This window comes from Klebsiella sp. 141153 (assembly GCF_032601995.1).
Lineage (GTDB): Bacteria > Pseudomonadota > Gammaproteobacteria > Enterobacterales > Enterobacteriaceae > Klebsiella > Klebsiella aerogenes.
Genome location: NZ_JAQIRJ010000007.1, coordinates 115343 through 172028, shown reverse-complemented (window position 1 = coordinate 172028; position 56686 = coordinate 115343). Strand labels below are relative to the sequence as shown.

The 56686-nt window shown below is 56.5% G+C and carries 57 protein-coding genes (2 of these 57 cut by a window edge); 38 read left to right on the top strand and 19 right to left on the bottom strand.

All coding sequences use genetic code 11. From position 1 onward, the window contains the following. The 12 genes from amiB to rlmB form a co-directional block, all read left to right on the top strand. A protein-coding gene (amiB, locus tag PGS10_RS15615; protein ID WP_032715470.1) for an N-acetylmuramoyl-L-alanine amidase AmiB crosses the window boundary here: on the top strand, positions 1-11 show its final stretch. It extends 1342 nt beyond the left edge of the window; 11 of the gene's 1353 nt are visible here — the last part of the coding sequence; the start codon falls outside the window, past its left edge; the stop codon is at positions 9-11. 10 nt (positions 12-21) lie between these two features. Continuing rightward, positions 22-1890, top strand: coding sequence for a DNA mismatch repair endonuclease MutL (mutL, locus tag PGS10_RS15610; protein WP_213797766.1), 1869 nt, complete (start codon positions 22-24; stop codon positions 1888-1890). Next, complete coding sequence (gene miaA, locus PGS10_RS15605) at positions 1883-2833, top strand: tRNA (adenosine(37)-N6)-dimethylallyltransferase MiaA (RefSeq protein WP_032706712.1); 951 nt, start codon at positions 1883-1885, stop codon at positions 2831-2833. The genes mutL and miaA overlap by 8 nt, the downstream gene beginning before the upstream one ends. Positions 2834-2924: 91 nt before the next feature. Then, positions 2925-3233, top strand: a complete 309-nt coding sequence (gene hfq, locus PGS10_RS15600) for an RNA chaperone Hfq (protein WP_045396870.1) — start codon at positions 2925-2927, stop codon at positions 3231-3233. Positions 3234-3308: 75 nt separating this feature from the next. Next, a complete protein-coding gene (hflX, locus tag PGS10_RS15595) occupies positions 3309-4589 on the top strand; it encodes a ribosome rescue GTPase HflX (RefSeq protein WP_032713510.1) in 1281 nt (426 codons plus the stop codon). A gap of 58 nt (positions 4590-4647) precedes the next feature. Continuing rightward, positions 4648-5910, top strand: a complete 1263-nt coding sequence (hflK, locus tag PGS10_RS15590) for an FtsH protease activity modulator HflK (protein WP_015368631.1) — start codon at positions 4648-4650, stop codon at positions 5908-5910. A 2-nt stretch (positions 5911-5912) separates the two neighbouring features. Continuing rightward, positions 5913-6917, top strand: a complete 1005-nt coding sequence (gene hflC, locus PGS10_RS15585; protein ID WP_015368630.1) for a protease modulator HflC — start codon at positions 5913-5915, stop codon at positions 6915-6917. 197 nt (positions 6918-7114) lie between these two features. Continuing rightward, complete coding sequence (locus tag PGS10_RS15580) at positions 7115-7312, top strand: DUF2065 domain-containing protein (protein ID WP_015368629.1); 198 nt, start codon at positions 7115-7117, stop codon at positions 7310-7312. 103 nt (positions 7313-7415) lie between these two features. Continuing rightward, positions 7416-8714, top strand: a complete 1299-nt coding sequence (locus tag PGS10_RS15575) for an adenylosuccinate synthase (RefSeq protein ID WP_045396875.1) — start codon at positions 7416-7418, stop codon at positions 8712-8714. 150 nt (positions 8715-8864) lie between these two features. Then, the gene (gene nsrR / locus PGS10_RS15570) at positions 8865-9299 is read left to right on the top strand and encodes a nitric oxide-sensing transcriptional repressor NsrR (RefSeq protein ID WP_045379682.1); all 435 of its coding nucleotides are present in this window, start codon (positions 8865-8867) and stop codon (positions 9297-9299) included. A 91-nt stretch (positions 9300-9390) separates the two neighbouring features. After that, positions 9391-11832 (top strand): ribonuclease R, encoded by a 2442-nt coding sequence (rnr, locus tag PGS10_RS15565; protein ID WP_045396877.1) that lies wholly within the window; start codon positions 9391-9393, stop codon positions 11830-11832. 81 nt (positions 11833-11913) lie between these two features. Next, positions 11914-12645, top strand: coding sequence for a 23S rRNA (guanosine(2251)-2'-O)-methyltransferase RlmB (gene rlmB, locus PGS10_RS15560; RefSeq protein ID WP_015704174.1), 732 nt, complete (start codon positions 11914-11916; stop codon positions 12643-12645). A 20-nt stretch (positions 12646-12665) separates the two neighbouring features. Here the strand turns inward: rlmB and PGS10_RS15555 are convergent, their stop codons facing one another. Further along, positions 12666-13961 carry an MFS transporter gene (locus PGS10_RS15555; protein ID WP_047046281.1) on the bottom strand — a complete coding sequence of 432 codons (1296 nt, stop codon included), beginning with the start codon at positions 13959-13961 and terminating at the stop codon, positions 12666-12668. Between the two features lie 179 nt (positions 13962-14140). On the opposite strand from PGS10_RS15555, the gene PGS10_RS15550 reads away from it, so the two are divergent. Then, on the top strand, positions 14141-15778 hold the full coding sequence (locus PGS10_RS15550) for an isovaleryl-CoA dehydrogenase (protein WP_316423219.1): 1638 nt from the start codon (positions 14141-14143) through the stop codon (positions 15776-15778). On the opposite strand, the gene yjfN is transcribed toward PGS10_RS15550, so the two are convergent. Further along, the gene (gene yjfN / locus PGS10_RS15545; RefSeq protein WP_020079815.1) at positions 15769-16044 is read right to left on the bottom strand and encodes a DUF1471 family protease activator YjfN; all 276 of its coding nucleotides are present in this window, start codon (positions 16042-16044) and stop codon (positions 15769-15771) included. The genes PGS10_RS15550 and yjfN overlap by 10 nt on opposite strands. Positions 16045-16184: 140 nt before the next feature. Next, a complete protein-coding gene (bsmA, locus tag PGS10_RS15540) occupies positions 16185-16493 on the bottom strand; it encodes a biofilm peroxide resistance protein BsmA (protein WP_015368621.1) in 309 nt (102 codons plus the stop codon). A gap of 208 nt (positions 16494-16701) precedes the next feature. Here bsmA and yjfP point away from each other — a divergent pair, with 208 nt between their 5' ends. After that, positions 16702-17418 carry an esterase gene (gene yjfP / locus PGS10_RS15535; RefSeq protein WP_316423218.1) on the top strand — a complete coding sequence of 239 codons (717 nt, stop codon included), beginning with the start codon at positions 16702-16704 and terminating at the stop codon, positions 17416-17418. Here yjfP and ulaR read toward each other — a convergent pair. Then, a complete protein-coding gene (gene ulaR / locus PGS10_RS15530) occupies positions 17415-18170 on the bottom strand; it encodes an HTH-type transcriptional regulator UlaR (protein ID WP_015368619.1) in 756 nt (251 codons plus the stop codon). The genes yjfP and ulaR overlap by 4 nt on opposite strands. A 103-nt stretch (positions 18171-18273) precedes the next feature. Then, on the bottom strand, positions 18274-19338 hold the full coding sequence (gene ulaG / locus PGS10_RS15525; RefSeq protein ID WP_045396887.1) for an L-ascorbate 6-phosphate lactonase: 1065 nt from the start codon (positions 19336-19338) through the stop codon (positions 18274-18276). Positions 19339-19702: 364 nt separating this feature from the next. On the opposite strand from ulaG, the gene ulaA reads away from it, so the two are divergent. Genes ulaA through PGS10_RS15495 form a run of 6 tightly spaced genes read left to right on the top strand, consistent with a single transcriptional unit; the run spans position 19703 to position 24117 of the window. Beyond that, the gene (gene ulaA / locus PGS10_RS15520; protein WP_015368616.1) at positions 19703-21103 is read left to right on the top strand and encodes a PTS ascorbate transporter subunit IIC; all 1401 of its coding nucleotides are present in this window, start codon (positions 19703-19705) and stop codon (positions 21101-21103) included. Positions 21104-21115: 12 nt separating this feature from the next. Further along, complete coding sequence (gene ulaB, locus PGS10_RS15515; protein ID WP_001577590.1) at positions 21116-21421, top strand: PTS ascorbate transporter subunit IIB; 306 nt, start codon at positions 21116-21118, stop codon at positions 21419-21421. 9 nt (positions 21422-21430) lie between these two features. Next, positions 21431-21898, top strand: coding sequence for a PTS ascorbate transporter subunit IIA (gene ulaC / locus PGS10_RS15510; RefSeq protein ID WP_015368614.1), 468 nt, complete (start codon positions 21431-21433; stop codon positions 21896-21898). Positions 21899-21913: 15 nt separating this feature from the next. Further along, complete coding sequence (gene ulaD, locus PGS10_RS15505; protein ID WP_015368613.1) at positions 21914-22567, top strand: 3-keto-L-gulonate-6-phosphate decarboxylase UlaD; 654 nt, start codon at positions 21914-21916, stop codon at positions 22565-22567. 9 nt (positions 22568-22576) lie between these two features. After that, positions 22577-23431 carry an L-ribulose-5-phosphate 3-epimerase gene (locus PGS10_RS15500; protein WP_045396890.1) on the top strand — a complete coding sequence of 285 codons (855 nt, stop codon included), beginning with the start codon at positions 22577-22579 and terminating at the stop codon, positions 23429-23431. Further along, complete coding sequence (locus PGS10_RS15495; RefSeq protein ID WP_015704178.1) at positions 23431-24117, top strand: L-ribulose-5-phosphate 4-epimerase; 687 nt, start codon at positions 23431-23433, stop codon at positions 24115-24117. The genes PGS10_RS15500 and PGS10_RS15495 overlap by 1 nt, the downstream gene beginning before the upstream one ends. Before the next feature lie 61 nt (positions 24118-24178). Here PGS10_RS15495 and PGS10_RS15490 read toward each other — a convergent pair whose 3' ends face one another. Both PGS10_RS15490 and PGS10_RS15485 read right to left on the bottom strand, forming a co-directional pair. Further along, positions 24179-25372, bottom strand: coding sequence for an MFS transporter (locus PGS10_RS15490; RefSeq protein ID WP_063415148.1), 1194 nt, complete (start codon positions 25370-25372; stop codon positions 24179-24181). Between the two features lie 148 nt (positions 25373-25520). Beyond that, complete coding sequence (locus PGS10_RS15485; RefSeq protein WP_045396896.1) at positions 25521-25796, bottom strand: DUF1471 domain-containing protein; 276 nt, start codon at positions 25794-25796, stop codon at positions 25521-25523. 339 nt (positions 25797-26135) lie between these two features. Here PGS10_RS15485 and rpsF point away from each other — a divergent pair, with 339 nt between their 5' ends. The 5 genes from rpsF to PGS10_RS15460 all read left to right on the top strand — a co-directional run bounded on the left by rpsF (position 26136) and on the right by PGS10_RS15460 (position 28655). After that, positions 26136-26531, top strand: coding sequence for a 30S ribosomal protein S6 (rpsF, locus tag PGS10_RS15480; RefSeq protein ID WP_004098001.1), 396 nt, complete (start codon positions 26136-26138; stop codon positions 26529-26531). 5 nt (positions 26532-26536) lie between these two features. Next, positions 26537-26851 carry a primosomal replication protein N gene (priB, locus tag PGS10_RS15475; protein WP_015704181.1) on the top strand — a complete coding sequence of 105 codons (315 nt, stop codon included), beginning with the start codon at positions 26537-26539 and terminating at the stop codon, positions 26849-26851. A gap of 4 nt (positions 26852-26855) precedes the next feature. Next, entirely contained in the window at positions 26856-27083 is a 228-nt protein-coding gene (rpsR, locus tag PGS10_RS15470; RefSeq protein ID WP_000135199.1) for a 30S ribosomal protein S18, read from the top strand. 41 nt (positions 27084-27124) lie between these two features. Continuing rightward, positions 27125-27574 (top strand): 50S ribosomal protein L9, encoded by a 450-nt coding sequence (gene rplI / locus PGS10_RS15465; RefSeq protein WP_015368607.1) that lies wholly within the window; start codon positions 27125-27127, stop codon positions 27572-27574. A 145-nt stretch (positions 27575-27719) separates the two neighbouring features. Next, positions 27720-28655: a DMT family transporter gene (locus PGS10_RS15460; protein ID WP_047046271.1), complete on the top strand. Its 936-nt coding sequence runs from the start codon at positions 27720-27722 to the stop codon at positions 28653-28655. A gap of 32 nt (positions 28656-28687) precedes the next feature. Here the strand turns inward: PGS10_RS15460 and PGS10_RS15455 are convergent, their stop codons facing one another. Next, positions 28688-29359: a LysM-like peptidoglycan-binding domain-containing protein gene (locus PGS10_RS15455; RefSeq protein WP_047046269.1), complete on the bottom strand. Its 672-nt coding sequence runs from the start codon at positions 29357-29359 to the stop codon at positions 28688-28690. A gap of 209 nt (positions 29360-29568) precedes the next feature. Here PGS10_RS15455 and fklB point away from each other — a divergent pair, with 209 nt between their 5' ends. Then, positions 29569-30189 (top strand): FKBP-type peptidyl-prolyl cis-trans isomerase, encoded by a 621-nt coding sequence (fklB, locus tag PGS10_RS15450; RefSeq protein WP_002886687.1) that lies wholly within the window; start codon positions 29569-29571, stop codon positions 30187-30189. Positions 30190-30496: 307 nt separating this feature from the next. Further along, positions 30497-31900, top strand: a complete 1404-nt coding sequence (cycA, locus tag PGS10_RS15445) for a D-serine/D-alanine/glycine transporter (RefSeq protein ID WP_015368603.1) — start codon at positions 30497-30499, stop codon at positions 31898-31900. A 64-nt stretch (positions 31901-31964) separates the two neighbouring features. On the opposite strand, the gene ytfE is transcribed toward cycA, so the two are convergent. From ytfE to PGS10_RS15425, 4 genes are all read right to left on the bottom strand, one after another. Continuing rightward, a complete protein-coding gene (gene ytfE, locus PGS10_RS15440) occupies positions 31965-32630 on the bottom strand; it encodes an iron-sulfur cluster repair protein YtfE (protein ID WP_047078400.1) in 666 nt (221 codons plus the stop codon). Positions 32631-32712: 82 nt separating this feature from the next. Beyond that, positions 32713-33687, bottom strand: a complete 975-nt coding sequence (locus PGS10_RS15435) for a DMT family transporter (protein ID WP_047078418.1) — start codon at positions 33685-33687, stop codon at positions 32713-32715. Between the two features lie 76 nt (positions 33688-33763). Continuing rightward, positions 33764-34588, bottom strand: a complete 825-nt coding sequence (locus PGS10_RS15430) for an AraC family transcriptional regulator (RefSeq protein WP_047078401.1) — start codon at positions 34586-34588, stop codon at positions 33764-33766. Between the two features lie 80 nt (positions 34589-34668). Next, positions 34669-35517 (bottom strand): SDR family oxidoreductase, encoded by an 849-nt coding sequence (locus tag PGS10_RS15425; protein WP_047078402.1) that lies wholly within the window; start codon positions 35515-35517, stop codon positions 34669-34671. Between the two features lie 89 nt (positions 35518-35606). Here PGS10_RS15425 and PGS10_RS15420 point away from each other — a divergent pair, with 89 nt between their 5' ends. Next, entirely contained in the window at positions 35607-35978 is a 372-nt protein-coding gene (locus PGS10_RS15420) for a winged helix-turn-helix transcriptional regulator (RefSeq protein ID WP_015704186.1), read from the top strand. A gap of 244 nt (positions 35979-36222) precedes the next feature. On the opposite strand, the gene cpdB is transcribed toward PGS10_RS15420, so the two are convergent. After that, positions 36223-38166: a 2',3'-cyclic-nucleotide 2'-phosphodiesterase gene (gene cpdB / locus PGS10_RS15415; protein ID WP_047078403.1), complete on the bottom strand. Its 1944-nt coding sequence runs from the start codon at positions 38164-38166 to the stop codon at positions 36223-36225. A gap of 191 nt (positions 38167-38357) precedes the next feature. Here cpdB and cysQ point away from each other — a divergent pair, with 191 nt between their 5' ends. Beyond that, the gene (cysQ, locus tag PGS10_RS15410; protein WP_015704189.1) at positions 38358-39101 is read left to right on the top strand and encodes a 3'(2'),5'-bisphosphate nucleotidase CysQ; all 744 of its coding nucleotides are present in this window, start codon (positions 38358-38360) and stop codon (positions 39099-39101) included. On the opposite strand, the gene PGS10_RS15405 is transcribed toward cysQ, so the two are convergent. Further along, a complete protein-coding gene (locus PGS10_RS15405) occupies positions 39091-39648 on the bottom strand; it encodes a YtfJ family protein (protein WP_045396912.1) in 558 nt (185 codons plus the stop codon). The genes cysQ and PGS10_RS15405 overlap by 11 nt on opposite strands. A gap of 319 nt (positions 39649-39967) precedes the next feature. Between PGS10_RS15405 and PGS10_RS15400 the strand changes: the two genes are divergently transcribed. Beyond that, the gene (locus PGS10_RS15400) at positions 39968-40174 is read left to right on the top strand and encodes a DUF1107 domain-containing protein (protein ID WP_015368594.1); all 207 of its coding nucleotides are present in this window, start codon (positions 39968-39970) and stop codon (positions 40172-40174) included. A gap of 63 nt (positions 40175-40237) precedes the next feature. Here the strand turns inward: PGS10_RS15400 and PGS10_RS15395 are convergent, their stop codons facing one another. Both PGS10_RS15395 and msrA read right to left on the bottom strand, forming a co-directional pair. Then, positions 40238-41590, bottom strand: coding sequence for a hemolysin family protein (locus PGS10_RS15395; protein ID WP_045411099.1), 1353 nt, complete (start codon positions 41588-41590; stop codon positions 40238-40240). 181 nt (positions 41591-41771) lie between these two features. Then, a complete protein-coding gene (msrA, locus tag PGS10_RS15390) occupies positions 41772-42410 on the bottom strand; it encodes a peptide-methionine (S)-S-oxide reductase MsrA (protein ID WP_047065991.1) in 639 nt (212 codons plus the stop codon). A 202-nt stretch (positions 42411-42612) separates the two neighbouring features. Here msrA and tamA point away from each other — a divergent pair, with 202 nt between their 5' ends. From tamA to PGS10_RS15375, 3 genes are read left to right on the top strand one after another with little or no spacing between them, the layout of a single operon-like run. Beyond that, on the top strand, positions 42613-44346 hold the full coding sequence (gene tamA, locus PGS10_RS15385; protein WP_045396922.1) for an autotransporter assembly complex protein TamA: 1734 nt from the start codon (positions 42613-42615) through the stop codon (positions 44344-44346). Further along, a complete protein-coding gene (tamB, locus tag PGS10_RS15380; RefSeq protein ID WP_316423215.1) occupies positions 44343-48119 on the top strand; it encodes an autotransporter assembly complex protein TamB in 3777 nt (1258 codons plus the stop codon). Before tamA ends, tamB begins: the two co-directional genes overlap by 4 nt. Before the next feature lie 2 nt (positions 48120-48121). Beyond that, positions 48122-48463, top strand: coding sequence for a gamma-glutamylcyclotransferase family protein (locus PGS10_RS15375; RefSeq protein ID WP_316423214.1), 342 nt, complete (start codon positions 48122-48124; stop codon positions 48461-48463). Positions 48464-48651: 188 nt separating this feature from the next. On the opposite strand, the gene PGS10_RS15370 is transcribed toward PGS10_RS15375, so the two are convergent. Continuing rightward, positions 48652-49839, bottom strand: coding sequence for a hypothetical protein (locus tag PGS10_RS15370; protein ID WP_316423213.1), 1188 nt, complete (start codon positions 49837-49839; stop codon positions 48652-48654). Positions 49840-49913: 74 nt separating this feature from the next. Beyond that, the gene (gene ppa, locus PGS10_RS15365; RefSeq protein ID WP_015368588.1) at positions 49914-50444 is read right to left on the bottom strand and encodes an inorganic diphosphatase; all 531 of its coding nucleotides are present in this window, start codon (positions 50442-50444) and stop codon (positions 49914-49916) included. A gap of 404 nt (positions 50445-50848) precedes the next feature. Between ppa and ytfQ the strand changes: the two genes are divergently transcribed. From ytfQ to yjfF, 4 genes are all read left to right on the top strand, one after another. Further along, positions 50849-51805, top strand: a complete 957-nt coding sequence (ytfQ, locus tag PGS10_RS15360) for a galactofuranose ABC transporter, galactofuranose-binding protein YtfQ (RefSeq protein WP_015704195.1) — start codon at positions 50849-50851, stop codon at positions 51803-51805. Between the two features lie 103 nt (positions 51806-51908). Further along, entirely contained in the window at positions 51909-53411 is a 1503-nt protein-coding gene (gene ytfR / locus PGS10_RS15355) for a galactofuranose ABC transporter, ATP-binding protein YtfR (protein ID WP_045394681.1), read from the top strand. Between the two features lie 10 nt (positions 53412-53421). Next, positions 53422-54447, top strand: a complete 1026-nt coding sequence (gene ytfT, locus PGS10_RS15350) for a galactofuranose ABC transporter, ATP-binding protein YtfT (protein WP_047065993.1) — start codon at positions 53422-53424, stop codon at positions 54445-54447. Continuing rightward, positions 54434-55432 carry a galactofuranose ABC transporter, permease protein YjfF gene (gene yjfF, locus PGS10_RS15345; RefSeq protein WP_047065994.1) on the top strand — a complete coding sequence of 333 codons (999 nt, stop codon included), beginning with the start codon at positions 54434-54436 and terminating at the stop codon, positions 55430-55432. Before ytfT ends, yjfF begins: the two co-directional genes overlap by 14 nt. Positions 55433-55474: 42 nt before the next feature. On the opposite strand, the gene fbp is transcribed toward yjfF, so the two are convergent. Continuing rightward, positions 55475-56473, bottom strand: coding sequence for a class 1 fructose-bisphosphatase (fbp, locus tag PGS10_RS15340; RefSeq protein ID WP_015368583.1), 999 nt, complete (start codon positions 56471-56473; stop codon positions 55475-55477). Positions 56474-56647: 174 nt separating this feature from the next. On the opposite strand from fbp, the gene mpl reads away from it, so the two are divergent. Next, positions 56648-56686: the start of a UDP-N-acetylmuramate:L-alanyl-gamma-D-glutamyl-meso-diaminopimelate ligase gene (gene mpl, locus PGS10_RS15335; protein WP_032709697.1), read on the top strand. The gene runs 1335 nt beyond the window's last position; the window shows 39 of its 1374 coding nt (coding positions 1-39); its start codon is at positions 56648-56650; its stop codon lies off the right edge, out of view.

The window sequence follows — 56686 nt, the reverse complement described above, 5'->3', positions numbered from 1 at the left end:
TGATTAACTAAGGAGAAGGTCATGCCGATTCAGGTCCTGCCGCCGCAACTCGCCAACCAGATTGCCGCTGGCGAGGTGGTGGAACGTCCGGCGTCGGTAGTGAAAGAGCTGGTCGAAAACAGCCTTGATGCCGGCGCGACCCGTATCGACATTGATATTGAACGCGGCGGCGCGAAGCTTATCCGTATTCGCGATAACGGCTGCGGGATTAAAAAAGACGAACTGGCGCTGGCGCTGGCTCGTCACGCCACCAGTAAAATCGCCTCGCTGGATGACCTTGAGGCGATCATCAGTCTTGGTTTTCGCGGCGAAGCGCTGGCCAGTATCAGTTCCGTCGCTCGCCTGACGCTGACATCGCGTACCGCGGAGCAGCAGGAAGCCTGGCAGGCCTATGCTGAAGGTAGAGACCAGGCGGTAACGGTGAAACCGGCGGCGCATCCGATTGGCACCACGCTGGAAGTGCTGGATCTGTTTTACAACACCCCCGCGCGGCGTAAGTTCATGCGCACCGAAAAAACCGAGTTTAATCATATTGATGAAATCGTCCGCCGCATCGCGCTGGCGCGTTTTGATGTGACGATTAATCTCAGCCATAACGGCAAAATGATGCGCCAGTATCGTGCCGTGGCGGAAGGCGGCCCGCGCGAGCGCCGCCTCGGCTCGATTTGCGGCGCGGCGTTTCTGGAGCACGCGTTGGCAATTGAGTGGCAGCATGGCGATCTGACGCTGCGCGGCTGGGTTGCCGACCCGTTGCATACTAATCCGGCGTTAGCGGAAATCCAGTACTGTTACGTTAACGGGCGTATGATGCGCGACCGGCTGATCAACCATGCTATTCGCCAGGCCTGTGAAGATAAACTGGGCGCTGACCAGCAGCCGGCGTTTGTGCTGTATCTGGAGATTGACCCGCATCAGGTTGATGTCAATGTGCATCCGGCGAAGCACGAAGTGCGTTTCCATCAATCACGGCTGGTTCATGACTTTATCTATCAGGGCGTACTGAGCGTGCTTCAGCAGCAGCTTGATGCGCCGCTGGCGGAAGAAGACGAAGCGCCCGCGCCGCGGCAGGTGCCGGAGAACCGCGTAGCGGCGGGCGCGAACCATTTCGCTCGCCCATCGCCTGCCCGGGAACCGGCGGCGCCTGGTTATGATACTCGCGCGCCGCGGGAACCTGCCGCCGCCGGCGGCGGCTATAGCTCAGGCGGCGCCAGCTGGCCGCACGCCCAGCCTGGCTATCAGAAACAGCAGGGAGCGCTTTATCGTCAACTGCTGCAAACCCCGGCGGCGGAAAAAAAACAACCTGCGCCGACGCCTGCGGAAAGTCTGGCAGCCCACAGCCAAAGCTTTGGCCGGGTGCTAACTATTATCGGCGGCGATTGCGCGCTGCTTGAGCGCGGCGGCGCATTGGCGTTGCTGGCGCTGCCGGTGGCGGAACGCTGGCTACGTCAGGCGCAACTTACGCCGGGCGCGGAAGCGGTTTGCGCGCAGCCGCTGCTTATCCCGCTGCGTCTTAAAGTGAGTGAAGCAGAACGCAAAGCGTTGGAAAAGGCGCAGCCGGCGCTGGCGCAATTGGGTATCGATTTACAAGCAGATTCCCAGCACGTGACGGTCCGCGCGGTGCCTTTACCCTTAAGACAACAAAATTTACAAATCTTGATTCCTGAACTGATAGGCTACCTGGCGCAGCTAACGGCATTCGACGTCGGCGACATCGCCCAATGGACAGCGCGTAATCTGGCGAGCGAGCACGCGCAGTGGAGCATGGCGCAGGCGATTTCGGTTCTGGCGGACGTTGAGCGTTTATGTCCGCAGCTGATTAAAGCGCCGCCGGGTGGTCTGTTACAACCTGTTGATTTACATTCGGCAATGACAGCCCTGAAAGATGAGTGATGTAACTGAGGCGAGCCTGCCTAAGGCAATTTTTTTAATGGGGCCGACGGCCTCCGGTAAAACCGCATTAGCTATCGCCTTGCGTAAAGTTTTGCCCGTAGAGTTGATTAGCGTCGATTCCGCCCTCATCTATCGAGGAATGGATATCGGCACGGCCAAACCCGATGCCGCGGAGCTTAGCGCTGCGCCGCATCGGTTGCTGGATATTCTTGATCCGGCAGAGTCGTATTCGGCGGCGGATTTTCGTCGCGATGCGTTGGCGGAAATGGCGGATATCGTCGCCGCCGGACGCATCCCGCTGTTGGTCGGCGGGACGATGTTGTACTTCAAAGCGTTGTTGGAAGGGTTATCGCCGCTGCCTTCGGCGGATCCCGCAGTCAGGGCCAGAATTGAGCAACAAGCGGCAGAGCAGGGGTGGCACGCATTGCACCGGCAGTTACAGGAGATCGATCCCGTGGCCGCCGCGCGTATTCATCCAAATGATCCGCAAAGACTTTCCCGAGCACTGGAAGTTTTTTTCATTTCGGGTAAAACTTTAACTGAACTGACGCAAACGTCAGGAGAGGCTCTGCCGTATCAGGTGCATCAGTTCGCCATCGCCCCGGCGAGCCGTGAACTGCTACATCAACGCATTGAGCAGCGTTTTCATCAGATGTTGGCTTCAGGTTTTGAAGCAGAAGTGCGGGCGCTATTTGCCCGTGGAGATTTGCATACGGATATGCCTTCCATTCGTTGTGTCGGATACCGCCAGATGTGGTCATACCTTGAAGGCGAGGTCCCGTATGATGAAATGGTTTATCGAGGTGTTTGCGCGACGAGACAGTTAGCTAAACGTCAGGTCACCTGGCTGCGCGGTTGGGAAGATGTTCACTGGTTAGACAGTGAGCAACCTGAACAAGCGCTCAACAAAGTATTACAGGTTGTTGGTGCTAGCCAGAACTGAACGTGTACAATTGAACGGTATCGTGCGTAATTTTTTTAAGAATCGTAAGGTTCTGAGTACAAAACAAGCATACATATAAGGAAAAGAGAGAATGGCTAAGGGGCAATCTTTACAAGATCCGTTCCTGAACGCTTTGCGTCGGGAACGTGTTCCGGTTTCTATTTATTTGGTGAATGGTATTAAGCTGCAAGGGCAAATTGAGTCTTTCGATCAGTTCGTGATCCTGTTGAAGAACACGGTCAGTCAGATGGTCTATAAGCACGCAATTTCTACTGTTGTCCCGTCCCGCCCGGTGTCTCACCACAGCAATAATGCTGGCGGCGGTGCAAGCAACTATCACCACGGTGGTAGCGCGCAAGGTTCTTCTGCGCCGCAGCAAGACAGCGACGACGCCGAATAAGGCTAATGCTGTTTTTCCACGTCGGGGAGCCAGGTTTTCTGCGTTCCCCGCTGGTATTTTATAAGGGGTTTACGCTTGTTTGACCGTTATGATGCCGGTGAGCAGGCGGTACTGGTACACATCTATTTTTCGCAAGACAAAGATATGGAGGATCTCCAGGAGTTTGAATCCCTGGTCTCTTCCGCCGGTGTCGAAGCAATGCAGGTGATTACCGGTAGCCGTAAAGCACCGCACCCGAAGTATTTTGTAGGTGAAGGTAAGGCTGTTGAAATTGCGGAAGCCGTAAAAGCGACCGGCGCCTCGGTCGTGCTGTTCGATCATGCCTTGAGTCCGGCCCAGGAACGTAACCTGGAGCAGCTATGCGAATGCCGGGTTATCGATCGCACCGGTCTGATTTTAGATATTTTTGCCCAGCGAGCGCGTACCCACGAAGGGAAACTGCAGGTTGAGCTGGCGCAGCTGCGCCATCTGGCCACGCGTCTGGTACGCGGCTGGACCCACCTTGAAAGGCAGAAGGGCGGGATTGGTTTGCGCGGACCGGGTGAAACCCAGCTCGAAACCGACCGTCGATTGCTGCGTAACCGTATTATGCAGATCCTGTCGCGACTGGAAAAAGTAGAAAAACAGCGCGAGCAAGGTCGGCGGTCACGCGCCAAGGCCGATATCCCTACCGTCTCGCTGGTGGGATATACCAACGCCGGAAAATCAACGCTGTTCAACCAGATAACCGAAGCGGAAGTCTATGCCGCGGACCAACTGTTCGCCACCCTGGACCCGACGCTGCGCCGTATTAACGTCACCGACGTCGGCGAAACGGTACTGGCAGACACCGTAGGCTTTATTCGTCATCTGCCGCACGATCTGGTGGCGGCGTTTAAAGCGACGCTGCAGGAGACGCGTCAGGCGACGCTGCTGCTGCACGTCATTGATGCCGCGGATGTCCGCGTGCAGGAAAATATTGATGCAGTAAATACGGTCCTTGCTGAAATCGAGGCCGATGAAATTCCGTCATTGCTGGTGATGAACAAAATCGATGTGCTTGACGATTTTGAACCGCGCATCGATCGGGATGAAGAGAATAAACCGATTCGGGTCTGGCTCTCCGCCCAGACCGGGATTGGCGTACCACTGCTTTTTCAGGCGTTAACAGAGCGTCTTTCCGGCGAAGTGGCGCAGCATACGCTGCGCTTACCGCCGCAGGAAGGTCGCCTGAGAAGCCGTTTCTATCAGCTTCAGGCGATAGAAAAAGAGTGGATGGAGGATGACGGCAGCGTAAGCCTGCAAGTGCGCATGCCCATCGTGGACTGGCGTCGCCTCTGCAAACAAGAGCCTGCGTTGGTCGACTACGTGGTTTGACCTGGCCTGAAGATATTAACCCCTGTGGGGATATCAAAAACAAATATGGAGCATATACATGGCGTGGAATCAGCCCGGTAATAACGGACAGGACCGCGACCCGTGGGGAAGCAGCAAAAATGGCGGCAACTCTGAGGGAAATGGCAACAAAGGCGGTCGCGATCAGGGGCCGCCCGATCTGGATGATATCTTCCGCAAGTTAAGCAAAAAACTTGGCGGTCTCGGCGGCGGTAAAGGCGGCCAGGGTGGCGGTAATGTGACTCAGGGCCCGCGCGGTCCAATGGGTGGGCGCATTGTCGGCATCGTTGCTGCAGCGGCGGTGATTATCTGGGCAGCCAGCGGTTTCTATACCATCAAGGAAGCGGAACGTGGTGTGGTGACACGCTTTGGCAAGTTCAGTCATCTGGTTGAGCCAGGTCTGAACTGGAAGCCAACCTTTGTCGATAATGTGCAAGCGGTGAACGTCGAGTCGGTTCGTGAACTGGCCGCATCCGGTGTGATGCTGACTTCCGATGAGAACGTCGTGCGCGTTGAGATGAACGTACAGTACCGGGTGACCGATCCGGAGCGCTACCTGTTTAGCGTGACCAGCGCCGACGATAGTCTGCGTCAGGCCACCGACAGCGCCCTGCGCGGCGTCATTGGTAAGTACACCATGGACCGTATCCTGACCGAAGGTCGTACCGTTATCCGTAGCGATACCCAGCGCGAGTTGGAAGAGACCATTCGTCCGTACAACATGGGTATCACCCTGCTGGACGTCAACTTCCAGACGGCGCGTCCGCCGGAAGAGGTGAAGGCCGCGTTTGATGATGCCATTGCCGCGCGTGAGAACGAGCAGCAGTACATCCGCGAAGCGGAAGCCTATACCAACGAAGTTCAGCCGCGTGCTAACGGTCAGGCGCAGCGTATCCTCGAAGAGGCGCGTGCGTATAAAACCCAGACCGTACTGGAAGCGCAGGGTGAAGTCGCTCGCTTTGCGAAGATCCTGCCGGAATATAAAGCCGCGCCGGAAATTACCCGCGAGCGTCTGTATATCGAAACCATGGAAAAAGTGCTGAGCCATACCCGCAAAGTGCTGGTTAATGACAGCAAGGGCGGCAACCTGATGGTTCTGCCATTGGATCAGATGCTGAAAGGCGCCACCGGCGCGCCGGCAAAGAGCGATAGCAGTGGCGCAAGCGATCTGCTGCGCCTGCCGCCTGCGTCCAGCTCAAGCAGCGCCAGCACCTCATCAACCTCGAGTTCAACCGGGGGTACCATTATGGACCAACGCCGCGCCAACGCGCAGCGTAACGACTACCAGCGTCAGGGGGAATAACGATGCGTAAATCTGTTATCGCGATCATTGTCGTCGTGCTGGTAGTGCTCTACATGTCTGTCTTCGTGGTGAAAGAAGGCGAGCGCGGCATTACGCTGCGCTTCGGCAAAGTTCTGCGCGACGATGAGAACAAGCCGCTGGTGTATGCGCCGGGTCTGCACTTCAAGATCCCGTTTATTGAATCCGTGAAAATGCTGGATGCGCGTATCCAGACCATGGACAACCAGGCTGACCGCTTTGTTACCAAAGAGAAGAAAGATCTGATCGTCGACTCCTATATCAAGTGGCGCATCAGTGACTTCAGTCGTTACTATCTGGCGACCGGCGGCGGCGACGTCTCCCAGGCCGAAGTTCTGCTGAAGCGTAAGTTCTCTGACCGTCTGCGCTCTGAGATTGGTCGTCTGGACGTGAAAGACATCGTGACTGATTCCCGCGGTCGTTTGACCCTGGAGGTGCGTGATGCGCTGAACTCCGGTTCTGCTGGTACAGAAGATGAAGTCTCGACGCCGGCAGCCGATGACGCTATCGCTAAAGCGGCAGAGCGTGTAGAAGCTGAAACTAACGGTAAGGTTCAGGTGATCAACCCGAACAGTATGGCGGCGCTGGGTATTGAAGTCGTTGACGTACGTATCAAGCAGATCAACCTGCCGGCTGAAGTGTCTGAAGCGATCTACAACCGTATGCGCGCCGAGCGTGAAGCGGTTGCTCGTCGCCATCGTTCACAAGGTCAGGAAGAAGCGGAAAAACTGCGCGCTACCGCGGACTATGAAGTGACCAAGACCCTTGCGGAAGCCGAGCGTCAAGGGCGTATTCTGCGCGGTGAAGGCGATGCCGAGTCGGCAAAACTGTTTGCCGATGCATTCAGTCAGGATCCGGGCTTCTATGCCTTTATCCGTAGCCTGCGCGCTTATGAGAAGAGCTTCCAGAGCAACCAGGACGTGATGGTCCTCAGCCCGGATAGCGATTTCTTCCGTTACATGAAGTCACCGGATTCCGTGCGTAAATAAGCCGGGTCAGTGTGAAATCAGAAGGCGCCTTGCAAGAGGCGCCTTTTTTCATGCCATAGATTGTGATTTTTCTCTCAGCTAGTGGTTTCATATTGCCTGTGAAATGCCGGAGAATGTGAAGAAAGAAAAAGGGTTTGCGGTAATACTCACCGGCGCCAACTGGCGGCGGTTTTGTTTTTCTATAAGGGTCATCAATAATGAATGCAACAATTTGGCTGGCACTGGCGCTGGTTTTAGTTCTCGAAGGTCTTGGCCCACTGCTTTATCCCCGCGCCTGGCGCAAGATGGTAGCGACAATGAGCCAACTGCCGGATAATTTATTGCGTCGCTTTGGCGGCGGTCTTGTGGTGGCTGGCATTGTCATCTACTACATGTTGAGGAAATCGATTGGCTGATCAAAAAATAATCGGATTACCCTCATTTTGAGTGCAAAAAGTGCTGTAACTCTGAAAAAGCGATGGTAGAATCCATTTTTAAGCAAACGGTGATTTTGAAAAAATGGGTAACAACGTCGTCGTACTGGGCACCCAATGGGGTGACGAAGGTAAAGGGAAGATCGTCGATCTCCTGACAGAACGGGCTAAATATGTTGTGCGCTACCAGGGTGGCCATAACGCAGGCCATACTCTCGTAATCAACGGTGAAAAAACCGTCCTCCATCTTATTCCATCAGGTATTCTCCGTGAGAATGTAACCAGCATCATCGGAAACGGTGTTGTGCTGTCTCCGGCTGCGCTGATGAAAGAGATGAAAGGTCTGGAAGACCGTGGTATCCCTGTTCGTGAGCGTCTGCTGCTCTCTGAAGCCTGCCCGCTTATTCTCGATTATCACGTCGCGCTGGACGTAGCGCGTGAAAAAGCGCGTGGCGCGAAAGCTATCGGTACGACCGGTCGCGGTATCGGCCCGGCTTACGAAGATAAAGTCGCCCGTCGCGGCCTGCGCGTTGGCGACCTGTTTGATAAAGCCACCTTCGCTGACAAACTGAAAGAAGTGATGGAATATCACAACTTCCAGTTGGTGAACTTCTATAAAGCAGAAGCGGTTGACTACCAGAAAGTGCTGGACGATGTGATGGCGATTGCCGACATCCTCACCAGCATGGTCGTTGACGTTTCCGATCTGCTCGATCAGGCGCGTCAGCGCGGCGACTTCGTGATGTTCGAAGGCGCGCAGGGCACGCTGCTGGATATCGACCACGGTACCTATCCGTACGTAACTTCCTCCAACACCACCGCGGGTGGCGTGGCGACCGGTTCCGGCCTGGGCCCGCGTTATGTGGATTACGTTCTGGGTATCATCAAAGCTTACTCGACTCGCGTAGGCGCGGGCCCGTTCCCGACCGAGCTGTTTGATGAAACCGGCGAGTTCCTGTGCAAGCAGGGTAACGAATTCGGCGCCACTACCGGCCGTCGTCGTCGTACCGGCTGGCTGGACGCTGTCGCGGTACGCCGTGCGGTGCAGATTAACTCCCTGTCCGGCTTCTGCCTGACCAAACTGGACGTCCTTGACGGCCTGAAAGAAGTGAAAATCTGCGTCGGTTACCGTATGCCGGACGGCCGTGAAGTGACTACCACTCCGCTGGCTGCCGACAACTGGGAAGGTATCGAGCCTATCTACGAAACCATGCCGGGCTGGTCCGAAACCACCTTCGGCGTGAAAGAGCGTAGCGGCCTGCCGCAGGCAGCGCTGAACTACATCGCGCGTATTGAAGAGCTGACCGGCGTGCCGGTTGATATCATCTCTACCGGTCCTGACCGTACTGAGACTATGATTCTGCGCGATCCGTTCGACGCGTAATCATCATCCAGGGGCGCCGTTCGGGCGCCCTTGTTTTTGCAGTTCGCCCGCCCCATTTCAAATAAATTAGCGGCCTGAGCGCTGGCTGGTTTATCATCAATAGAGTTAATACCCGCGGATTCACCGCTTTCCCCTTACCCTGAGGTTGATGTGCAGTTAACGAGTTTCACCGATTACGGATTACGCGCGCTGATTTACATGGCGTCGTTGCCGGATGACCGAATGACCAGTATTTCCGAGGTGACGGATGTCTATGGCGTTTCCCGTAATCATATGGTCAAAATAATCAATCAGTTAAGCCGTGTTGGCTATGTGACGGCCGTGCGGGGAAAGAATGGGGGGATTCGCCTTGGCAAGCCGGCTAAAATGATTCGCGTGGGTGATGTTGTGCGCGATCTGGAGCCGCTATCGCTGGTGAATTGCAGCAGCGAATTTTGCCACATTACTCCCGCTTGTCGCCTGAAACAGGCACTTGCCGAAGCCGCGCAAAGTTTCCTGAAGGAACTGGATAACTACACGCTGGCCGATTTGGTTGAAAAGAATCAACCGCTATATAAATTATTACTGGTGGAAGAAAAGCGCTGAATGATTTGCGCCGCAGCGTAAAGAGAACCCACAAAGCGGCGGCGTAAAACGCAGTCAGACTTTCATCGGAGATGACAACGGAGGAACCGATATGTCACAAGACCCATTCCAGGAACGCGAAGCTGAGAAGTACGCGAATCCCATCCCGAGCCGGGAATTTATCCTCGAACATTTAACCAAACGTGAAAAACCGGCCAGCCGTGACGAGCTGGCGATTGAGTTAAATATTGAGGGCGAAGAACAAACTGAAGCGCTGCGTCGCCGCCTGCGGGCAATGGAACGCGATGGCCAGCTGGTCTTCACTCGCCGTCAGTGCTATGCCCTGCCGGAACGTCTCGATTTAGTCAAAGGCGTCGTTATTGGCCACCGCGACGGCTACGGCTTTTTACGCGTCGAAGGGCGCAAAGACGACCTGTATCTTTCATCTGAGCAGATGAAAATGTGTATTCATGGCGACCAGGTGTTGGCCCAGCCGCTGGGCGCGGACCGTAAGGGCCGTCGCGAAGCGCGCATCGTTCGCGTGCTGGTGCCGAAAACCAGCCAGATCGTCGGCCGTTACTTCACCGATGCCGGCGTGGGCTTCGTGGTGCCGGACGACAGCCGTCTAAGCTTCGATATCCTGATCCCGCCTGAAGAGATCATGGGCGCCCGCATGGGTTACGTGGTGGTGGTCGAACTGACCCAGCGTCCAACCCGTCGTACCAAGGCGGTCGGCAAAATAGTTGAAGTGCTGGGCGACAACATGGGCACCGGCATGGCCGTTGATATGGCGCTGCGTACCCATGAGATCCCTTACGTCTGGCCGCCGGCGGTGGAAAAACAGGTCTCCGGCCTCAAAGAGCAGGTGCCGGAAGAGGCGAAAGCCGGGCGCGTTGATTTGCGCTCTCTACCGCTGGTTACTATTGACGGCGAAGATGCCCGCGACTTTGATGACGCGGTGTACTGCGAGAAAAAACGCGGCGGCGGCTGGCGTCTGTGGGTGGCTATCGCCGACGTGAGTTACTACGTGCGCCCCGGTACGCCGCTGGACGGCGAAGCGCGCAGCCGCGGGACGTCAGTCTACTTCCCTTCGCAGGTCGTACCGATGCTGCCGGAAGTGCTGTCCAACGGCCTGTGCTCGCTGAATCCACAGGTCGATCGCCTGTGTATGGTCTGCGAAATGACGATCTCGTCAAAAGGTCGCCTGACCGGCTTTAAATTCTATGAAGCGGTGATGAGCTCTCACGCCCGTCTCACCTACACCAAGGTTTGGCATATGCTGCAGGGCGATCAAGAGCTGCGCGAACACTACGCGCCGCTGGTGAAGCATATTGAAGAGCTGCATAACCTCTATAAGGTGCTGGATGGCGCCCGTGAAGAGCGCGGCGGTATCTCATTTGAAAGTGAAGAAGCTAAATTCATCTTCAACGCCGAGCGTCGTATCGAGCGTATCGAACAGACTCAGCGTAACGATGCGCACAAGCTGATCGAAGAGTGCATGATTCTGGCGAACATCTCCGCGGCGCGTTTCGTTGAGAAAGCGCAGGAGCCAGCGCTGTTCCGTATTCACGATAAGCCAAGCACCGAAGCGATTACCGCCTTCCGCACCGTGCTGGCGGAGCTGGGGCTGGAGCTGCCGGGCGGCAACAAACCGGAGCCGCGCGATTACGCCGAGCTGCTGACTTCCATCGCCGATCGCCCGGATGCGGAAATGCTGCAGACGATGCTGCTGCGTTCCATGAAGCAGGCGGTCTACGATCCGGAAAACCGCGGCCACTTCGGCCTGGCGCTGCAGTCATACGCGCACTTCACCTCGCCGATCCGTCGTTATCCTGACCTGTCGCTGCATCGCGCTATTAAGTATTTACTGGCGAAAGAGCAGGGACATAAAGGCAATAGCACCGAGACCGGCGGTTGGCACTACAGCATGGAAGAGATGCTGCAGCTGGGCGAGCACTGCTCGATGACCGAGCGCCGCGCCGATGAAGCGACGCGCGAAGTGTCAGACTGGCTGAAGTGCGACTTCATGCAGGATCAGGTGGGCAACACCTTCTCCGGCGTGATCGCAAGCGTCACCGGCTTTGGCTTCTTCGTCCGCCTGAACGATCTGTTTATCGATGGTCTGGTACATGTCTCCTCGTTGGATAATGACTACTATCGCTTCGACCAGGTCGGGCAGCGGCTGATTGGCGAGTCCGGCGGCCAGACTTACCGCCTGGGCGACCGCGTGGAAGTGCGCGTCGAAGCGGTCAATATGGATGAGCGTAAGATTGATTTCAGCCTGATTTCCAGCGAACGCGGTCCGCGTAATGTTGGCAAAACCGCACGCGAAAAAGCGAAGAAGGGCGCGCCGGGTAAAAACGGCGGCGGCCGTCGTCGTCAGGTAGGCAAGCAGGTAAACTTCGAGCCAGATAGCGCCTTCCGTAAGGAAAAAGAGAAAGCTAAAGCCAAACCGAAAGGCGAAAAGAAAGCGAAAAAACCGTCGGCGAAAACGCAGAAAATCGCCGCGGCAACCAAAGCCAAGCGCGCGGCGAAAAAGAAGATCGCCGAGTGATTGACGTCCCTTCGCCCTGAAGTCTGCTGGCGCAGAACGGGGTGAAGGGAACGGATAACAGAACCTAAAACGAGTACATCAATGAGTGAAATGATTTACGGCATCCATGCGGTGCAGGCACTGCTGGAACGCGCCCCTGAGCGTTTTCAGGAAGTTTTTATTCTGAAAGGCCGTGAGGATAAGCGTCTGCTGCCGCTGATCCATGCCCTTGAAGCGCAGGGCGTGGTGATTCAGGTTGCCAGCCGCCAGTTCCTCGATGAGAAAAGCGAAGGCGCGGTGCATCAGGGCATCATTGCCCGCGTGAAGCCGGGACGTCAGTATCAGGAAAACGATCTGCCGGATCTGCTGGCGCAGTTCGATCAACCGTTCCTGCTGATCCTCGACGGCGTCACCGATCCGCACAACCTCGGCGCCTGCCTGCGTAGCGCCGACGCCGCAGGCGTGCATGCGGTGATCGTGCCGCGCGATCGTTCCGCTCAGCTCAACGCTACGGCGAAAAAAGTCGCCTGCGGCGCGGCGGAAAGCGTGCCGCTGATCCGCGTCACCAATCTGGCGCGTACTATGCGTCTGCTGCAGGAAGAAAACGTGTGGATTGTCGGTACTGCCGGCGAAGCCGACCATACGCTGTTCCAGAGCAAAATGACCGGCCCGATGGCGCTGGTGATGGGCGCGGAAGGTGAAGGTATGCGTCGTTTGACCCGCGAGCATTGTGATGAACTGATCAGCATCCCGATGGCGGGTAGCGTCTCTTCGCTGAACGTCTCTGTCGCCACCGGTATCTGCCTGTTTGAAGCGGTGCGCCAGCGCAGCTAAGCCGCCGCTGGCGCGGCGGGTTAGTCGTCCAGCGCGCGCAGATGGTCGTTCTTATTGAGCGTCATTAGCGCGGCTATACTGACGACGGCCGTCGCCATCACGTAGTACGCCGGAATATCCAGATTACCGGTCTGTTTAATCAGGCCGGTAATGATCAATCCGGCGCAGCCGGAAAACACGGCATTTGATAGCGAATAGGCTAACCCCAGCCCGGTATAACGCACCCTGGTAGGGAACATCTCCGCCAGCATCGCCGGCCCAGGCCCGGCCAGAATCCCCACCAGTCCACCCGCAATCAGCACCACGATACCTTTCACCAGCAGCGTGCTGCTTTCCGCCTGCAATATTTTCAGCAGCGGCAGCGCCAGTACCAGCAGCAATACCGCAGCCGCGACCATCACCCGCCGACGTCCCCACTGATCGCTGAGCATCCCGGCAGGCAAGATGGTGATGGCGAAGCCAATGTTGGAGATCACCGCAATCAGCAGCGCCTGATTAAAACCGGTGTGCAGCGCGGACTGGAGGTACGAGGGCATGATCACCAGGTAGGTATAACCCGCCGCCGACCATACCATCAGCCGGCCAATGCCGGTGAAAATCGCTTTGAGCGTCTGGCGCCAACTGGCGCGGGTTTCCGCAGGCGGCGTAGTCTGCTGCTGGCGTAAAAAGCCCGGCGTCTCTTCCATTTTAACGCGTAGCCATAGCGCAACGATGCCCATCGGTATGGCGAGGAAAAAGGGAATTCGCCAGCCCCAGTCATGCAGCGCTTCGGGGCTCAGTACGGCGGAAATCAGCGCGACCACGCCTGCGCCTGCCAGCAACCCTAATGCCACGGTAAAAGATTGCCATGCGCCATACAGACCGCGTTTACCTTTAGGGGCGAACTCGGTCATCAGCGATACCGCTCCTCCATACTCGCCGCCGGCAAACAACCCCTGCAGAATACGTAATCCGGTCAGCAGGAGTGGCGCCGCAATACCGATGCTGGCGTAAACCGGTACCAGCCCGATTGCCGTGGTGGCGAGCGTCATCAGTACCAACACGATAATCAGCGTCGGCTTGCGACCAATACGATCGCCAAGACGGCCAAAAACGATGGCGCCCAGCGGGCGAAAGAAGAACGCAATCGCGAAAGAGGCGTAAGTCAGAATCAGCCCGGTCAGCGGCGCTTCCCCGTTCAACTGGAAGAAGTTTTTTGCAATTACGGTCGCCAGAAAGCCATAGACCGCAAACTCGTACCATTCAATAAAGTTACCGATAGAACCGGCGATCAGCGCGCGTTTTTGCGCCGCTGATGTTGTGCTGGCGGTGTGCATAGGAAGCCCCGACTGATACAAAACAGTAACGAATGAATAAATTATTCCATACATTTTTTCTGAGGAAATTTTAAATTCTTATGCCTGTGATGGGCTTCACGAAGGCGTAGCGGTTTTTTTGTGACCGTCTATGCGGGCGACCATACTTACTGTCAGAGCCATTGACGGAGGGAGACATCATGCACTGGCAAACGCATACCGTATTCAATCAACCGACGCCGCTGTGTAACAGCAATCTGTTTTTGTCCGATACCGCGCTTTGTGAGGCGGTAGTGCGTGAAGGCGCCGGTTGGGATGGCGATCTGCTCGCCAGCATCGGCCAACAGTTGGGCACGGCGGAATCGCTGGAGCTGGGGCGACTGGCGAATAGCAACCCGCCAGAACTATTACGCTATGACGCCACCGGCGCCCGGCTGGATGACGTGCGGTTTCATCCCGCCTGGCATTTGCTGATGCAGGGACTGTGCGCCAACCGGGTGCATAATCTCGCCTGGCAGGAAGACGCCCGCGCGGGTTCATTTGTTGCCCGTACCGCCCGCTTTATGCTGCATGCCCAGGTGGAGGCGGGAACGTTATGCCCGATAACCATGACCTTCGCCGCAACGCCGCTGCTGCAGCGCGCGTTACCTGCGGTGTTCAGCGATTGGTTGCCGCCATTACTCAGCGATCGCTATGACCCGCATCTCGCACCGGGCGATCAGAAACGTGGATTGCTGATTGGCATGGGAATGACCGAAAAACAGGGCGGTTCGGATGTGCTCAGCAATACCACCCGAGCGGAAAAAACGGCGGAAGGATTCTATCGGCTGGTGGGCCATAAATGGTTCTTCTCGGTGCCGCAGAGCGATGCGCATCTGGTATTAGGCCAGACGCCGGGCGGGCTCTCCTGCTTCTTTGTGCCGCGCTTTTTACCCGATGGCCAACGCAATGGCGTGAGCCTGGAGAGGTTGAAAGATAAATTAGGTAACCGCTCTAACGCCAGTAGCGAAGCCGAATTCTTTGACGCCTGTGGGTGGCTGATAGGCGAAGAGGGCGACGGCGTGCGGCAAATTCTCAAGATGGGCGCGCTGACCCGCTTCGACTGCGCGGCCGGCAGCCATGCCCTGATGCGCCGCGCATACTCGGTGGCGCTGTACCATGCGCTGCAGCGTCAGGCGTTCGGCAAGAATCTGGCCGATCAGCCGATGATGCGTCAGGTGCTGGGCCAGATGGCGCTGCGTCTTGAAGGACAAACCGCTTTTCTGTTCCGTCTGGCCCGCGCCTGGGATCGGCGCGACGATGCGCATGAAGTGCTATGGGCTCGTTTATTTACCCCGGCCGCCAAGTTTGCTATCTGTCGCGCCGGTATACCGTTTGTCGCCGAGGCGATGGAAGTGCTGGGCGGTATCGGTTATTGCGAAGAGAGCGAACTCCCGCGCTTATATCGTGAGATGCCGGTGAATAGTATCTGGGAAGGTTCCGGCAATATTATGTGCCTCGACGTAATGCGGGTGCTTGGCAAGCAGCCGGCGGCGTTAGAAATGCTGGCGGCGGAGTGCGCTGAGGTCAAGGGGCAGAACCGGCATTATGACCGCGCGTGGCGACAGCTTCAGCAACTCTTGCGGCGACCTGTTGAGGCGCAGGGACGAGAAATAGCGCGTCTGGTGTATTGCCTGGGGGCGGGGGCGCAGATGCTGCGCTTTGCATCGCCGCCGCTGGCCCAGGCGTGGTGCCGGATGATGCTGGATCCGCGAGGAGGTATCCGCCTGGACGCTCAACTGCTGGACGATGCGCTGCTACGGGCGATGGGGCGCGGACGACAGCCGTCTCAGGCGTAGAGAATGGCCTGCACCCGCCAGCTATCCGGCTGCGGCTCTTCATACATCTGAACGATACGATACCAGGAAGCGCCCTGCTCATCGGCTTTTACGGCAATGGCGTGCTCGACATCCTGCTGACTGCCGGAGATATTATTGACGGAAATCAGACCAATTTCGTTCAGGCCAGTGACGCAATCCGCACTGGCGAATTCGGCTGACTGAGCGGAAGTATTGGCCGTCGCGGTAGTCAGCAACAGGCTGGGTAAGGTCAGTGATCGTTTCATCGTCAGCTCCATTTCACGTAATCCCGAGGGCAGTCCGTTTGCTAACGTTCTGCCAAAAAGGCTGGCCGAACGTTATTATGCGCAGGAGAACGTGAATGGACGCAAAGCAGTGTAAAGCTGGTTAAAAACGCATCACACCGCTATTTATGATACAGAATCGCTTGCGAATACCACTGGCCGGGAACCATGGTGTCATCGATCATAACGATGACGTAGTAATCCGCTTTTGCGGCTTCTGCTTTGGCTTTCAACGCGGTCTCGACATCCATCGGCGAACCGTACATCAGCACGCTGACGGTACCTATCTTTTGCAGGCCCTCAGTCTGATTGCGACGAATTTCCTGCGGATGGTCGCTTGCCGGCGGCGGCGCCTCCGGCGTACCCTGCAGGACGCTACATCCGCTTAAGGCGAGAGCCAGTAACCACGGTGTAAACCTACGCATGACCATATCTCGTTTCCTGATAGTGATAGTGTAGTGGTAGCCTGAACATCATTTCTGGGGAATGTTCCCGAATTGTTATCTATCGCGCGATTTTCGAATGAAAATGTTATGAAAGCGTAACCGAGCTCTCAACATTATAAATCGTGCTCAACGCAAAGCTTTGACGAATGTTTTGGTGCGAGACGCCGTGCCACTATAAAGAAGGAGACGATAGTTGATTACACTCGAAATGCGCAATCTGGCAGGCGGTGAAGTGATTCACGCCTGTCCGGCTGGGATGGCGGATAAGCCTCTGCCGGTTATCGTCTTCTATCACGGTTTTACCTCTTCCAGGCTGGTCTACAGCTACTTCGCCGTCGCGCTGGCCGAAGCCGGGTTCCGGGTGATTATGCCGGATGCCGCCGAACATGGCGCGCGTTTTCGCGGCGACGAGGAGGGGCGAATGCAGCGTTTTTGGCCGATCCTGCGACAGAATTTTCTTGAATTTCCCGCCCTGCGAGACGCGATTATCGCAGAGGGATGGCTTGAAGATGAACGGCTGGCGGTGGCCGGCGCATCAATGGGCGGCATGACTGCGCTCGGTATCATGACCCATCATCCGGAGCTAAAATGCGTGGCCTGCCTGATGGGCTCGGGCTATTTCAGCAGCCTCGCGCAGACGCTGTTTCCGTCGCCCGGATTCGATACGGCAAGCCTGGCGGAGTGGGACGTGACTCATCAGTTAGCGGCGCTAGCCGACAAGCCGCTGCTGTTGTGGCACGGCGACGCAGACGACGTGGTTCCGCCCGGCGACACTTTTCGCCTGCAGCAGGCGTTAACGCAGAGCGGCCTGGCAACTAACCTGACCTGCCAGTGGCAAAAGGGCGTGCGCCATCGCATTACCCCGGAAGCGCTGGACGCGACCATCGCCTTTTTCCGGCAGCATCTTTAAACGCGGATAACCTGCACGCCCTGATCCTCAAGCTGCTTGAGGATCGTTTCATCGGCCTGCTTGCCGGTGATAACCAGGTCGATTTGGCTGGCCTGGCTGAACAGCATCCCGGCGCGTTCGCCGACTTTGCTGCTATCGACCAGTACCGCCAGTTTGCCAACGACGTTCAGCATTTTCTGCTCGGCCATCGCGGTCAACATATCGGTTTTGTACAATCCCTCGGCGGTTAACCCTTTGCCGCTGGTGAACATCCAGTGCCCGGCATACAGGCTGTTTTCGCTACCCTGCGGGCTGAGGGTGATGAAGTGGCTGTGGTTATATTGCCCCCCCATAATGATCACGCTGTCATGCTCCTGGTCAATCAGATAGTTGGCCAGCGGCAGGTAGTTGGTGATGATCTGCACCGGTTTGCCGCATAATTCGCGGCCAAGCAGGAAGGCGGTGGAGCCGCAGTTGATAACGATGCTTTCGCCCGGAGAAACCAGTTGCGAGGCGGCGCGGGCAATCCGCACTTTCTCATCGTGGTTTTGCGCCTGATGAATGTTCATTGGCGACCAACGTGGGCGCTGTTCGCTGATGGCTTCCGCGCCATTACGGACCTTTTTCAGCTTGCCGTTTTCATCCAGCTTATTGATATCGCGTCTTGCCGTCGCCGGAGAGATGCCGAGGCGGGAGATTACCTGTTCAACGGTGACAAATCCCGTTTGCGCCAGCAAATCCAGTAAAATTTGATGTCTTTGCGCTTCAGTCATGAGCGAATCCGATTAAAAGTGACAAGCAAAGATGATATTTGAAATTAACGCTAAATACTAATGTGGAAAGGGAATTCCGGCGGGCGCGCCCGCCGGAATAGGATTACAAAAAGGATTTGAACGGCAGGTCTGGCTCAATGGTAAAGCAGTCATCGAATCCGCGTGGGTAGTGGTATTCGAAATTGTCTTTATCCAGCGGCCAGGTAAATTTACCGCCGACCTGCCAGATAAACGGCTTGAAGCCGTATTTCAGACGATCCTTTTTCATCTCCCACAGTACGCGGATCTCCTGTGGGTCGGCCTGGAAGTTGGACCAGATATCATGGTGGAACGGAATGACCACTTTGGCATTTAGCGATTCCGCCATGCGCAGGATATCGGCGCTGGTCATTTTGTCGGTGATACCGCGCGGGTTTTCCCCATAGGAACCGAGGGCGACGTCAATCTGATGCTCGTTACCGTGCTTCGCATAGTAGTTGGAATAGTGTGAGTCGCCGCTGTGGTACAGGTTGCCGCCCGGCGTTTTGAACAGATAGTTGACCGCGCGCTGGTCCATTCCGTCCGGCAGCACGCCGGCGGCTTTTTGATCGGCTGGCAGGGTAATGAGCGCAGTACGATCGAATGCGTCGAGCGCGTGGATCTCAATGTCTTTGATCTTCACCACATCGCCCGGCTTCATGACGATGCAGCGTTCTGCCGGCACGCCCCAGCCAATCCACAGATCAACGCAGGTTTTTGGTCCAATAAACGGCACATCGGCGGCGCAGTTTTGCATCACCGCGGCGGCGACGTTAACGTCGATATGATCGTTGTGATCGTGCGTCGCCAGCACGGCGTCAATTTGGCGGATGGCGAAAGGATCGAGCACGAATGGCGTAGTGCGCAGGTTCGGCTGTAGTTTTTTCACCCCGGCCATGCGCTGCATCTGGTGGCCGGTTTTCATCAGCGGATTACCGTGGCTCTGCTTACCGGTACCGCACCAAAAATCGACGCAAATATTAGCGCCGCCTTCCGATTTTAGCCAAATGCCGGTGCATCCCAGCCACCACATGGCAAAGGTGCCCGGCGCAACCTGCTCTTGTTCGATCTCTTCATTCAGCCAGCTACCCCATTCCGGGAAAGTGCTCAAAATCCAGGATTCACGGGTGATGGTTTGCACTTTACTCATCGATCTCTTCCTCTTTTATTTCAAAAGTAATCAATTGGTGATTTGTTTTGATTGATACTGGCACTGTTTTTTCAGGAATGCAATCGGCTATTTTCAAGAAAAAGCGGTGAGAGCGTTGCGCTAACGCGCTGATAAACCCTGAATTTAATATCAGGCATGTATGTATATTGTTGATATTAGTGGTTTGTTTGGTTATGTCGTGACGTAATGGAAAATACACGCACAAAAAATATGATTATTTGCGTGATGCGTCACATTTAATCAAATTCAATCTTGTTGTGATTGTTTTTGATTATTAGAGTGAGGGCGACGACAACTGCTGAGCGTCATGCGCGTTCAAAGCCTTCCTCTTCTGGAGTGTGTTATGGAGATCCTCTACAACATCTTTACCGTCTTCTTTAATCAGGTAATGACTAATGCCCCGCTGCTGCTGGGTATCGTGACCTGCCTTGGCTATATCTTGTTGCGTAAAAGCGTCAGCGTGATTATCAAAGGCACGATCAAAACCATCATTGGTTTCATGCTGTTACAAGCTGGCTCCGGCATTCTTACCAGCACCTTTAAGCCGGTGGTGGCGAAAATGTCAGAGGTTTATGGCATCAATGGCGCGATTTCCGATACCTACGCCTCAATGATGGCGACCATCGACCGGATGGGCGAGGCCTATAGCTGGGTGGGGTATGCGGTGCTGTTGGCCCTGGCGCTAAATATCTGTTACGTCCTGCTGCGCCGCATTACCGGCATCCGCACTATCATGCTGACTGGCCATATCATGTTTCAGCAGGCGGGGCTGATTGCGGTCTCTTTCTTCATCTTCGGCTACTCCATGTGGACGACCATTATCTGCACCGCGGTGCTGGTCTCCCTGTACTGGGGTATCACCTCCAACATGATGTTTAAGCCGACTCAACTGGTTACCGACGGCTGCGGCTTCTCTATCGGTCACCAACAGCAGTTTGCCTCGTGGATTGCCTATAAAGTGGCGCCGTATCTGGGGAAAAAAGAGGAGAGCGTCGAAGACCTCAAGCTGCCGGGCTGGCTCAATATTTTCCACGACAACATCGTCTCTACCGCGATTGTGATGACCATTTTCTTTGGCGCCATTCTGCTCTCCTTTGGCATCGATGTTGTACAGGCGATGGCGGGCAAAACCCACTGGACGGTCTATATCCTGCAGACCGGTTTCTCCTTCGCCGTGGCCATTTTCATCATTACCCAGGGCGTGCGTATGTTCGTCGCCGAGCTGTCCGAAGCCTTCAACGGTATCTCACAGCGCCTGATCCCCGGCGCCGTGCTGGCGATCGACTGCGCCGCTATCTATAGCTTCGCGCCGAATGCCGTGGTCTGGGGCTTTATGTGGGGCACCATCGGCCAACTGATTGCCGTTGGTATTCTCGTCGGCGTTGGCTCCTCCATTCTGATCATCCCGGGCTTTATCCCAATGTTCTTCTCTAACGCGACGATTGGCGTCTTTGCTAATCACTTCGGCGGCTGGCGCGCGGCGCTCAAGATCTGTCTGGTGATGGGCATGATTGAAATCTTCGGCTGCGTGTGGGCGGTGAAGTTGACCGGAATGAGCGCCTGGATGGGCATGGCGGATTGGTCAATCCTGGCGCCGCCGATGATGCAGGGTTTCGCCTCGATAGGGCTGGCGTTTATGGCCGTCATTATTCTGATTTCACTGGCTTATATGTTCTTCGCCGGCCGCGCGCTGCGCGCCGAGGAAGACGCGGAAAAACAACTGGCAGAAGCCTCTGCTCAATAAGGAGTTCTGATTATGACCGTACGTATTCTGGCTGTGTGTGGCAACGGGCAAGGTAGTTCCATGATCATGAAAATGAAGGTGGACCAGTTCCTGACGCAATCAAACATCGACCACACGGTGAACAGCTGCGCGGTAGGTGAGTATAAAAGCGAGCTAAACGGCGCGGATATCATTATTGCCTCGACCCACATCGCCGGCGAAATCACCGTCACTGGCAATAAATACGTGGTTGGCGTGCGCAATATGCTGTCCCCTGCGGATTTCGGCCCAAAACTGCTTGAAGTGATCAAAGCCCACTTCCCGCAGGATGTGAAATAAGGAGCCGCCATGAAACTTCATGATTCTCTGGCGCAGAACCACTCCATACGCCTGCAGGCGGAGGCGGAAAGCTGGCAGGAGGCGGTGAAAATCGGCGTCGATCTGCTGGTGGCCGCCGACGTAGTGGAACCGCGTTACTACCAGGCGATCCTCGATGGCGTCGCGCAGCATGGTCCCTATTTTGTTATCGCGCCGGGCCTGGCGATGCCTCATGGGCGTCCGGAAGAGGGCGTTAAGAAAACCGGCTTTGCGCTGGTAACCCTCAAAAAACCGCTGATTTTCAATCACGAAGATAACGACCCGGTCGACATTCTGATCACCATGGCGGCAGTTGACGCCACCACCCACCAGGAGGTGGGCATCATGCAGATCGTTAACCTGTTTGATGATGAAGCCAATTTCGACCGTTTACGCGCCTGCCGCACCGAGCAGGAAGTGCTGGATTTAATTGAAAACGCCACTGCGGCGGCTGTTTAAGAGGGAGTTGATACGATGTCTCAGTTACCAATGTTGCAGGTTGCGCTGGATAACCAAACCCTGTCTCACGCCTATGAGACCACCCGCCTGATCGCCGAAGAGGTGGATATCATTGAAGTGGGCACGATTCTCTGCGTCGGCGAAGGGGTGCGCGCGGTGCGCGATCTGAAAGCGCTGTACCCGCATAAAATCGTACTGGCGGATGCCAAAATCGCCGATGCCGGAAAAATCCTGTCGCGGATGTGCTTTGAAGCTAACGCCGACTGGGTGACCGTGATCTGCTGCGCCGATATCAACACCGCCAAGGGTGCGCTGGATGTCGCCAAAGAGTTCAACGGCGACGTGCAAATTGAGCTGACCGGCTTCTGGACCTGGGAGCAGGCGCAGGCGTGGCGCGATGCGGGCATTCAGCAGGTGGTCTATCACCGCAGCCGCGACGCGCAGGCCGCGGGCGTGGCGTGGAGCGAGGCGGATATCAGTGCGATTAAGCGTCTTTCCGATATGGGCTTCAAAGTCACCGTGACCGGCGGATTGGCGCTGGAAGACCTGCCGCTGTTCGCCGGTATTCCTATTCACGTCTTTATTGCCGGTCGCAGCATCCGCGATGCCGCCTCGCCGGTGGAAGCGGCTCGCCAGTTTAAACGCTCTATCGCCCAGCTGTGGGGATAAGGAGCGGCTATGTTGTCGAAACACATTCCGCTTGGTATCTATGAAAAAGCGCTCCCCGCCGGGGAGTGCTGGCTGGAGCGGTTACAGCTGGCGAAAACGCTGGGTTTTGATTTTGTTGAAATGTCGCTTGATGAAACCGATGCCCGCCTTGCGCGGCTGGACTGGAGCCAGGAGCAGCGCCTGGCGCTGGTCAAGGCGGTAGCCGAAACCGGCGTCCGGGTGCCATCGATGTGCCTCAGCGCCCATCGTCGTTTTCCGCTCGGCAGCGAAGATGACGCGGTGCGTAATCAGGGGCTGGAAATTATGCGTAAAGCCATCCAGCTGGCGCAGGATGTGGGGATTCGGGTGATCCAGCTGGCGGGCTACGACGTTTATTATCAGCAGGCGAACGATGAAACGCGCCGCCGTTTTCGCGAGGGCCTGAAAGAGAGCGTCGAGATGGCCAGCCGGGCCCAGGTGACGCTGGCGATGGAGATCATGGACTATCCGCTGATGAACTCGATCAGCAAGGCGCTGGGTTATGCCCACTACCTGAATAATCCATGGTTTCAGCTTTATCCGGACATTGGCAATTTGTCGGCGTGGGATAACGACGTACAGATGGAGCTGCAGGCCGGTATGGGGCATATCGTGGCGGTGCACGTCAAAGATACGAAGCCCGGCGTCTTTAAAAACGTACCGTTCGGTGAAGGCGTCGTCGATTTTGAACGTTGCTTCGAAACGCTCAAGCAGACGGGCTACTGCGGCCCGTATCTGATTGAGATGTGGAGTGAAACCACCGATGACCCGGCGGCGGAAGTCGCAAAGGCTCGCGACTGGGTGAAAGCGCGGATGGCGCGCGCGGGCCTGACGGAGGCGGCATAATGCAGCAACTTAAACAGCAGGTATTTGCAGCTAATATGGATCTGCCGCGCTACGGGCTGGTGACCTTTACCTGGGGCAACGTCAGCGCAATCGACCGGCAGCGTGGGCTGGTGGTGATCAAGCCCAGCGGCGTAGCCTACGAGTCAATGACCGTCGATGATATGGTGGTGGTCGATTTGCAGGGCAACGTGGTGGAAGGGCGCTGGCGTCCCTCTTCCGATACCGCGACCCATCTTGCGCTCTATCGTCGCTATTCCGGCCTCGGCGGGGTGGTGCATACCCACTCGACGCACGCTACCGCCTGGGCGCAGGCGGGGCTGGCAATCCCGGCGCTCGGCACCACCCACGCGGACTACTTCTTCGGCGATATCCCCTGTACCCGGGCGCTCAGCGCACAGGAGGTGGAAGAGGCCTATGAGCTGAACACCGGAAAGGTGATTATCGAAACGCTGGGCGAGGCCAACCCGTTACATACGCCAGGGATTGTGGTCTATCAGCATGGGCCGTTCTCCTGGGGGAAAGATGCCCATGAGGCGGTGCACAATGCGGTGGTGATGGAAGAAGTGGCGCGAATGGCGTGGATCGCCCGCGGCATTAATCCGCAGCTACAGCCCATCGACAGTTGGCTAATGGAGAAACATTTTCTGCGTAAACACGGGCCTGACGCCTACTACGGGCAGAAGTAAGCTACGCGCTCCGGGGCTTTCACCTCAGGGTGAAGCAACTGGTCTGGCCCCGGAGCCGTTTTTAACCCTGACGATAGGCCGATGGCATACAGCGCATGCCGATGAGCGTGACCACGCAAATCATCGCGCCGGCGTAAAACGTCGAGGCAGCGCCGAAGGTTTCCCACAGTACTCCTGCGCCGGTACTGGCCAGCAGCAGCGCCAGGCCGCTCATCAGGTTAAACATGCCGAATGCCGTACCGCGTAGTTCCGGCGGCGCGGTATGCGCAACCATCGCCGCCAGTAGCCCCTGCGTCATCCCCATATGAATCCCCCACAGCGCGACGCCGATCAGCAGCGTGCTCCAGTGGCCGCTGAGCGCCAGCACGATATCGGCGAGGATCAGCACCAGCAGCCCCCATTGCAGCAGTTTGCTGTGGCTCATGCTGTCAGAGAGCTTACCGAACGGGTAAGCCGTGAGGCTGTAGACCAGGTTCATCGCGACCATCACCAGCGGAATAGTAAACAGCGGGATCTCCATCTGCTGGGCGCGCAGTACCAAAAAGGCTTCGCTGAAGCGGGCGAGGGTGAAAATGCTGCCAATCGCGACCACCCACCAGTAGGCGGCGGAGAGCTTTTTCAGATTTTCGCGCTTCAGCGGATTGCTACGTTTGTGCGCGATGGCGGATTTCGGCTCCTGCAGGCCAAAGCCCAGTAGAGCAATGGATAGTACGGCGGGAATGACCGCCACCCAGAAGATAGCGTGAAAATCGTTATGCCACATAAACATCAGCAGCACCGCCAGCAGCGGGCCGAGGAAGGCGCCGACGGTATCCAGCGCCTGGCGTAGCCCGTAGGCCGCGCCACGGATCTCCGGCGGCGTTACGTCGGCGACCAGCGCATCGCGCGGCGCTCCGCGGATACCTTTTCCGACGCGGTCGATCATGCGGGCGCTAAATACCACCCCGGCGCTCGGCGCGAGGGCAAACAGCGGTTTACTCAGCGCCCCCAGCCCGTAGCCAAGCAGCGCCAGCCCTTTGCGTTTGCCCACGTAGTCGCTAATGACGCCGGAGAAGACTTTGAGAATTAAGGCGGTGGCTTCGGCCAGCCCTTCGATAAGACCGATAATAATGACGCTGGCGCCGAGCGTAGTGGCCATAAACAACGGGAGCAGGCTGTGGATCATCTCTGACGAGACATCCATTAGCAGGCTGACGCCGCCGAGCACCCAAACTCCTTTCGGGATACGACCTAAGGTCGCGAAACGCGGGACCATCAATCACTCCTGATTATCAAACGGTGAATTGATGATTAAATCAGGTTGCGATGACGCTGGTAAGTCAGTTGGGAAAATAATTCTCAATTGCGTTTACATCGGTTATTCGCTTCGCCCCTCGTGAGGAGAGGCGAAGCATCGACCTGGGCTAGCGGTAAATAGCGGCGCTGGCATGAATAAGGCCATTGCTCTGCGGTTCGTGAATCAGGATTGGCTGGAAGTACTTCGCTCCCAGGGCATCGCTTTCCTGGTTCAGGGCCTGTTCGGCCTCTTGTTCGCTAGCCATATTATGATTGATATAAATTACGCCCAGACTCTGCACATCGTCCATGTTGCGAGCCTGACGCCCATCGATTTTGATGGCTGCCAGCGCGTTGGCGCTAAGGAGTAGCGCAGCCATTACGGCGATGATAATGCTTTTCATAGAACGCTCCTTACTGACAGTACGGGTAAAACGCTGGACTCCTCTTGCTGGTGTCTGGCTATTGATTAAATTGTAATCGCTGGCGTGCCGCCTGATAGCGACCTTTTCTGATGCAGTTGTTCAAAAAAATGCCGCGTTCCTTATTGGTTAATTTTAAATCACCCACTTAGCCCAGCTTGGCGCTTAGTGCGAATTATTTGTGCAAATGCGCTTGTGTTCCTGGGGGGGCGCAATTAGAATGACGCGTCAATTTTTCAGCCGCCCTTTAACACGTTCCTTGCCTCCATGGGCCGCGGCTGACCCAGACAGGAGGCTGAATAATCCGTAAGGAGCAATTCGATGCGTCATTACGAAATCGTTTTTATGGTCCATCCTGACCAGAGCGAACAGGTTCCGGGCATGATCGAACGTTACACTGGTGCAATCACTGCAGCAGAAGGTACGATCCACCGTCTGGAAGACTGGGGCCGCCGTCAGCTGGCTTATCCGATCAACAAACTGCACAAAGCTCACTACGTTCTGCTGAACGTTGAAGCGCCGCAGGAAGCGATCGATGAGCTGGAAACTAACTTCCGCTTCAACGACGCCGTTATCCGCAGCATGGTAATGCGTACTAAGCACGCTGTTACCGAAGCATCTCCGATGGTTAAAGCGAAAGACGAGCGCCGTGAGCGTCGTGAAGATTTCGCTAACGAAACCGCAGATGATTCTGAAGCTGGGGATTCTGAAGAGTAATCCTGATGACCAACCGTCTGGTGTTGTCCGGCACCGTGTGCAGGATGCCCCTTCGAAAGGTCAGCCCGTCAGGAATTCCTCATTGCCAGTTCGTGCTTGAGCATCGTTCTGTGCAGGAGGAAGCCGGTTTTCACCGGCAGGCGTGGTGCCAAATGCCCGTTATTATTAGCGGACACGAGAACCAGGCCATTACTCACAGTATAACGGTCGGTAGCGCAGTCACCGTTCAAGGGTTCATTAGTTGCCATAAGGCAAAGAACGGCTTGAGTAAAATGGTTCTGCATGCCGAGCAGATTGAATTGATAGATTCTGGAGACTAGCCATATGGCACGTTATTTCCGTCGTCGCAAGTTCTGCCGTTTCACCGCGGAAGGCGTTCAAGAGATCGACTATAAAGATATCGCTACGCTGAAAAACTACATCACCGAAAGCGGTAAGATTGTCCCAAGCCGTATCACCGGTACCCGTGCAAAATATCAGCGTCAGCTGGCTCGCGCTATCAAACGCGCACGCTACCTGTCCCTGCTGCCGTACACTGATCGTCATCAGTAATCGGTCACGGTCCATTAATACGACTTTGAGAGGATAAGGTAATGCAAGTTATTCTGCTTGATAAAGTAGCAAACCTGGGTAGCCTGGGTGATCAGGTAAACGTTAAAGCGGGCTATGCTCGTAACTTCCTGGTACCACAGGGTAAAGCTGTTCCAGCTACCAAGAAAAACGTTGAGTTCTTCGAAGCGCGCCGCGCTGAACTGGAAGCCAAACTGGCTGACGTTCTGGCCGCTGCTAACGCACGTGCTGAAGCAATCAACGCACTGGGCACCGTTACCATCGCGTCCAAATCTGGCGACGAAGGTAAACTGTTCGGTTCCATCGGTACTCGCGACATCGCTGACGCTGTTTCTGCAGCTGGCGTTGCCGTTGCGAAGAGCGAAGTTCGCCTGCCGAACGGCGTTCTGCGCACCACCGGTGAGCACGAAGTAGACTTCCAGGTTCACAGCGAAGTCTTCGCTAAACTGGTTGTTAACGTTGTAGCTGAGTAATTTTTTACTCAACTCACGTCGATGCGCCGGCCTTGTGCCGGCGTTTTGCTTTTTAGCGCCTGCCTGATTTTTATCTGGTATGGTAGCTATTCTCGCCGCTTTCTGGATAATAAAATAAAACACGATTTTATTTCCGGTAAAGTTAATGGACGCTTCCTCTCCAACCCCTTCGATTTTTGCCAATAAAAAAGTAGCTTATGTCTGCGCGACGCTATGCTGTCTGCTGTGGGGCAGTTCTTATCCCGCGATAAAAAACGGCTATGAGCTTCTGCACATCGCCACCGATGATGTTCCCTCAAAAATTGTTTTTGCCGGATATCGCTTTCTGTTTGCGGGCTTATTGTTGCTGCTGTTTGCGCTGGCGCAGCGCAAACCCATCGCCCGGCTCAATGGCCGCCAGTGCGGGCAGCTGGCGATGCTGGGGCTAACGCAGACCGCTATCCAGTACGCCTTCTTCTACGTCGGCCTGGCGTTCACCACCGGAGTGAAGGGATCGATCATGAATGCCACCGGGACGTTCTTCAGCGTTCTGCTGGCGCATTTTATCTACCAGAATGACCGGCTTAGCTACAACAAAACTATCGGCTGCGTGCTTGGCTTCGTCGGCGTGATGTTGGTGAACTTCAACGCCTCATTGGGCGATTTTAATTTTGTCTGGCAGGGCGATGGCTTTGTCGTGCTGGCGGCGTTCATTCTCTCGGCGGCGACGCTCTACGGCAAACGCATCTCGCAAACCGTCGACCCAACGGTGATGACCGGCTGGCAACTGGCCTTCGGCGGTCTGGTGCTGGTGGCGGGCGGGTATCTGACCGGCGGGGAACTACGGATGCACAGCCTGACCGCAGCGATGATCCTTGGCTATTTAACTTTGCTGTCGTCGATAGCTTTTGCGCTATGGAGCGTGCTGCTCAAGCACAATCGCGTCAGTATGATTGCGCCGTTTAACTTTGTTATCCCGGTGGCCGGGACGGTGCTGTCGGCGATCTTTCTTGGCGAGAATATCTTTGAGTGGAAGTACGCGATCGCGCTGGTCCTGGTGTGTGTAGGGATCCGCTGGGTGAACAAAAGCCAGGCGCGTTAGGCCGGGCGTACAACCCGGCCTAAGCGAAGCGTTTATCGCGCACGCACGAAGCTGCCGTTCGACTGGCGGGTGAACAGCACCTGCTGGCCGTTGCCGGTGTCAATAGTGAGGCCGGTGACGACGCCGTTGGCGTTCTGGCGAATTTGCACCGTCTGTCCACTCTGCAAGGTGCTTAATGGTTTGCCGGCGCCTTCGACCTGCGCCATGGCGTAGACGTCAGTGGCTGGCAGACCGTGGTCGCGGAACAGTTGCGCCAGCGTTTTGCCCGATTCAATCCGGTAGGTGCGCCACTGCTGTTCAATACCCGGCGCAGACTGCTGCTGCGCCGGTTGTTGATACGGCTGAGAAGAGGAAGACGTTTGCGGCTGGTCAGGCTGTTCATCCTGAATAGCTTCAGGCGCCACTGGCGCAACCTGATCGGCATCGCTGACCGTCGGCGTATTGGTGATTGGCGGAAGCGGCACGGCCTGATTACCCGAACCTTGCGGCTGAGACTGGGACTGCAAATCGAGACTGGCTTCACGGCTTGCCTGGGTCGGCGTGCTGTTATCGCCGGAGGGGAGCAGGAAACCAATAATCACCAGCAGGAAGCCGGCGATGATGCCGCGGCGATGCATGGGCGGTAGCGGATCCATGAGACGAAGTTGATCCGGGGCGTGCCAGATCTTCGCCAGGGTAGATGTCAGTTCAAAGCGCCCGGGCATGGCTTTCCTCCTGCTCCGCATATTTTTATCCTGCTTATGAGTATAGACGGCTAACGTCCTGAAGGTAGAGGTTAACCTGATATCGCCTATTGTTTCTGTTTCGCTGAGATTTGTCATCATCCGCCGACAAAGTTTTACCCATTCCTCTATGGCTGTTATGCTTTCGAACGCTTTTCTCAAGATGTTTATCACCCAAAAAAGGAACAAAGATGGCAACCCCGACTTTTGACACTATCGAAGCGCAGGCAAGTTACGGTATCGGCTTGCAGGTTGGACAACAACTGAGCGAATCCGGCCTGCAGGGGCTGCTGCCGGAAGCGCTGGTTGCCGGCATTGCCGATGCGCTGGAAGGCAATCAGCCGCAGGTGCCGGTTGAAGCCGTACACCGCGCGCTGCGTGAAATCCATGAACGCGCTGACGCCGTGCGTCGCGAGCGCTTCCAGGCGATGGCCGCCGATGGCCAGAAATACCTCGATGAAAACCGTGAAAAAGAAGGCGTGAACAGCACTGAATCCGGTCTGCAGTTCCGCGTACTGACGCAGGGCGAAGGCCCGATCCCGGCGCGCACCGACCGCGTACGCGTTCACTACACCGGTAAGCTTATCGACGGTACCGTGTTCGATAGCTCCGTAGCCCGCGGCGAACCGGCTGAATTCCCGGTGACCGGCGTGATCGGTGGCTGGATCGAAGCGCTGACCCTGATGCCGGTAGGTTCCAAATGGGAACTGACCATTCCGCACAACCTGGCTTACGGCGAGCGCGGCGCGGGCGCTTCTATCCCGCCATTCAGCACTCTTATCTTTGAAGTTGAGCTGCTGGACATTATTTAAGCACCAGGGGCTTCCTCTCCCGCAGAGGGGAGGAAGCCAATAAAAATAGTGCAAAATCCTTAAGTTATAAATTTATTGGAATTTTATATTGCATATAAGTTTGTTGAGTGTATTTTTGTGAGCTGTTTCGCGTTACATTGGTGATATAACACTCACTTTAAACATAAAATTAACATTATATCTAAATCATAGTATTCATCCCTCCGATTCTTACCTAATATCGATAAACCCTCTTGCCAGGGTTGCGACAAATGACAGGCCAACAGAGCCTGAACAACACAGACAGGTACAACAGGAAGAAAATCACATGGTAGATCAGGTCAAAGTCGTTGCCGACGAGCAGGAGACGACTGAACAATCGCTACGGCGAAATCTCACTAACCGGCATATTCAGCTTATTGCTATCGGCGGGGCGATCGGCACCGGGCTGTTTATGGGGTCAGGCAAGACCATCAGTCTCGCCGGGCCATCCATTATTTTTGTTTATATGATCATCGGTTTTATGCTGTTCTTCGTCATGCGCGCCATGGGCGAATTACTGCTGTCGAACCTCGAATATAAATCATTCAGTGACTTCGCCTCCGACCTGTTAGGGCCGTGGGCGGGGTATTTTACCGGCTGGACCTACTGGTTCTGCTGGGTGGTCACCGGGATGGCGGACGTTGTCGCCATCACCGCCTACGCGCAGTTCTGGTTCCCCGGACTTTCTGACTGGGTCGCTTCGTTAGCGGTTATCCTGCTGCTGCTGGGCCTGAACCTCGCAACCGTGAAGATGTTTGGCGAAATGGAGTTCTGGTTCGCGATGATCAAAATCGTCGCCATTGTGGCGCTGATTGTGGTCGGCCTGGTGATGGTGATGATGCACTTTAAATCGCCAACCGGCGTCGAAGCCTCATTCGCGCATCTGTGGAATGACGGCGGCTGGTTCCCGAAAGGCCTCAGCGGTTTCTTTGCCGGCTTCCAGATAGCGGTATTCGCCTTCGTGGGTATTGAGCTGGTTGGTACCACCGCGGCGGAAACCAAGGACCCGGAAAAATCGCTGCCGCGGGCGATCAACTCCATCCCGCTGCGTATCATTATGTTCTACGTCTTCGCGCTGATTGTGATTATGTCGGTGACGCCGTGGAGCTCCGTCGTGCCGAGCAAGAGTCCGTTCGTTGAACTGTTTGTTCTGGTTGGTCTGCCGGCTGCCGCCAGCCTGATCAACTTCGTGGTACTGACTTCCGCCGCCTCTTCCGCTAACAGCGGAGTGTTCTCCACCAGCCGTATGCTGTTCGGTCTGGCGCAGGAAGGTCAGGCGCCGAAAATGTTCGCCAAGCTGTCGAAGCGCGCGGTGCCGGCGAAGGGCTTAACCTTCTCCTGCATGTGCCTGCTGGGCGGCGTGGTAATGCTGATGGTCAACCCAAGCGTGATTGCCGCGTTCACCATGATCACCACGGTGTCGGCGATTCTGTTCATGTTCGTCTGGACCATTATCCTCTGCTCTTATCTGGTCTATCGTAAAAAGCGTCCGCAGCTGCACGAGAAGTCCATCTATAAGATGCCGCTGGGTAAAGTGATGTGCTGGGTGTGCATGGCCTTCTTCGTCTTCGTACTGGTGCTGTTGACGCTGGAAGATGATACCCGCGAGGCGCTGATGGTCACCCCGCTGTGGTTTGTTCTGCTTGGCGCGGGCTGGCTGTTTGCCGGTAAAAAACGTCTGGCGAAATAAAAAAGGCCACCCGGAGTGGCCAATAAACTGACAATGTCGAGAGGGCGCCTGCGGGCGCCTTTTTTTATGATTTTCCGGCGAGGGCACGCGGGAACAGCACGTTATTTTCCAGACTGATGTGCTCCATCAGGTCGTCAATCATCTCGTTAATGCCGTTGTACATCGCTTTCCAGGTAGTACAGGCTTCCGGCGGCGGCGTCACGTTATGGGTGATGTGCTTGATCACTTCCAGCAGTTCGCCCGCTTCGTCATGCTCGCTTTCCATTACGCTGATAGGACCACCGGCCTGAGCGCCCATGCCCTGCTTGATCATCGGGAACAGGATCTGCTCCTCTTTCATCATGTGGCTGGAGAGTTCCTGGTGCAGCATGGTCAGATATTTGGTTAGCCCTTTTGGCACGTTCGGTTTATCGGCGTGGACGCGTTCAACCTTGGTTGCCTGCAGGATCAGTTCCGGCAGCTGTTCGCGGTGGCGATCATGATAGCGAACGATGATGTGGTCGATGATGTCGGCGAACGGCGCGGCGCGCCAGTCGCGCTCGACCGGCTGCTCGGCCAGTTTCGCCAGCTCGGCTTCAATCACCGCAACATCCAGCGCTTTGCGCGTCGCCGCGCGCTCCAGGGTTTGTTTGCCGCCGCAGCAGTAATCCATATCGTATTGACGGAACAGCGCGGAGGCGCGCGGGATGCTCAGCGCCAGCTCGCCCAAAGGTTGGTCACGGAAAGCCATAGCAATTACCTCGTCATCAAAAATATAAGATGCATATTAAATGCATCTTATATCGATGGGAATACCCCTTTGGGATACCAGGCTATTTTTTTGGCTCAACGCGCACTTCCTGCAGGACCGGTTTCTCCGGGCGGGCGCGAACCGCCGACACCACGCCGAGCACCAGCAGCAGGATCCCGCTGAGCGTCAGCAGCGGCGGCAGGCTCTGGCGGAGCAGGAAGGTGTACAGCAGACCGGCCAGCGTCTCGAAGACGATCAGCGGCCCGAGGATCACCGTCGGCAGGCGCTGGCTGGCAATATTCCAGCACAGTGCGCCGACCCACGAACAGAGTACGGCGATCGCCAGCATCAGGACGATGAACACCGCCGGGCGCGGGCCGAAGGGGAGCGGGAAGTCGATATGCTGGTTCTGCAGCCACCCACAGGCGGCGATATAACCGACCAGCGAGACCGGAAGGGTGACCAACGCCTGCGCGGTAGCCCACATCATTGGCGGCTTATCCGGGTTTTCACGCAGCCAACGAGCGTTGCGCAGGGCATACCACGCCCAGCAGACGACGGAGATCAGCGCGAGAACAATGCCCGAACCATAGCGCCACGGGCTGAAATCAGGAAGCCCGTGCTGCAGCTCCGCTACGTTGACGCATACCAGCCCCAGCGCAATACAGATTAGCGCCGGAAATAGCCGCCGCCACGGCAGCTTGCCATCGCGCTGGCTATAAAGCAGGTTGGCGCACACCGGCAGTACCACCGGCAGGGTGCCGATAATCATCGTCGATACCGGCGCGCCGGTGCGCTGAATGGCGCTGGCCAGACAGAAGTAATAGATCAGGTTCCCCATCATGGTCAGCGCCAGCGCGGTCCACCAGTCCTTGCCGTTCAGCTGGCGTAGACGCGCGCGGCCGAGCCACGCCAGCGGCAGGGCGATAAGTCCCAGCGCCAGATAGCGCCCCATCGACTGCAGCACCGCCGGATATTCCGGCACCAGCAACGGGCCGACGAAAATCAGCCCCCACATTAACCCCGCCAGCAGGGCATACAACACGCCGCTAATCATGATGACATCCATCTTCAGTTTGCTTGCGCCAAGTGTAGAAGGGCGTGGGGGAAAGAATATTGTATGAGATTGCGCTTTAGCGCCCGGCGACCTGCTTTTGATAACGCACCGGCGTAATGCCGTAGCGGCGGGTGAAGGCGCGGGTTAAGTGCGATTGGTCGGTTAACCCGGCAGCGATGGCCACTTCGGCGGCGGGCATGCCGTGGGTCAGAAACGCCTTGGCGCGCCACAGGCGAATCGCCATCAGCATCTGGTGCGGAGTAACGTGAAAATGGGCTTTAAACTGGCGCTGGAAGTGATAGGGGCTGAGCGCCGCCACCTGCGCCAGTTCATCAAGGCTGACGGCGCGCATATAGTTATCGTGCAGGTAGTCGCGTACCCGATCGAAGCGGTGCGCCGCTTCCGGCGCCATTGGTGCATGGTGAGCCAGAGGGCGGAAGCTATCAACCAGGTCGAGCAGCATCCCTTGCTGCGCCAGCGGATCGTCAGCGTGCCACAGGCCGTAAATCAGTTGGCCGATTTGCCGGGCTCGCTGCGGCTCCTGGCGCACGACCTCGCTGAACCACCAGTGGCGAACGCCGGTGAAGGCTTCCAGCCGATCCGGCTCCAGATAAATCATCCGGTAGCGCCAGCCTTCGGCGGTTTCCGCCTCGCCGGTATGGAGCTCATCCGGATTCATGGTGACGATGGAATTGGCTGAGGCGACGTGCTGACTACCGCGATAGCGAAAGCGTTCGGCGCCTTGTTCAATCACGCCGATGCCGAAGGCTTCGTGGGTATGCGGTTCAAAGGCATAGCGGGAAATATGGGCGTGATAGAGCTCAACGCCGGGGAGTTGTTCGAGATGGCGAAAGCGCGCGTGGTCTTTTTCATCGCTAAATTGTGGTGGTACGCCCTGCATGCCGTGTCTCCCGACGATTCATCTCTTCAATATTAGAGATGAAGCGCCGGGAAGCAACCGCAAAAACTGACAGGGAGCGGTTAGATGATGCCTTTTACGCTATCGGCAAGCGACGTGGTCGGGCGGCCAATCAGTTTGCTCAGGGTGCGGCTGTCGTCAAATAGTCCGCCTTTCGACGCGCCGGTATCGGAATCCGCCAGCATATCGGCAAGCCCGGCCGGTAGGCCGACGTTTTTCAGCGCGGCGGCGAAATCGGCTTCGCTGAGGTTTTGATAAACCACATTTTTCCCGCTTTGCTTGCTCAGCTCGGCAGCCAGTTCGCTCAGGGTCCAGGCGTTATCTCCCGCCAGTTCGTAAACTTTCCCGGCATGGCCCTCACCGGCGATAACGTGAGCGGCGGCGGCGGCATAATCGGCACGGGTGGCGGAGGCGATTTTACCTTCGCCGGCGGCGCCGATAAACACGCCGTGTTCCAGCGCTGGCGGCGCGCTGGCCAAATAGTTTTCGGTATACCAGCCGTTGCGCAGCAGCGCGTAAGGAATACCGGAATCGGCCAGCATTTGTTCGGTTTCGATATGTTCACCGGCCAGGCTCAGCGGTGAGGTATCGGCATGCAGCAGGCTGGTATAGGCGATAAATTTCACCCCAGCGGCTTTGGCGGCGTTAATGACGTTACGGTGCTGAACGGCGCGCTGACCGACTTCGCTTGAAGAGATTAATAACAGTTTATCAACCCCTTGCAGCGCGGCGGTAAGCGCGGCTTCATCGCCGTACTCGGCCTGGCGCACGACGACGCCCTGCTGGCTGAGCGCTTGCGCCTTTGCCGGGTTGCGGACAATCGCCACAATCTGGCTGGCGGGGACGGTTTTTAACAGATCATGCAGTACGTGCTGGCCAAGCTGGCCGGTAGCGCCGGTAATCGCGATCATAGGTCTTCTCCTTCGTGTTCATTGGCAGTTGTGGTAAGCTAACACCTTAACTAACTTTTAGTAAGTACGTACAAAAAGGTAAGTATAAAATGGCCGAACCGACGCTGAGCGACAAACTGCGCAACGGGAATCTGTTTGCTGAACAGTGCCCGTCGCGTGATGTGCTAAAACACGTGACCAGCCGCTGGGGCGTGTTGATTCTGGTGGCGCTACGCGAGGGGACCCACCGCTTTAGCGATCTGCGGCGCAAAATGGGCGGCGTCAGTGAAAAGATGCTGGCGCAGTCCTTACAGGCGTTGGAACAGGATGGCTTTATCGACCGTGTTTCATATCCGGTGGTGCCGCCGCATGTTGAATATAGCCTGACGCCGCTCGGCCTGCAGGTGAGCGAGAAGGTGGCCGCGCTGGCGGACTGGATCGAGCTGAATCTCCCCGCGGTGCTGGCTAACCACGGGGAGTGAAAATGTATCCCGGGCTACCAGCCAGCTTCGCTTTGTAGCCCCGGTAAGCGCAGCGTCACCGGGGAGCTGTACCCGGATAGCGGCTGGCGCCTTATCCGGGCTACCGGCCAGCTTCGCTTTGTAGCCCCGGTAAGCGCAGCGCCACCGGGTAGCTATACCCGGATAGCGGCTTACGCCTTATCCGGGCTACCAGCCAGCTCCGCTTTGTAGCCCCGGTAAGCGCCGCGCCACCGGGGAACAGGCATTACTGACTCAAATCCAGCTGATAAATAGCGAAGCCGATATCATCGGTCGCTACCTGCCGCATCGGATACTGTGCTTTCTCTTTGATAAACGCCGCGGCTTTGTCGCCTGGCGAGGTCTCAAAGCGAATATCCAACGGCGTTTTGCTGTGAATCGGCGCCAGACGCCAGTTGTTATCCGCCGCCGGATGGATCGCGCCATCTTTCTTCGACTGCGCGCCAATCCACGCCGCCAGCACCGAACGGTTTTCGTCCGGGGAGGCAAAAGCGATATGGCTGTCGCCGGTACCGGCGAATTTGCCGCCGTAGGCGCGATAGTTATTGGTGGCGACCAGGAAGGTGGCCTGCGGATCGATAGGCTTACCGTTAAAGGTCAGGCCTTTGATGCGCTCTGACTGCGGGTGAATCATCTGGCACTCGCCGTCGTAGCGCGCCGGTTGACTCACGTCGATCTGATAGTTTACGCCGTCAATCACGTCGAAGTTATAGGTGCGGAACCCGTCCCAGTTAATCAGCGACTGTGGTTTGCTGCTGGCGGTGTCAATCTGATTAAACTGCCCGGCGGAGCATTCGAGCCACTCCTTGACCTCTTTACCGCTTACCTTCATCACCACCAGCGTGTTCGGGTAGAGATAGAGGTCGGCGGCGTTACGGAAGGTGAGCTGGCCTTTTTCCACTTCGACAAAGCTTGCCGGATCGTTTTTACGTCCGCCGACTTTAAACGGCGCGGCGGCGGAAAGCACCGGCAGCTTCGCCAGATCCGGATCGCCCTGGATGTAGTGTTCGACATAGGCCTTTTGCGCCATGTTGACCACCTGCACCGTTGGGTCGTCCTGCACCAGCGCCAGGTAGCTGTACATGTTGTCGGCGGACTTGCCGATAGGCTTGCTGACGAATTCGCGAGTAGCGTCGTGATCGGCTTTCAGCACCGCCACCATTTTACTATCTTCCGCCGCCAGCGACTTTTTCGCCACCGGGTCGTAAATAGGCCGCGCTTCGGCTTTGGCCTGCGTTACTTGCCATTTGCCGCTGTCGTTATTCAGCACCAAATCGACCACCCCGAGATGATCGCCCCACATTCCCGGCATCACCGCCGGAATACCGTTTAGCGTACCTTTGGCGATATCCGCGCCTTTAATGGTAGCGAAGTCTTTACCGGGGAACACCGCGTGGGCGTGGCCGAACATAATGGCGTCAACGCCCGGCACCTGGCTTAGGTAGTAGACCGAGTTTTCCGCCATCGCCTGATAGGGGTCGGCGGAGAGGCCGGAATGCGCAACCACGACCACCACATCAGCGCCTTTCGCGCGCATCTCCGGCACGTACTTACGCGCGGTTTCAGTGATGTCGTTGACCTTCACCTTGCCGTTGAGGTTGGCTTTATCCCAGGTCATGATCTGCGGCGGCACAAAACCGATATAGCCGATGCGCAGGGTATGGGATTGACCATCGCTATCCTGAACCTGGGTATCCTGAATCAGGTAGGGGGTAAACATCGGTTTGCCGGTTTTGAGATCGATAATGTTGGCGTTAACGTAGGGGAATTTCGCTCCGGCCAGTGCCTTGTGCAGGAAGTCGAGACCGTAGTTGAATTCATGGTTGCCCAGGTTGCCGACGGCGTAATTCAGGGTGTTCATCGCCTTATAAACCGGGTGCACATCCCCCTCTTTGAGTCCTTTTGCCGCCATATAGTCGCCCAGTGGGCTACCCTGAATAACATCGCCGTTATCCACCAGCACGCTGTTTTTCGCTTCCGCGCGGGCTTTTTCAATCAGGTTGGCGGTTCTGACCAGGCCGAATTTTTCCGTCGCGGTATCTTTGTAGTAATCGAAATCCATCATATTGCTGTGCAGATCGGTGGTTTCCATGATCCGCAGGTCGACCGTCGCCGCGTTGACGCTGGCCGCCACCAGCGTGGCCAGCAGCGTTGCGCTAAACTTAATCATCAGAGGCGTCCTTTTTTATGAGCAATGGCACAAAAGAAAATGTATTTACATTCTGTTGCTTACAGAATTGTGAATTCTGCCAGAAAAGCGTGAATGGAAACCGCTAGTGTTATCACAGATAGCGGAACTGGTGATGATGCGATATAAATAAAACAACGAGTTAACGCCACTGTAACCAGAAGAGGTGGAGAATGTTAGAACAAGTATGTCAGCTTGCACGGACCGCGGGCGATGCCATCATGGATGTCTACGATGGGAACCAGCCGATGGATGTGAGCAGCAAAAAGGATGATTCTCCCGTTACCGCGGCGGATATCGCCGCGCATAAAGTCATTGTCAGCGGCCTGCAGGCGCTGGATGCAGCAATCCCCATCCTGTCGGAAGAGGATCCGCCGGCGTGGGAAGTGCGGCAGCACTGGCAGCGCTACTGGCTGGTGGACCCGCTGGACGGCACCAAAGAATTTATCAAGCGCAACGGCGAATTCACCGTCAATATCGCGCTGATTGAAAACGGCAAACCAACGCTGGGCGTGGTGTACGCGCCGGTGATGAAAGTGATGTACAGCGCGCAAAATGGCAAGGCGTGGAAAGAAGAGTGCGGCGTGCGCAAGCAGATTCAGGTTCGCGATGCTCGCCCGCCGCTGGTGGTGATTAGCCGCTCCCACGGTAATGACCCGGAACTGCAGGAGTATCTGGAGCAACTGGGCGAGCACCAGACCACCTCAATCGGTTCGTCGCTGAAATTCTGCCTGGTGGCGGAAGGCCAGGCGCAGCTCTATCCGCGCTTCGGGCCGACCAGCACCTGGGATACCGCCGCCGGTCATGCGGTCGCGGTAGCCGCCGGGGCGCACGTTCACGACTGGCAGGGTAAAACCCTCGACTACACGCCGCGTGAATCCTTCCTCAACCCCGGCTTCCGCGTCTCTATTTATTAAGCAGCTTATGCAGCAGGTCGACGACCTGCTGTACCTCTTGCTGGGTCAGCGCGCCGTCTTTTGCCCACTGAACGCGTCCGTCTTTGTCTAACACCACAATCGCCGAACTGCCTTCATCGAGCTGCCAGGCTTTGCGTGCGAGACCGTTGCTGTCGACGATAAACTGCGACCACGGATAGAGCTGTTTATTGCTCTCAATGCTGCTGCGCACGAACATTCCGGAACCGGGGATCGCGTCATCGGTATTGACGATGGTGGTGGTCTGGTAGCGGTCGTGCGGCAGGCCAGCCGCCTTAATCGCCTCAATCAGATTGGCATTTTTCTCTTTTGCCGAGGTGCGCCCGGCAATATGCTGGATGACGCGCACTTTTCCCGCCAGCTGCGAGCTATTCCAGTTTTTGTAGCTAAACTTATCGTTACTCAGTACCAGTTCTCCGCGGTCGGCGATGCCTACCGGCGCGACGCGTTGACCGTCGACAAAATTATGTGCCGAAGCCATTAACGGCAACAGGAGGGCGGAAACCGCCAGCAACTTACGTAGGGTCATGAGATATCCTTTTTTATATGCAGGTGATCCGACCACTTGGTCTTGTTTAATGATAAGTGCGAATTGTCGCCATTACCCGCAAGCGTGATGCCAGTTTGCGTGCTAACGCACACATTCAATAAAAAACGGAAACTTATACTAACAACTACGTATGCCTGAAACGAAAATTCTGAATTATTGTCATCAAAGGGTAAAAAAACTTCTACAGACTGGGTGACTTCGGAAATCTGGACTATAGTTTTAGGGCATTAAAATTTGCGCTCCCGATACGCGGGCTAACTGTGGCACCGCAGGAGCGTAACCCTGGCAGGAGACAACAATGAAAATTTTCCAACGCTACAATCCGCTGCAAGTGGCGAAGTACGTGAAGATCCTGTTTCGTGGACGGTTGTACATCAAGGACGTTGGCGCTTTTGAATTTGATAAGGGCAAAATCCTTATCCCGAAGGTTAAGGACAAGCTGCACTTCTCAGTGATGTCCGAGGTCAATCGTCAGGTTATGCGTCTGCAAACAGAGACCGCATAACGTGGTATGACGGCACGAAAAAAAACGGCTCCCGATGGGAGCCGTTGATGTTTTCAGGGCCGCTTACGCCGCACCTTTCTCTTTTTTCGCCGCGTCTTCGACATCAGGCAGTTTCGGTACCAGCACCGTTGGTTTGTTATCGATACGGGTGACCAGCAGCTGGTCGATACGGTAGTTATCGATATCCACCACTTCAAACTTGTAGCCGGAGAACTTCACCGCATCGGTGCGTTTCGGGATCTTGCGCAGCATAAACATCATAAAGCCGCCGATAGTCTCGTAATTATCGGACTGCGGGAACTCATCGATATCGAGCACGCGCATTACGTCATCGATTGGCGTACCGCCGTCAATCAGCCATGAGTTCTCATCGCGGGCGACAATTTGTTCTTCCAGCCCCTGGCCGACCAGGTCGCCCATCAGGGTGGTCATGACGTCGTTGAGGGTGATGATCCCTACCACCAGCGCGTATTCGTTCATGATCACCGCGAAGTCTTCGCCGGCGGTTTTAAAGCTTTCCAGCGCTTCAGAGAGCGTCAGGGTATCCGGCACGATCAGCGTATTGCGGATCTGCACGCCGCCGGTTAACACCAGGCTCTGGTTTGCCAGCACGCGGTTCAGCAGGTCTTTGGAATCGACGTAGCCGATGATGTGATCGATATCTTCGTTACACACCAGGAACTTGGAGTGCGGATGCTCCGCCACTTTATTCTTCAGGCTCTGCTCGTCTTCGTGCAGATCGAACCAGATCACGTTTTCGCGCGGCGTCATTGAAGAGGGAACGGTACGGGATTCCAGCTCAAAGACGTTTTCAATTAATTCGTGTTCTTGTTTACGCAGCACCCCGGCCAGCGCTCCGGCCTCCACCACCGCGTAGATATCATCGGAGGTGATGTCGTCTTTACGCACCATCGGGATTTTAAACAGACGGAAGATGTTGTTCGCCATGCCGTTAAACAGCCACACCAGCGGGCGGAAGACCAGTAAACAGAAGCGCATCGGGTTGATGATGCGCAAAGCCACGGCTTCTGGCGCAATCATACCGATGCGTTTCGGCGTCAGGTCAGCAAACAGGATGAACAAGCTGGTGACCAGGGTGAAGGAGAAAATAAAGCTCAGCTGCTCGGAAAGCTCCGGCGACATGTAGCGGCTCAGCACGCTGTGGAAAGCAGGGGAAAAGGCGGCGTCGCCGACGATACCACCCAGAATGGCCACGGCGTTGAGGCCGATCTGCACGACGGTGAAGAAGGTGCCAGGGTTTTCCTGCATTTTGAGAACGCGCTGCGCGTTCACATTGCCTTCATCAGCCAGCAATTTGAGTTTGATTTTACGCGATGCGGCCAGTGAGATTTCAGAGATCGAAAAAAACGCACTGACGGCAATAAGGAAAAGTATTACTAAAATACTGTTTAACATATCTTTTCTGACCGTTGAGGCCAGATCCTCGGAAGGGAAGTGGATAACTCTTTTAATGTGGAATACATAAAAAACCGGTCCGAAGGCGCTGGACCGGCTATGACACAGCGTAGTATAGCGTAAATGTCTGTAAAGCCACCAGAGCGATAATTATTCTCGCCAGCGGCCTTATTCTTCAGGATTACGCCTGCGGGGGGAGGCAAACGCCAATCCCGCCGATACCGCAGTAGCCGTACGGGTTTTTGTGCAGGTACTGCTGATGATCGTCCTCGGCGTAGTAGAACGGTTTTGCCGTGGCGATCTCGGTGGTGATCTCGCGGGTATCGTTGGCCTCGTGCATCGCCTTCTGGAAGCGCGCCAGGCTGGCCTGCGCCGCTTCAAGCTGCTCCGGCGTCAGCGGGTAGATAGCCGAACGGTACTGCGTGCCGTGGTCGTTACCCTGCTGCATCCCTTGCGCCGGATCGTGATTCTCCCAGAAAACCTGCAGCAGCTGCTCATAGCTGATGACCTGCGGGTCATATACCACGCGCACCGCTTCCGCGTGCCCGGTCTCGCCGCTGCACACTTCACGATAGGTCGGGTTTGGCGTGTAACCGCCGGTATAGCCCGCCGCGGTGCTGTAGACCCCCGGCAATTGCCAGAACAGACGCTCGACGCCCCAGAAGCAGCCCATCGCGAACAGCGCTACCTCCATTCCTTCAGGAACGTTGGTCATTGAGTGGCCGTTAACGGCGTGGAGCGTTGCTACCGGCATCGGCGTGTTGCGCCCCGGCAGCGCATCCGCCTGGGCGACAAGATGCGTTTTATCAAATAGACTCACGGTTGGCCTCGCAATTTGTGGTTAAGGTTGTAACGTCGCGTATCTTTTTAGACAATAAACACGCTCAATACGTCTAAATTTAAACATAAGAATTATTTGGGTTACCGTCACTTTTTCAACCCTTAGTTGTTAGGGTTTTGTTAAGCCGTGGAGCGGCACTTGCGTTTCCTTCGGGGGGAAACAAGGATATTCAGGAGAACACGTGCAACAAATCCGCCAGATATGCGTTACCAGCCTTTTGCTGGTCAGCGGGGTCGCCAGCGCAGCGAATGTGCGTTTGCAGGTTGAGGGGTTATCCGGGGAACTGGAAAAAAACGTCCGCGCCCAACTATCCACGATCCAGAGCGATGAAGTCACGCCGGACCGTCGTTTTCGCGCGCGCGTCGATGACGCCATCCGCGAGGGGCTGAAAGCGCTGGGTTACTATGAACCCACCATCGATTTCGATTTACGTCCGCCGCCCAAGAAAGGGCGCCAGGTACTGATTGCCAAAGTAACTCCCGGCGAGCCGGTGCGCATTGGCGGTACCGAGGTGATCCTGCGCGGCGGCGCGCGCACCGACCACGATTACCTGGATCTGCTGAAAACGCGTCCGGCAATTGGCACGGTGCTCAATCACAGCGACTATGACGGCTTCAAGAGCTCGCTCACCAAGGTGGCGCTGCGCAAAGGCTATTTCGATAGCGAGTTCAATAAAAGCCAGCTTGGCGTATCGCTCGATCGCCATCAGGCTTTCTGGGACATCGATTACAACAGCGGCGAGCGTTACCGCTTTGGCCCGGTAAGTTTTACCGGTTCGCAGATCCGCGAAGAGTACCTGCAAAACCTGGTGCCCTTTAAACAGGGTGATTATTACACCTCACAGGATTTGGCGGAGCTGAACCGCCGCCTGGCGGCGACCGGCTGGTTTAACTCGGTGGTCGTCGCGCCGCAGTTTGATAAATCACGTAAAACCAAGGTGCTGCCTCTGCAGGGCGTCGTTTCGCCACGCAAAGAGAACACCGTGGAAACCGGGATCGGTTATTCGACAGACGTCGGACCGCGCGTGAAAGCGACGTGGAAAAAGCCGTGGATGAACTCCTACGGCCACAGCCTGACCTCCAGCGTCAGCCTCTCCGCGCCGGAACAGCAGCTTGATTTCAGCTATAAAGTCCCGCTGTTAAAAAGCCCGCTTGAGCAGTATTACCTGATGCAGGGCGGTTTTAAGCGTACCGACCTTAACGATACCAAGGCCGACTCCACCACCCTGGCGCTGTCGCGCTATTGGGAGATGTCGAGCGGCTGGCAGCGCGCGATTAACCTGCGCTGGAGTCTGGACCACTTTACCCAGGCCAACGTCACCAATACCACCATGCTGCTTTATCCCGGCGTCTCGGTGAACCGCACCCGCTCCCGCGGCGGCCTGATGCCGACCTGGGGAGATTCTCAGCGCTATTCGGTGGACTACTCCAACACCATGTGGGGCTCGGACATTAACTTTATCGTCATGCAGGCGCAGGACGTGTGGATCCGCACCCTCTATGACCGCCACCGCTTCGTGGTGCGCGGCAACCTCGGCTGGATTGAAGCCGATGACTTCAGCAAAGTCCCGCCGGATCTGCGTTTCTTCGCCGGTGGCGACCGCAGCATTCGTGGTTATAAATACAAGTCGATCTCGCCGAAAGACGACGACGGCAAGCTGATCGGTGCGTCAAAGCTGGCGACAGGTTCGCTGGAGTATCAATACAACGTCACCGGGAAATGGTGGGGCGCGGCGTTTATCGACAGCGGCGAAGCGGTGAGCGATATCCGTAAAAGCGATTTTAAAACCGGCGCGGGCGTCGGCGTGCGCTGGCAGTCGCCGGTTGGGCCGATCAAGCTGGATATCGCCCGACCCATCGGCGACAAAGAAGAACACGGTTTACAGTTTTATATCGGTCTGGGGCCTGAATTATGAGTTTATGGAAGAAGATAAGCCTCGGCGTATTACTCTTTTTAGTGTTGCTGATCGGCGCGGTCGGCTTTTTAGTCGGCACCACAACAGGTCTGCATCTGGTACTGAAAGCGGCGGACCGCTGGGTGCCGGGGCTGGAGATCGGCAAGGTTACCGGCGGCTGGCGTGACTTGACCTTACAGAATGTGCGCTTTGAACAGCCGGGCGTAGCGGTGACGGCCGGCCAGTTCCATCTCGGCGTCAAGCTGCGCTGTCTGTGGGATAGCAGCCTGTGCGTTAATGATATCTCGCTGCGCGATATCTACGTCGCTATCGATACCAAAAAGATGCCGCCTTCGACGCCGGTAGAGGAAGAAGATTCCGGCCCGCTGAACCTGTCGACGCCATATCCTATTACCCTCAGCCGCGTGGCGCTGCATAACGTCAATGTCAAAATCGACGACACCGCCGTTTCGCTGCGCGATTTCTCCACCGGCCTGAACTGGCAGGAGAAAAACCTGACCCTGACGCCGACTTCGCTCCAGGGCTTGCTCATCGCCCTGCCGAAGGTGGCGAAAGTGGCGCAGGAGCAGGTGGTGGAGCCGAAAATTGACCATCCGAAACCGGAAGAGAAACCGCTCGGCGAGACGATGAAAGATCTGTTCTCGCAGCCGGTGCTGCCGGAAATGGTCGATGTGCATCTGCCGCTGAATCTTAATATTCAGGAGTTCCGCGGCGAACAGCTGCGCCTGACCGGCGACACCGATATGACCGTCTACAACCTGCTGCTGAAGGTCAGCAGCATCGACGGGCAGATGAAGCTCGATGCGCTGGACGTCGATTCCGACCAGGGCAAGGTTACCGCTTCCGGCACCGCGCAACTGCAGGATAACTGGCCGGTTGATATCACCCTCGACAGCACGCTGAACATCGACCCGTTGAAAGGCGAGAAGGTGAAGCTGAAAGTAGGCGGCGAGCTGCGTAAAAAACTGCAGGTCGGCGTGGATTTAGCCGGCTCGGTGGCCATGACCCTGCGCGCCGAAGCGCAGCTGGCGGAAGCCGGTCTGCCGCTGAATATGGAAGTGAAGAGTAAACAGCTGTACTGGCCGTTTACCGGCGAGAAACAGTTCCAGGCGGATGATCTGCAGCTGAAATTCAGCGGCAAAATGACCGACTACACCATGGCGTTCAGTACCGCGGTGAAAGGGCAGTCGCTGCCGCCGGCTAAAATTACCCTTAATGCTAAAGGCAACGAACAGCAGGTAAATCTCGATAAGCTGACCGTAGCGGCGCTGGAGGGGAAAACCGAACTGAAAGCGTTGCTCGACTGGCAGCAGGCGATCAGCTGGCGCGGTGAATTGACGCTCGATGGCATTAATACCGCCAAAGAGGTGCCGGACTGGCCGTCGAAGCTGAACGGGATTATCAAAACCCAGGGTAGCCTGTACGGCAGCAGTTGGCAGATGGCGGTTCCCGAGCTGAAAATTACCGGCAACGTGAAGCAGAATAAAGTGGATGTTCACGGTTCGCTGCAGGGTAACAGCTATATGCAGTGGAAAGTGCCGGGACTGCATCTGGCGCTTGGCCCAAACAGCGCCGATGTGAAAGGCGAGCTGGGGGTGAAAGACCTCAACCTTGACGCCACCATCGACGCGCCGCATCTCGACAATGCGCTGCCGGGGCTTGGCGGCACGGCGAAAGGTCTGCTGAAGGTGCGCGGCACCATCGACGCGCCGCAGCTGCTGGCGGATATCACCGCCCGCGCTTTACGCTGGCAGGAACTGACGGTGGCCCAGGTCAACGTCAAAGGCGACGTGAAGTCCAGCGATCAGATTGGCGGTAATCTTGACGTACGCGTCGATCGCATCAGCCAGCCGGGCGTCAACATCAGCCTGGTGCAGCTGAATGCCAAAGGTACCGAGAAGCAGCATGATTTACAGCTGCGCGTACAGGGCGAGCCGGTGTCGGGCCAGTTGACGCTGGCGGGCAGCTTCGATCGTAAAGAGGAGCGCTGGAAGGGCACCCTGAGCAATACCCGTTTCCAGACGCCGGTCGGGCCGGTAGCGCTGACGCGCAACATCGCGCTGGATTATCGTAATCAGGAACAGAAAATCAGCATCGGGCCGCACTGCTGGAGCAACCCGAACGCCGAGCTGTGCGTACCGCAGACCATTGATGCCGGCGCCAGCGGGCGCGCGGTGGTCAATCTCAACCGTTTCGATCTGGCGATGCTGAAGCCGTTTATGCCGGACGCGACCCAGGCAAGCGGCGTGTTTAGCGGTAACGCCGATGTGAGCTGGGATACTACCAAAGAGGGGCTGCCGCAGGGCAAAGTCACCCTCAGCGGGCGCAACGTCAAAGTCACCCAGACGGTCAACGACGCGCCGCTGCCGGTGGCCTTCGATACGCTTAACCTCAGCGCCGACCTGCATAACAACCGGGCGCAGTTGGGCTGGCTGATACGTCTGACCAACAACGGCCAGCTTGATGGCCAGGTGGAAGTGACCGACCCGCAGGGGCGGCGTAACCTTGGCGGCAACGTCAACATCAGCAACTTCTCGCTGGCGATGATTAACCCGATCTTCGCTCGCGGCGAGAAAGCGGAAGGCAAGCTTAATGCCCGTCTGCGTCTGGGCGGTAATCTGCAGAGCCCGCAGCTGTTTGGCCAGATGCAGTTGAGCGGCGTCGATATCGACGGCAACTTTATGCCGTTTGATATGCAGCCGAGCCAGCTGGCGATGAACTTCAACGGAACGCGTTCGACCCTGCAGGGGACGGTGAATACCAAACAGGGGCAGATTGCGCTGAGCGGCAACGCCGACTGGACGCAAATCGACAACTGGCGCGCGCAGATTGCGGCGAAGGGCAGCCGGGTGCGCATTACCGTGCCGCCGATGGTCCGTCTGGATGTTTCTCCGGATGTGGTGTTTACCGCCACGCCAAGCCTGTTTAACCTCGATGGCCGCGTTGACGTACCTTGGGCGCGTATTGTGGTGAACGAGGTGCCGGAGAGCGCGGTGGGCGTCTCTTCCGATGAGGTGATGCTGGATAAAGATCTGAAGCCGATTAAGCCGCAGAGCGCCGGTATTCCGATCAACAGCAACCTGACGATTCACGTCGGCAACAACGTGCGTCTGGACGCTTTCGGCCTGAAAGCGCGTCTGACCGGCGATCTGAAAGTGGCGCAGGATAAGCAGGGGCTGGGGCTCAACGGCCAGATTAATATTCCGGAAGGCCGTTTCCACGCTTACGGTCAGGACCTGATCGTGCGTAAAGGCGAGCTGCTGTTCTCCGGGCCGCCGGATCAGCCGCTGCTTAATATCGAAGCGATTCGTAACCCGGAAGCCACGGAAGACGACGTGATCGCCGGCGTTCGCGTCACCGGTTCTGCCGATCAGCCGAAGGCCGAGATCTTCTCCGACCCGGCAATGTCCCAGCAGGAGGCGCTTTCTTATCTGCTGCGCGGCCAGGGTTTAGGCAGCGAACAGAGCGATAGTGCGGCGATGACCTCAATGCTTATTGGAATGGGGGTTGCACAAAGTGGTCAGGTTGTGGGTAAAATCGGCGAGACGTTTGGCGTAAGCAATTTGGCGCTGGATACCCAGGGGGTAGGCGACTCCTCCCAGGTGGTGGTCAGCGGCTATGTGCTGCCGGGTCTTCAGGTAAAATACGGCGTCGGCATCTTCGACTCTTTGGCGACGCTTACCCTGCGTTATCGCCTGATGCCTAAGCTATATATGGAAGCGGTGTCTGGCGTAGACCAGGCTCTCGATTTGCTCTATCAGTTTGAGTTTTAGCAATGCGAATATTTGTTTACGGCAGTTTACGACGCAAACAAGGCAACAGCCACTGGATGACCAACGCCCAGTTGCTGGGCGCTCATAGTGTCGACGATTATCAGCTGTACAGCCTGGGCCACTATCCAGGCGCGGTGCCGGGCGAGGGCACAGTACATGGTGAAGTGTATCGTATCGACGCATCGACGCTGGCCGAGCTGGATGCGCTGCGCACCAAGGGCGATGAATACGCGCGCCATCTGATCCAAACGCCTTACGGCAGCGCGTGGATGTATGTCTACCAGCGCTCCGTCGAGGGGTTTGCGCAGATTGAGAGCGGAAACTGGTTGGACAGAGACCAGTAATTGAAAACGGCAACGCCACCTTCGGGTGGCGTTGTTTTTTTACCTTGTGGCCATTAGCTGTCAGCGTATATTCCTCGTTTAATCGCTATACCATTACCACAAATGAAAATGACTCTTGCCAAGCAACAGGAGGGCCGCCAGCGTGGTGAGCGAGAGAAACAACAACCGCCGTGTTAGGGTGCTGAACATTATGTTATCTCCTGTAATGTGGTGTTGGCGGCGACTCGCCTGAGGTAACCTCTTACCGCCGTTCGCAGCCCCAGCCAGTCACGTACGCTTTGTGACAAACAGCGGGCAACTGGGCCGATAAGCTCCAGGATTACCAGCGTTCCGCTGAAGCAAAGTAGTAAGAGAGACAACATGTCCAGTGAATCGCGAAGCAACCACCAAAAATCCCTGCCTGACTTGTAGGGGTTATTTAACTCCATGCCAAGTACGAGTAAGTACAGCACCAGCGCGATGCCATAGAACAGGTTATAGAGTAGCGACATTTGCCGGTCGCCGGGATAACAGGAATGATTTTTCAGAAAAGCGCCCCCGTCGCTGACGTTGTATAACGCCTGGATGTCGTTATTTTCCCGTTGGTAAACGGCGACTATCCGATCGCCGATAGCGAGAAAGGGCGGTTGACGGCGGTAAAAAAGGGGATGCAGGCCGAAATTGGCGAAACCGATCTGCCAGAAGAAAGCCAGCGGCGCAGCATCGCATTGCATCCCAACGCCGTGGTATTCCCGCGTTGGGGTTCCCGTGAACCACTTCTTAAAAATGATATTGCTAATTTTTCCCGTCCTGACGGCATAGCGTTGCGGAAGCGTTTCGGTAAAAGCCAGCGCCGCCTGACGAACGACCGGCGGCGTTGCCTGTATCGCCTGACAAAATGAGAAGTCGCCGCGGCGCGCCAAATTCATCTTCGCCAGCAGATCGCGCATATCGGGGAGGCGTTTTAACGCCGGGCGAAACAGTAGCTCGCAGAGGCCAGACAGCAGCGCGATTAACGCCAGTACCGCGATAATGCCGAAGCCCATCTTTCCCCATTCTGAATCGATGTAAAAGACGGGGATGAGCGTTGCGATGAGGACCAGTAGGCTAACCAACAGCAGCGGCCGGGCCCATGGCTTTGCTAATTGGTCAGGTTCAAGTAGCGTTGCGCCGTCGCTCAACCAGTGGATCCAGTAGCAACCGTTACGCAAGCGGCGGGCGCCGATGTGCAGGGGGTGGTTAAGCTGCAGGCGGTCAAAAAGCGTGGGATCGCTAAAATGGCGTTTATTGGTATAAAAGACATGCTCGCCAGCAATGAGGCGCAAATAGGTTTGCCCTTCAGAGGCTGCTGTGGTGAAACCGGAATAGTTCAGGGTGAAATAGCGAGTGCTTTTCACGGGGTACCCTCCATGGTGATATTGCGGCAATCCGTGCCGCAGTCAGGCAGGGGATGACCCTGCCTGAGACAGAATTACTTCTGTTTAGCGCGCTCGAAGGAAGCAACGATTTCAGCTTTCGCCGCTTCAGCGTTGTCCCAACCGTCGACTTTAACCCACTTGCCTTTTTCCAGATCTTTGTAGTGCTCGAAGAAGTGAGTGATCTGGGCTTTCAGCAGTTCCGGCAGGTCGTTCACATCTTTGATGTGATCGTATTCTTTGCTCAGCTTGGTGTGCGGTACCGCAACCAGCTTGGCATCTTCACCGGATTCGTCGGTCATTTTCAGTACGCCAACCGGACGGCAGCGGATAACTGAGCCTGGCTGCAGCGGGTACGGGGTCGGGACCAGCACGTCAACCGGGTCGCCGTCCAGAGACAGGGTGTGGTTGATGTAGCCGTAGTTGCACGGATAGAACATCGCAGTGGACATGAAACGGTCAACAAACAGCGCGCCGCTCTCTTTGTCAACTTCGTATTTGATTGGGTCTGCGTTAGCTGGGATTTCGATAACGACGTAGATGTCTTCCGGCAGCTCTTTGCCCGCAGGTACGTTGAGTAAGCTCATGTCTGTTTCCTTTAAAAATGTTTGGCAAACAAGTGCCCGGTATTATAGCCAACTCACATCGAATGTCTTCGCTTCTTTTTGCCCTGATGCAGGGGGAAGCGTCTGAATTTCTCCTCATCAGATAACCCTAAAATCCATAAAGATAGCTACATTCTGAATAAAATTGTGTAAACGCTTTCATTATCGCGAACGGCGGTTATCCAGAAGACAAATTTTCGCCATTGGCGCAGGCCATGCCGTTGGGCGGGAAGCCTTATCGCCGCTCAGCTCAGATAAATCGCAGTAATTAACATTTTATTTACTTTTTCGAAGTGTGATGTAACGCATTCAGTTACATAACGGATTGTCTATAGTTTGTTCGCAGGTGAGCATTTAACCAACAATAACCCTACGAGGATCATCTTATGTGGAAGCGCTTACTTCTTGTCACCGCGGTTTCGGCAGCTATGTCGTCTATGGCGATGGCCGCCAACCTGACCGTAGGATTTTCGCAGGTCGGCTCTGAATCGGGCTGGCGCGCGGCCGAAACGAATGTTGCTAAGGAAGAAGCGGCGAAGCGTGGCATCACTCTGAAGATTGCCGACGGTCAGCAAAAACAGGAAAACCAGATTAAAGCCGTGCGCTCGTTCATTGCCCAGGGCGTGGACGCGATCTTTATCGCGCCGGTGGTGGCGACCGGTTGGGAGCCGGTACTGAAAGAAGCGAAAGAGGCCAATATCCCGGTGTTCCTCCTCGACCGTTCGATCGACGTTAAAGATAAGTCGCTGTATATGACCACGGTCACCGCCAACAACGTGCTGGAAGGCCAACTGATTGGCGACTGGTTGGTGAAAACCGTCGATGGCAAGCCGTGTAACGTTGTGGAGCTCCAGGGCACCGTGGGCGCCAGCGTCGCTATCGATCGTAAGAAAGGCTTCGCCGAGGCGATTGCCAAAGCCCCCAACATCAAGATTATCCGCTCGCAGTCCGGCGACTTCACCCGCAGTAAGGGGAAAGAGGTGATGGAGAGCTTTATCAAAGCGGAGAATAACGGCAAGAACATCTGCATGGTCTACGCCCATAACGATGACATGGTCATTGGCGCGATCCAGGCCATTAAAGAGGCCGGGCTGAAGCCGGGCAAAGATATCCTCACCGGCTCAATCGACGGCGTGCCGGATATCTATAAAGCCATGATCGCCGGCGAGGCGAATGCCAGCGTCGAGCTGACGCCGAATATGGCCGGTCCGGCGTTTGATGCGCTGGAAAAATACAAAAAAGACGGCACCCTGCCTGAGAAGCTGACCATTACCAAATCGACCCTCTACCTGCCGGATACGGCAAAAGAAGAGTTAGAGAAGAAGAAAAATATGGGTTACTAAGCCTTCATGAAAATGCCGGGGGCGCTACGCTTGCCCGGCCTACATTTCGCTCTTTTGTAGGCCGGATAAGCGCAGCGCCATCCGGCGTGATGCAGGGGGAACCATGACCAGCGACCAACACCAGGAGATCCTTCGTACCGAAGGACTCAGTAAATTCTTCCCCGGCGTGAAGGCGCTGGATAACGTCAATTTCAGCCTGCGGCGTGGCGAAATCATGGCCCTGCTGGGCGAAAACGGCGCCGGAAAATCGACGCTGATTAAAGCGCTCACCGGCGTGTACCATGCCGAACGCGGAGCGATTTGGCTGGAAGGCCAGCAAATTTCGCCGAAAAACACCGCCCACGCTCAGCAGTTGGGTATCGGTACCGTCTACCAGGAAGTTAACCTGCTGCCGAATATGTCGGTGGCGGATAATTTGTTTATTGGTCGCGAGCCGAAGCGCTTTGGCCTGCTGCGGCGCAAAGAGATGGAAAAGCGCGCCACCGCGCTGATGGCCTCTTACGGCTTCTCGCTCGACGTGCGCGAACCGCTAAACCGTTTTTCAGTGGCGATGCAGCAAATCGTCGCTATCTGCCGGGCCATCGACCTGTCGGCGAAAGTATTGATCCTCGATGAACCGACCGCCAGCCTCGACACTCAGGAAGTGGAAATGCTGTTCACCCTGATGCGCCAGCTGCGCGATAACGGCGTCAGCCTGATTTTTGTGACCCATTTTCTCGACCAGGTCTATGCCGTCAGCGACCGTATTACCGTGCTGCGCAACGGCAGCTTCGTCGGCTGTCGGGAGACCCGCGAGCTGCCGCAAATCGAACTGGTCAAAATGATGCTGGGGCGCGAGCTGGACCATCAGGCGCTGCAGCGCGCCGGGCGCACGCTGCTCAGCGATAAGCCGGTGGCGGCGTTTGAAGATTTTGGCAAGAAGGGCACGATTGCGCCGTTTACTCTGCAGGTGCGGCCGGGCGAGATCGTCGGCCTGGCCGGGCTGTTGGGATCCGGTCGCACTGAAACGGCGGAGGTCATCTTCGGCATCAAGCCCGCCGACAGCGGTAAAGCGTGGATCAAGGGCAAGCCGCAAACGCTGCGCTCGCCGCATCAGGCCTCCTGCCTCGGCATTGGCTTCTGCCCGGAAGACCGCAAAACCGACGGCATCATCGCCGCTGCTTCGGTGCGGGAAAATATCGTGCTGGCGTTGCAGGCGCAGCGCGGCTGGCTGCGGCCGATCCCGCGTCGTGAACAGCATGAGATTGCCGAACGCTTTATTCGCCAGTTAGGTATCAGGACGCCCAGCGCCGAACAGCCAATCGAATTTCTCTCCGGCGGCAACCAGCAGAAGGTATTGCTGTCGCGCTGGCTGCTGACCAAACCCCAGTTCTTGATCCTCGATGAGCCGACGCGCGGTATCGACGTCGGCGCCCACGCCGAGATTATTCGCCTGATAGAAACCCTCTGCGCCGATGGCCTGGCGCTACTGGTTATCTCCTCGGAGCTTGAAGAACTGGTGGGCTACGCCGACCGGGTGATTATCATGCGCGATCGCCAGCAGGTAGCGGAAATCCCGCTCGCCGAGCTGTCGGTCCCGGCGATCATGAACGCGATTGCGGCATAAGGAGCCCAGCATGATGCCCAGAACCGTATCACAAAGCGGACAGCCAAAACGGCGCTTTAGCTGGCCGAAAGGGATGCCGCAAATTATCGCGCTATTGCTGGTACTGGCGGTGGATAGCCTGGTGGCGCCGCATTTCTTCCAGATTCTGCTGCAGGATGGGCGGCTGTTCGGCAGCCCGATTGACATTCTCAACCGCGCGGCGCCGGTGGCGCTGCTGGCGATTGGTATGACGCTGGTCATCGCCACCGGCGGCATCGATCTGTCGGTCGGCGCGGTGATGGCCATCGCCGGGGCGACCGCCGCCTCGATGACCGTCGCCGGCCACAGCCTGCCGGTGGTGCTGCTCGCCGCGTTAGGCGCAGGCGCGCTGGCCGGCCTGTGGAACGGCATTCTGGTAGCGGTGCTGAAGATCCAGCCCTTCGTGGCCACGCTTATCCTGATGGTCGCCGGGCGCGGCGTCGCGCAGCTGATTACCTCCGGGCAGATAGTCACCTTTGATTCGCCGGCGCTTTCCTGGCTTGGCAGCGGCTCGCTATTGCTGCTGCCGACGCCGGTGATTATCGCCGTCGCAACGCTGCTGCTGTTCTGGCTGTTTACCCGCCGGACCGCGCTCGGCATGTTTATTGAAGCGGTGGGGATCAATATCCGCGCGGCGAAAAATGCCGGGGTGAACACCCGCATCGTGGTGATGCTGGCCTATGTACTAAGCGGCATCTGCGCGGCGATTGCCGGCATTATCGTGGCGGCGGATATCCGCGGCGCCGACGCCAACAACGCCGGATTATGGCTGGAGCTGGACGCCATTCTGGCGGTAGTGATCGGCGGCGGTTCGCTGATGGGCGGGCGCTTCAATCTGCTGCTGTCGGTGGTGGGGGCGCTGATTATCCAGGGGATGAACACCGGGATTTTACTCTCCGGTTTCCCGCCGGAGCTTAACCAGGTGGTGAAAGCGGTGGTGGTGCTGTGCGTACTGATCGTTCAGTCGCCGCGCTTTATCGGTCTACTGAAAGGGGTACGCGGCCGTGATAAAACGTAATTTACCTTTGATGATCACCCTCGCGGTATTCGTGCTGGGCTATCTCTACTGCCTGACCCAGTTTCCGGGGTTTGCTTCGACGCGGGTGATTTGCAATATCCTGACCGATAACGCTTTCCTTGGCATTATCGCCGTCGGCATGACCTTCGTGATCCTCAGCGGCGGTATCGATCTGTCGGTCGGGTCGGTGATTGCCTTCACCGGCGTGTTTCTCGCCAAAGCGATCGGCTTTTGGGGGATCTCGCCGCTGCTGGCCTTTCCGCTGGTACTGGCCATGGGCTGCGCCTTTGGCGCGTTTATGGGATTGCTGATCGATGCGCTGAAGATCCCGGCATTTATCATCACCCTCGCCGGTATGTTTTTCCTGCGCGGCGTGAGCTATCTGGTCTCGGAAGAGTCGATTCCTATTAACCATCCGCTGTATGACACTCTGTCCGGGCTGGCGTGGAGCATCCCCGGCGGCGGCCGCCTGAGCGCGATGGGGCTGCTGATGCTGCTGGTGGTGGTGCTGGGCATTTTCCTCGCCCACCGTACCCGCTTTGGCAATCAGGTTTATGCTATCGGCGGCAACGCCACGTCGGCCAATTTGATGGGCATTTCCACGCGTAGTACCACTATTCGCATCTATATGCTGTCGACCGGCCTGGCGACGCTTGCCGGAATCGTCTTCTCTATCTACACCCAGGCGGGCTACGCGCTGGCGGGCGTCGGCGTGGAGCTGGACGCTATCGCCTCGGTGGTGATAGGCGGCACGCTGCTGAGCGGCGGCGTCGGAACGGTGCTGGGGACGCTGTTCGGCGTGGCGATTCAGGGGCTTATTCAGACCTACATCAACTTTGACGGTACGCTCAGTTCATGGTGGACGAAGATTGCCATCGGCATCCTGCTGTTTATCTTCATCGCGCTGCAGCGCGGGCTGACGGTGCTGTGGGAAAATCGCCAGAATGCGGCGGTGACTCGCGTGGGTGGGGCGGTGAATCGCTGACAGGGAACTCCCTTCCCGCAAGGCGGGAAGGGAAGGCAGAACTTAAGCGTCCGGGAACTCTTTAATGAAGTTCTCGACGTCTTCTACCATGTGGTCGTTGCCGACAAAGAACGAACGGCGCTGGTGCAGGCTTTCCGGGATGATATCGAGAATACGCTCTTTACCATCGCTGGCTTTGCCGCCCGCCTGTTCCGCCAGCATCGCCATCGGGTTGCATTCGTACAGTAAACGCAGTTTCCCTTGCGGGTGGCTGGCGGTGCTTGGATACAGGTAGATGCCGCCTTTCAGCAGGTTACGGTGGAAGTCGGCCACCAGAGAACCGATATAGCGCGAGGTGTACGGGCGCTGGGTCTCTTTATCTTCTTCCTGACAGTACTTGATGTACTTCTTCACGCCCATCGGGAACTTGATATAGTTACCTTCGTTGATGGAGTAGGTTTTGCCTTTCTCCGGGAAGCGCATCCGCTCCTGGCTCAGGCAGAAGACGCCGAGTGACGGGTCGTAGGTAAAGGCGTGCACGCCGCAGCCGGTGGTGTAGACCAGCATGGTGGAGGAGCCGTAAACCACATAACCCGCGGCAACCTGTTTGTTACCCGGCTGCAGGAAGTCTTCTTCGGTGACCGGCGTACCGACCGGCGTGACGCGGCGGTAGATAGAGAAGATAGTCCCCACGGAGACGTTAACGTCAATGTTGGAGGAGCCATCCAGCGGATCCATCAGCACAACGTATTTGGCGTGTTCGCACCCTTCGAAGACCACGATTTCATCTTCTTCTTCCGAGGCGATACCGGCGACGATATCACGTGCGCGCAGTGCAGCTTTTAATTTTTCATTCGCGAACAGGTCCAGCTTCTGCTGAACTTCACCCTGAACGTTTTCCGCACCGCTGGCACCCAGGATATCGACCAGACCGGCCTTATTGATATCGCGGTGGATGATCTTGGCGCCCAGTTTTATTGCCGACAACAAAGCAGTCAGCTCACCGGTAGCGTGGGAGAACTCGTGCTGCTTTTCGACAATAAATTCACCTAACGTTTTCATAACTCGTTCCCTGCATTTTTATGTTGAGTAAAACGAACGCAACAATCTTAACAAATAATAAAAAAACTGCGCACAGGTGAATCGCGCCAGCAAATGCAGATTTGCCTGAAATGCATTTCTCAGGGGGCATACATATGGGTAAAATGCGGGTTAGATTAATGAGGGAAGTAACGAATGCGCATTCATATTTTAGGAATCTGTGGCACGTTTATG

What these genes read in the sequence shown, in the direction of transcription:
- mutL (WP_213797766.1), top strand. Translation starts at nt 22, where the DNA reads ATGCCGATTCAGGTCCTGCCGCCGCAACTCGCCAACCAGATTGCCGCT.
- miaA (WP_032706712.1), top strand. Translation starts at nt 1,883, where the DNA reads ATGAGTGATGTAACTGAGGCGAGCCTGCCTAAGGCAATTTTTTTAATG.
- hfq (WP_045396870.1), top strand. Translation starts at nt 2,925, where the DNA reads ATGGCTAAGGGGCAATCTTTACAAGATCCGTTCCTGAACGCTTTGCGT.
- hflK (WP_015368631.1), top strand. Translation starts at nt 4,648, where the DNA reads ATGGCGTGGAATCAGCCCGGTAATAACGGACAGGACCGCGACCCGTGG.
- hflC (WP_015368630.1), top strand. Translation starts at nt 5,913, where the DNA reads ATGCGTAAATCTGTTATCGCGATCATTGTCGTCGTGCTGGTAGTGCTC.
- PGS10_RS15580 (WP_015368629.1), top strand. Translation starts at nt 7,115, where the DNA reads ATGAATGCAACAATTTGGCTGGCACTGGCGCTGGTTTTAGTTCTCGAA.
- PGS10_RS15575 (WP_045396875.1), top strand. Translation starts at nt 7,416, where the DNA reads ATGGGTAACAACGTCGTCGTACTGGGCACCCAATGGGGTGACGAAGGT.
- rnr (WP_045396877.1), top strand. Translation starts at nt 9,391, where the DNA reads ATGTCACAAGACCCATTCCAGGAACGCGAAGCTGAGAAGTACGCGAAT.
- rlmB (WP_015704174.1), top strand. Translation starts at nt 11,914, where the DNA reads ATGAGTGAAATGATTTACGGCATCCATGCGGTGCAGGCACTGCTGGAA.
- PGS10_RS15555 (WP_047046281.1), bottom strand. Translation starts at nt 13,961, where the DNA reads ATGCACACCGCCAGCACAACATCAGCGGCGCAAAAACGCGCGCTGATC.
- PGS10_RS15550 (WP_316423219.1), top strand. Translation starts at nt 14,141, where the DNA reads ATGCACTGGCAAACGCATACCGTATTCAATCAACCGACGCCGCTGTGT.
- yjfN (WP_020079815.1), bottom strand. Translation starts at nt 16,044, where the DNA reads ATGAAACGATCACTGACCTTACCCAGCCTGTTGCTGACTACCGCGACG.
- bsmA (WP_015368621.1), bottom strand. Translation starts at nt 16,493, where the DNA reads ATGGTCATGCGTAGGTTTACACCGTGGTTACTGGCTCTCGCCTTAAGC.
- ulaR (WP_015368619.1), bottom strand. Translation starts at nt 18,170, where the DNA reads ATGACTGAAGCGCAAAGACATCAAATTTTACTGGATTTGCTGGCGCAA.
- ulaG (WP_045396887.1), bottom strand. Translation starts at nt 19,338, where the DNA reads ATGAGTAAAGTGCAAACCATCACCCGTGAATCCTGGATTTTGAGCACT.
- ulaA (WP_015368616.1), top strand. Translation starts at nt 19,703, where the DNA reads ATGGAGATCCTCTACAACATCTTTACCGTCTTCTTTAATCAGGTAATG.
- ulaB (WP_001577590.1), top strand. Translation starts at nt 21,116, where the DNA reads ATGACCGTACGTATTCTGGCTGTGTGTGGCAACGGGCAAGGTAGTTCC.
- ulaC (WP_015368614.1), top strand. Translation starts at nt 21,431, where the DNA reads ATGAAACTTCATGATTCTCTGGCGCAGAACCACTCCATACGCCTGCAG.
- ulaD (WP_015368613.1), top strand. Translation starts at nt 21,914, where the DNA reads ATGTCTCAGTTACCAATGTTGCAGGTTGCGCTGGATAACCAAACCCTG.
- PGS10_RS15500 (WP_045396890.1), top strand. Translation starts at nt 22,577, where the DNA reads ATGTTGTCGAAACACATTCCGCTTGGTATCTATGAAAAAGCGCTCCCC.
- PGS10_RS15495 (WP_015704178.1), top strand. Translation starts at nt 23,431, where the DNA reads ATGCAGCAACTTAAACAGCAGGTATTTGCAGCTAATATGGATCTGCCG.
- PGS10_RS15490 (WP_063415148.1), bottom strand. Translation starts at nt 25,372, where the DNA reads ATGGTCCCGCGTTTCGCGACCTTAGGTCGTATCCCGAAAGGAGTTTGG.
- PGS10_RS15485 (WP_045396896.1), bottom strand. Translation starts at nt 25,796, where the DNA reads ATGAAAAGCATTATCATCGCCGTAATGGCTGCGCTACTCCTTAGCGCC.
- rpsF (WP_004098001.1), top strand. Translation starts at nt 26,136, where the DNA reads ATGCGTCATTACGAAATCGTTTTTATGGTCCATCCTGACCAGAGCGAA.
- priB (WP_015704181.1), top strand. Translation starts at nt 26,537, where the DNA reads ATGACCAACCGTCTGGTGTTGTCCGGCACCGTGTGCAGGATGCCCCTT.
- rpsR (WP_000135199.1), top strand. Translation starts at nt 26,856, where the DNA reads ATGGCACGTTATTTCCGTCGTCGCAAGTTCTGCCGTTTCACCGCGGAA.
- rplI (WP_015368607.1), top strand. Translation starts at nt 27,125, where the DNA reads ATGCAAGTTATTCTGCTTGATAAAGTAGCAAACCTGGGTAGCCTGGGT.
- PGS10_RS15460 (WP_047046271.1), top strand. Translation starts at nt 27,720, where the DNA reads ATGGACGCTTCCTCTCCAACCCCTTCGATTTTTGCCAATAAAAAAGTA.
- PGS10_RS15455 (WP_047046269.1), bottom strand. Translation starts at nt 29,359, where the DNA reads ATGCCCGGGCGCTTTGAACTGACATCTACCCTGGCGAAGATCTGGCAC.
- fklB (WP_002886687.1), top strand. Translation starts at nt 29,569, where the DNA reads ATGGCAACCCCGACTTTTGACACTATCGAAGCGCAGGCAAGTTACGGT.
- cycA (WP_015368603.1), top strand. Translation starts at nt 30,497, where the DNA reads ATGGTAGATCAGGTCAAAGTCGTTGCCGACGAGCAGGAGACGACTGAA.
- ytfE (WP_047078400.1), bottom strand. Translation starts at nt 32,630, where the DNA reads ATGGCTTTCCGTGACCAACCTTTGGGCGAGCTGGCGCTGAGCATCCCG.
- PGS10_RS15435 (WP_047078418.1), bottom strand. Translation starts at nt 33,687, where the DNA reads ATGATTAGCGGCGTGTTGTATGCCCTGCTGGCGGGGTTAATGTGGGGG.
- PGS10_RS15430 (WP_047078401.1), bottom strand. Translation starts at nt 34,588, where the DNA reads ATGCAGGGCGTACCACCACAATTTAGCGATGAAAAAGACCACGCGCGC.
- PGS10_RS15425 (WP_047078402.1), bottom strand. Translation starts at nt 35,517, where the DNA reads ATGATCGCGATTACCGGCGCTACCGGCCAGCTTGGCCAGCACGTACTG.
- PGS10_RS15420 (WP_015704186.1), top strand. Translation starts at nt 35,607, where the DNA reads ATGGCCGAACCGACGCTGAGCGACAAACTGCGCAACGGGAATCTGTTT.
- cpdB (WP_047078403.1), bottom strand. Translation starts at nt 38,166, where the DNA reads ATGATTAAGTTTAGCGCAACGCTGCTGGCCACGCTGGTGGCGGCCAGC.
- cysQ (WP_015704189.1), top strand. Translation starts at nt 38,358, where the DNA reads ATGTTAGAACAAGTATGTCAGCTTGCACGGACCGCGGGCGATGCCATC.
- PGS10_RS15405 (WP_045396912.1), bottom strand. Translation starts at nt 39,648, where the DNA reads ATGACCCTACGTAAGTTGCTGGCGGTTTCCGCCCTCCTGTTGCCGTTA.
- PGS10_RS15400 (WP_015368594.1), top strand. Translation starts at nt 39,968, where the DNA reads ATGAAAATTTTCCAACGCTACAATCCGCTGCAAGTGGCGAAGTACGTG.
- PGS10_RS15395 (WP_045411099.1), bottom strand. Translation starts at nt 41,590, where the DNA reads ATGTTAAACAGTATTTTAGTAATACTTTTCCTTATTGCCGTCAGTGCG.
- tamB (WP_316423215.1), top strand. Translation starts at nt 44,343, where the DNA reads ATGAGTTTATGGAAGAAGATAAGCCTCGGCGTATTACTCTTTTTAGTG.
- PGS10_RS15375 (WP_316423214.1), top strand. Translation starts at nt 48,122, where the DNA reads ATGCGAATATTTGTTTACGGCAGTTTACGACGCAAACAAGGCAACAGC.
- ppa (WP_015368588.1), bottom strand. Translation starts at nt 50,444, where the DNA reads ATGAGCTTACTCAACGTACCTGCGGGCAAAGAGCTGCCGGAAGACATC.
- ytfQ (WP_015704195.1), top strand. Translation starts at nt 50,849, where the DNA reads ATGTGGAAGCGCTTACTTCTTGTCACCGCGGTTTCGGCAGCTATGTCG.
- ytfR (WP_045394681.1), top strand. Translation starts at nt 51,909, where the DNA reads ATGACCAGCGACCAACACCAGGAGATCCTTCGTACCGAAGGACTCAGT.
- ytfT (WP_047065993.1), top strand. Translation starts at nt 53,422, where the DNA reads ATGATGCCCAGAACCGTATCACAAAGCGGACAGCCAAAACGGCGCTTT.
- fbp (WP_015368583.1), bottom strand. Translation starts at nt 56,473, where the DNA reads ATGAAAACGTTAGGTGAATTTATTGTCGAAAAGCAGCACGAGTTCTCC.